62 protein-coding genes (2 of these 62 running past the window's edge) are annotated in these 55,935 nt (G+C 58.6%); 47 read left to right on the top strand and 15 right to left on the bottom strand.

Annotated features, from left to right (window positions below; translation table 11 throughout):
• The 8 genes from cheR to EDE09_RS01710 form a co-directional block, all read left to right on the top strand.
• Positions 1-243: the 3' end of a protein-glutamate O-methyltransferase CheR gene (cheR, locus tag EDE09_RS01675; protein ID WP_105370626.1), read on the top strand. The gene continues 666 nt to the left of window position 1, outside the view; only the last 243 of its 909 coding nucleotides appear in the window; its start codon lies beyond the left edge, outside the window; it ends in the stop codon at positions 241-243.
• Positions 240-1,280, top strand: a complete 1,041-nt coding sequence (gene cheB, locus EDE09_RS01680; RefSeq protein ID WP_105370627.1) for a protein-glutamate O-methylesterase CheB — start codon at positions 240-242, stop codon at positions 1,278-1,280. Before cheR ends, cheB begins: the two co-directional genes overlap by 4 nt.
• Positions 1,280-1,669 (top strand): response regulator, encoded by a 390-nt coding sequence (locus EDE09_RS01685; RefSeq protein ID WP_105370628.1) that lies wholly within the window; start codon positions 1,280-1,282, stop codon positions 1,667-1,669. The genes cheB and EDE09_RS01685 overlap by 1 nt, the downstream gene beginning before the upstream one ends.
• On the top strand, positions 1,666-2,223 hold the full coding sequence (cheD, locus tag EDE09_RS01690) for a chemoreceptor glutamine deamidase CheD (RefSeq protein ID WP_105370629.1): 558 nt from the start codon (positions 1,666-1,668) through the stop codon (positions 2,221-2,223). The genes EDE09_RS01685 and cheD overlap by 4 nt, the downstream gene beginning before the upstream one ends.
• A gap of 14 nt (positions 2,224-2,237) precedes the next feature.
• On the top strand, positions 2,238-2,627 hold the full coding sequence (locus tag EDE09_RS01695) for a hypothetical protein (protein ID WP_105370630.1): 390 nt from the start codon (positions 2,238-2,240) through the stop codon (positions 2,625-2,627).
• Positions 2,628-2,777: 150 nt separating this feature from the next.
• Positions 2,778-4,451, top strand: a complete 1,674-nt coding sequence (gene fliF, locus EDE09_RS01700; protein ID WP_105370631.1) for a flagellar basal-body MS-ring/collar protein FliF — start codon at positions 2,778-2,780, stop codon at positions 4,449-4,451.
• Between the two features lie 401 nt (positions 4,452-4,852).
• Positions 4,853-5,569, top strand: a complete 717-nt coding sequence (locus EDE09_RS01705) for a helix-turn-helix transcriptional regulator (protein ID WP_245505063.1) — start codon at positions 4,853-4,855, stop codon at positions 5,567-5,569.
• 13 nt (positions 5,570-5,582) lie between these two features.
• Positions 5,583-6,329, top strand: a complete 747-nt coding sequence (locus EDE09_RS01710; RefSeq protein ID WP_105370633.1) for a LuxR C-terminal-related transcriptional regulator — start codon at positions 5,583-5,585, stop codon at positions 6,327-6,329.
• A gap of 34 nt (positions 6,330-6,363) precedes the next feature.
• Here the strand turns inward: EDE09_RS01710 and EDE09_RS01715 are convergent, their stop codons facing one another.
• From EDE09_RS01715 to motA, 6 genes are all read right to left on the bottom strand, one after another.
• Positions 6,364-6,795 (bottom strand): hypothetical protein, encoded by a 432-nt coding sequence (locus tag EDE09_RS01715; protein WP_105370634.1) that lies wholly within the window; start codon positions 6,793-6,795, stop codon positions 6,364-6,366.
• 5 nt (positions 6,796-6,800) lie between these two features.
• Complete coding sequence (gene flhB / locus EDE09_RS01720; RefSeq protein ID WP_132408555.1) at positions 6,801-7,880, bottom strand: flagellar biosynthesis protein FlhB; 1,080 nt, start codon at positions 7,878-7,880, stop codon at positions 6,801-6,803.
• Positions 7,881-8,078: 198 nt separating this feature from the next.
• Complete coding sequence (gene fliG, locus EDE09_RS01725) at positions 8,079-9,131, bottom strand: flagellar motor switch protein FliG (protein ID WP_105370636.1); 1,053 nt, start codon at positions 9,129-9,131, stop codon at positions 8,079-8,081.
• A 28-nt stretch (positions 9,132-9,159) separates the two neighbouring features.
• Entirely contained in the window at positions 9,160-9,762 is a 603-nt protein-coding gene (gene fliN / locus EDE09_RS01730; RefSeq protein ID WP_105370637.1) for a flagellar motor switch protein FliN, read from the bottom strand.
• Positions 9,763-9,828: 66 nt separating this feature from the next.
• Complete coding sequence (locus EDE09_RS01735) at positions 9,829-10,782, bottom strand: FliM/FliN family flagellar motor switch protein (RefSeq protein ID WP_105370733.1); 954 nt, start codon at positions 10,780-10,782, stop codon at positions 9,829-9,831.
• A complete protein-coding gene (motA, locus tag EDE09_RS01740) occupies positions 10,782-11,651 on the bottom strand; it encodes a flagellar motor stator protein MotA (RefSeq protein ID WP_105370638.1) in 870 nt (289 codons plus the stop codon). The genes EDE09_RS01735 and motA overlap by 1 nt, the downstream gene beginning before the upstream one ends.
• Before the next feature lie 176 nt (positions 11,652-11,827).
• On the opposite strand from motA, the gene EDE09_RS01745 reads away from it, so the two are divergent.
• From EDE09_RS01745 to EDE09_RS01805, 13 genes are read left to right on the top strand one after another with little or no spacing between them, the layout of a single operon-like run.
• A complete protein-coding gene (locus EDE09_RS01745) occupies positions 11,828-12,604 on the top strand; it encodes a DUF1217 domain-containing protein (RefSeq protein WP_165924092.1) in 777 nt (258 codons plus the stop codon).
• A gap of 1 nt (position 12,605) precedes the next feature.
• Positions 12,606-13,343 (top strand): flagellar basal-body rod protein FlgF, encoded by a 738-nt coding sequence (gene flgF / locus EDE09_RS01750; protein WP_132408557.1) that lies wholly within the window; start codon positions 12,606-12,608, stop codon positions 13,341-13,343.
• An 18-nt stretch (positions 13,344-13,361) separates the two neighbouring features.
• Positions 13,362-14,759: a flagellar protein export ATPase FliI gene (gene fliI / locus EDE09_RS01755; RefSeq protein ID WP_132408559.1), complete on the top strand. Its 1,398-nt coding sequence runs from the start codon at positions 13,362-13,364 to the stop codon at positions 14,757-14,759.
• A 7-nt stretch (positions 14,760-14,766) separates the two neighbouring features.
• Complete coding sequence (locus tag EDE09_RS01760; protein WP_112797270.1) at positions 14,767-15,339, top strand: flagellar protein; 573 nt, start codon at positions 14,767-14,769, stop codon at positions 15,337-15,339.
• A 53-nt stretch (positions 15,340-15,392) separates the two neighbouring features.
• A complete protein-coding gene (flgB, locus tag EDE09_RS01765; RefSeq protein WP_112797268.1) occupies positions 15,393-15,779 on the top strand; it encodes a flagellar basal body rod protein FlgB in 387 nt (128 codons plus the stop codon).
• Positions 15,780-15,783: 4 nt separating this feature from the next.
• Positions 15,784-16,203 (top strand): flagellar basal body rod protein FlgC, encoded by a 420-nt coding sequence (flgC, locus tag EDE09_RS01770; RefSeq protein ID WP_105370643.1) that lies wholly within the window; start codon positions 15,784-15,786, stop codon positions 16,201-16,203.
• Positions 16,200-16,535 carry a flagellar hook-basal body complex protein FliE gene (locus EDE09_RS01775; RefSeq protein WP_105370644.1) on the top strand — a complete coding sequence of 112 codons (336 nt, stop codon included), beginning with the start codon at positions 16,200-16,202 and terminating at the stop codon, positions 16,533-16,535. The genes flgC and EDE09_RS01775 overlap by 4 nt, the downstream gene beginning before the upstream one ends.
• 18 nt (positions 16,536-16,553) lie before the next feature.
• Positions 16,554-17,342: a flagellar basal-body rod protein FlgG gene (gene flgG, locus EDE09_RS01780; RefSeq protein ID WP_105370645.1), complete on the top strand. Its 789-nt coding sequence runs from the start codon at positions 16,554-16,556 to the stop codon at positions 17,340-17,342.
• Positions 17,343-17,402: 60 nt separating this feature from the next.
• Positions 17,403-17,843, top strand: coding sequence for a flagellar basal body P-ring formation chaperone FlgA (gene flgA, locus EDE09_RS01785; protein ID WP_245505065.1), 441 nt, complete (start codon positions 17,403-17,405; stop codon positions 17,841-17,843).
• A gap of 32 nt (positions 17,844-17,875) precedes the next feature.
• On the top strand, positions 17,876-18,955 hold the full coding sequence (locus tag EDE09_RS01790; RefSeq protein ID WP_245505066.1) for a flagellar basal body P-ring protein FlgI: 1,080 nt from the start codon (positions 17,876-17,878) through the stop codon (positions 18,953-18,955).
• Positions 18,952-19,509, top strand: a complete 558-nt coding sequence (locus EDE09_RS01795) for a MotE family protein (RefSeq protein WP_105370648.1) — start codon at positions 18,952-18,954, stop codon at positions 19,507-19,509. The genes EDE09_RS01790 and EDE09_RS01795 overlap by 4 nt, the downstream gene beginning before the upstream one ends.
• Positions 19,506-20,225 (top strand): flagellar basal body L-ring protein FlgH, encoded by a 720-nt coding sequence (gene flgH, locus EDE09_RS01800; protein WP_112797261.1) that lies wholly within the window; start codon positions 19,506-19,508, stop codon positions 20,223-20,225. Before EDE09_RS01795 ends, flgH begins: the two co-directional genes overlap by 4 nt.
• 40 nt (positions 20,226-20,265) lie before the next feature.
• Positions 20,266-20,784, top strand: coding sequence for a flagellar basal body-associated FliL family protein (locus EDE09_RS01805; RefSeq protein WP_132408561.1), 519 nt, complete (start codon positions 20,266-20,268; stop codon positions 20,782-20,784).
• Between the two features lie 105 nt (positions 20,785-20,889).
• Here EDE09_RS01805 and EDE09_RS01810 read toward each other — a convergent pair whose 3' ends face one another.
• From EDE09_RS01810 to EDE09_RS01845, 8 genes are all read right to left on the bottom strand, one after another.
• Positions 20,890-21,669 carry a cephalosporin hydroxylase family protein gene (locus EDE09_RS01810; protein ID WP_105370651.1) on the bottom strand — a complete coding sequence of 260 codons (780 nt, stop codon included), beginning with the start codon at positions 21,667-21,669 and terminating at the stop codon, positions 20,890-20,892.
• Between the two features lie 39 nt (positions 21,670-21,708).
• Entirely contained in the window at positions 21,709-22,512 is an 804-nt protein-coding gene (locus EDE09_RS01815; RefSeq protein WP_132408563.1) for an NAD-dependent epimerase/dehydratase family protein, read from the bottom strand.
• Positions 22,509-22,997, bottom strand: coding sequence for an acyltransferase (locus EDE09_RS01820; protein ID WP_132408565.1), 489 nt, complete (start codon positions 22,995-22,997; stop codon positions 22,509-22,511). The genes EDE09_RS01815 and EDE09_RS01820 overlap by 4 nt, the downstream gene beginning before the upstream one ends.
• Positions 22,998-23,052: 55 nt before the next feature.
• Positions 23,053-24,276: a class I SAM-dependent methyltransferase gene (locus EDE09_RS01825; RefSeq protein WP_207914802.1), complete on the bottom strand. Its 1,224-nt coding sequence runs from the start codon at positions 24,274-24,276 to the stop codon at positions 23,053-23,055.
• A complete protein-coding gene (locus tag EDE09_RS01830) occupies positions 24,273-24,833 on the bottom strand; it encodes a dTDP-4-dehydrorhamnose 3,5-epimerase family protein (RefSeq protein ID WP_132408569.1) in 561 nt (186 codons plus the stop codon). Before EDE09_RS01830 ends, EDE09_RS01825 begins: the two co-directional genes overlap by 4 nt.
• A complete protein-coding gene (gene rfbG, locus EDE09_RS01835; RefSeq protein ID WP_112797255.1) occupies positions 24,830-25,912 on the bottom strand; it encodes a CDP-glucose 4,6-dehydratase in 1,083 nt (360 codons plus the stop codon). Before rfbG ends, EDE09_RS01830 begins: the two co-directional genes overlap by 4 nt.
• The gene (gene rfbF, locus EDE09_RS01840; RefSeq protein WP_105370657.1) at positions 25,894-26,667 is read right to left on the bottom strand and encodes a glucose-1-phosphate cytidylyltransferase; all 774 of its coding nucleotides are present in this window, start codon (positions 26,665-26,667) and stop codon (positions 25,894-25,896) included. The genes rfbG and rfbF overlap by 19 nt, the downstream gene beginning before the upstream one ends.
• Before the next feature lie 88 nt (positions 26,668-26,755).
• Positions 26,756-27,997, bottom strand: coding sequence for a glycosyltransferase family 2 protein (locus EDE09_RS01845; protein WP_105370658.1), 1,242 nt, complete (start codon positions 27,995-27,997; stop codon positions 26,756-26,758).
• A 363-nt stretch (positions 27,998-28,360) separates the two neighbouring features.
• Here EDE09_RS01845 and fliP point away from each other — a divergent pair, with 363 nt between their 5' ends.
• Positions 28,361-29,098 (top strand): flagellar type III secretion system pore protein FliP, encoded by a 738-nt coding sequence (fliP, locus tag EDE09_RS01850; RefSeq protein ID WP_105370659.1) that lies wholly within the window; start codon positions 28,361-28,363, stop codon positions 29,096-29,098.
• Between the two features lie 34 nt (positions 29,099-29,132).
• On the opposite strand, the gene EDE09_RS01855 is transcribed toward fliP, so the two are convergent.
• A complete protein-coding gene (locus EDE09_RS01855; protein WP_162712257.1) occupies positions 29,133-31,070 on the bottom strand; it encodes a glycosyl transferase in 1,938 nt (645 codons plus the stop codon).
• 330 nt (positions 31,071-31,400) lie between these two features.
• On the opposite strand from EDE09_RS01855, the gene EDE09_RS28825 reads away from it, so the two are divergent.
• From EDE09_RS28825 to EDE09_RS01980, 25 genes are all read left to right on the top strand, one after another.
• Positions 31,401-32,672: a flagellin gene (locus EDE09_RS28825; RefSeq protein ID WP_105370661.1), complete on the top strand. Its 1,272-nt coding sequence runs from the start codon at positions 31,401-31,403 to the stop codon at positions 32,670-32,672.
• Positions 32,673-32,928: 256 nt separating this feature from the next.
• On the top strand, positions 32,929-34,200 hold the full coding sequence (locus EDE09_RS01865; protein ID WP_105370662.1) for a flagellin: 1,272 nt from the start codon (positions 32,929-32,931) through the stop codon (positions 34,198-34,200).
• Positions 34,201-34,453: 253 nt separating this feature from the next.
• Complete coding sequence (locus EDE09_RS01870) at positions 34,454-35,722, top strand: flagellin (protein ID WP_105370663.1); 1,269 nt, start codon at positions 34,454-34,456, stop codon at positions 35,720-35,722.
• A 329-nt stretch (positions 35,723-36,051) separates the two neighbouring features.
• Positions 36,052-37,335 carry a flagellin gene (locus EDE09_RS01875; RefSeq protein WP_105370664.1) on the top strand — a complete coding sequence of 428 codons (1,284 nt, stop codon included), beginning with the start codon at positions 36,052-36,054 and terminating at the stop codon, positions 37,333-37,335.
• 258 nt (positions 37,336-37,593) lie between these two features.
• The gene (locus EDE09_RS01880) at positions 37,594-38,235 is read left to right on the top strand and encodes a hypothetical protein (RefSeq protein ID WP_112797249.1); all 642 of its coding nucleotides are present in this window, start codon (positions 37,594-37,596) and stop codon (positions 38,233-38,235) included.
• On the top strand, positions 38,232-39,500 hold the full coding sequence (locus EDE09_RS01885) for a MotB family protein (RefSeq protein WP_112797247.1): 1,269 nt from the start codon (positions 38,232-38,234) through the stop codon (positions 39,498-39,500). The genes EDE09_RS01880 and EDE09_RS01885 overlap by 4 nt, the downstream gene beginning before the upstream one ends.
• 1 nt (position 39,501) lies before the next feature.
• On the top strand, positions 39,502-40,779 hold the full coding sequence (motC, locus tag EDE09_RS01890) for a chemotaxis protein MotC (RefSeq protein WP_132408571.1): 1,278 nt from the start codon (positions 39,502-39,504) through the stop codon (positions 40,777-40,779).
• Positions 40,776-42,236, top strand: a complete 1,461-nt coding sequence (locus EDE09_RS01895) for a flagellar hook-length control protein FliK (protein ID WP_132408573.1) — start codon at positions 40,776-40,778, stop codon at positions 42,234-42,236. Before motC ends, EDE09_RS01895 begins: the two co-directional genes overlap by 4 nt.
• Positions 42,169-42,834 (top strand): transglycosylase SLT domain-containing protein, encoded by a 666-nt coding sequence (locus EDE09_RS01900; RefSeq protein WP_132408904.1) that lies wholly within the window; start codon positions 42,169-42,171, stop codon positions 42,832-42,834. Before EDE09_RS01895 ends, EDE09_RS01900 begins: the two co-directional genes overlap by 68 nt.
• Positions 42,835-43,104: 270 nt before the next feature.
• On the top strand, positions 43,105-43,776 hold the full coding sequence (locus tag EDE09_RS01905) for a winged helix-turn-helix domain-containing protein (RefSeq protein ID WP_105370669.1): 672 nt from the start codon (positions 43,105-43,107) through the stop codon (positions 43,774-43,776).
• Between the two features lie 106 nt (positions 43,777-43,882).
• The gene (locus EDE09_RS01910) at positions 43,883-45,184 is read left to right on the top strand and encodes a flagellar hook protein FlgE (protein ID WP_105370670.1); all 1,302 of its coding nucleotides are present in this window, start codon (positions 43,883-43,885) and stop codon (positions 45,182-45,184) included.
• Between the two features lie 46 nt (positions 45,185-45,230).
• Positions 45,231-46,703 (top strand): flagellar hook-associated protein FlgK, encoded by a 1,473-nt coding sequence (flgK, locus tag EDE09_RS01915; protein WP_132408575.1) that lies wholly within the window; start codon positions 45,231-45,233, stop codon positions 46,701-46,703.
• 2 nt (positions 46,704-46,705) lie between these two features.
• The gene (locus EDE09_RS01920) at positions 46,706-47,809 is read left to right on the top strand and encodes a flagellar hook-associated family protein (RefSeq protein ID WP_105370672.1); all 1,104 of its coding nucleotides are present in this window, start codon (positions 46,706-46,708) and stop codon (positions 47,807-47,809) included.
• 35 nt (positions 47,810-47,844) lie between these two features.
• Positions 47,845-48,192: a flagellar biosynthesis regulator FlaF gene (gene flaF / locus EDE09_RS01925; protein ID WP_105370673.1), complete on the top strand. Its 348-nt coding sequence runs from the start codon at positions 47,845-47,847 to the stop codon at positions 48,190-48,192.
• Positions 48,189-48,638 (top strand): flagellar biosynthesis repressor FlbT, encoded by a 450-nt coding sequence (flbT, locus tag EDE09_RS01930; protein ID WP_105370674.1) that lies wholly within the window; start codon positions 48,189-48,191, stop codon positions 48,636-48,638. The genes flaF and flbT overlap by 4 nt, the downstream gene beginning before the upstream one ends.
• Positions 48,629-49,114 (top strand): flagellar hook assembly protein FlgD, encoded by a 486-nt coding sequence (gene flgD / locus EDE09_RS01935; RefSeq protein ID WP_112797239.1) that lies wholly within the window; start codon positions 48,629-48,631, stop codon positions 49,112-49,114. The genes flbT and flgD overlap by 10 nt, the downstream gene beginning before the upstream one ends.
• A 29-nt stretch (positions 49,115-49,143) precedes the next feature.
• Entirely contained in the window at positions 49,144-49,410 is a 267-nt protein-coding gene (fliQ, locus tag EDE09_RS01940; RefSeq protein ID WP_105370676.1) for a flagellar biosynthesis protein FliQ, read from the top strand.
• Positions 49,411-49,528: 118 nt separating this feature from the next.
• On the top strand, positions 49,529-51,616 hold the full coding sequence (gene flhA / locus EDE09_RS01945) for a flagellar biosynthesis protein FlhA (RefSeq protein WP_132408577.1): 2,088 nt from the start codon (positions 49,529-49,531) through the stop codon (positions 51,614-51,616).
• Positions 51,617-51,689: 73 nt separating this feature from the next.
• A complete protein-coding gene (gene fliR, locus EDE09_RS01950) occupies positions 51,690-52,442 on the top strand; it encodes a flagellar biosynthetic protein FliR (protein WP_112797237.1) in 753 nt (250 codons plus the stop codon).
• Between the two features lie 9 nt (positions 52,443-52,451).
• Entirely contained in the window at positions 52,452-52,853 is a 402-nt protein-coding gene (locus EDE09_RS01955; RefSeq protein WP_132408579.1) for a hypothetical protein, read from the top strand.
• A gap of 158 nt (positions 52,854-53,011) precedes the next feature.
• A complete protein-coding gene (locus EDE09_RS01960; RefSeq protein ID WP_105370680.1) occupies positions 53,012-53,563 on the top strand; it encodes a rod-binding protein in 552 nt (183 codons plus the stop codon).
• Between the two features lie 26 nt (positions 53,564-53,589).
• Positions 53,590-53,955 carry a hypothetical protein gene (locus EDE09_RS01965; protein ID WP_105370736.1) on the top strand — a complete coding sequence of 122 codons (366 nt, stop codon included), beginning with the start codon at positions 53,590-53,592 and terminating at the stop codon, positions 53,953-53,955.
• The gene (locus EDE09_RS01970; RefSeq protein ID WP_105370681.1) at positions 53,955-54,494 is read left to right on the top strand and encodes a hypothetical protein; all 540 of its coding nucleotides are present in this window, start codon (positions 53,955-53,957) and stop codon (positions 54,492-54,494) included. Before EDE09_RS01965 ends, EDE09_RS01970 begins: the two co-directional genes overlap by 1 nt.
• Positions 54,495-54,667: 173 nt before the next feature.
• Positions 54,668-55,321: a hypothetical protein gene (locus EDE09_RS01975; protein WP_132408581.1), complete on the top strand. Its 654-nt coding sequence runs from the start codon at positions 54,668-54,670 to the stop codon at positions 55,319-55,321.
• 84 nt (positions 55,322-55,405) lie between these two features.
• Positions 55,406-55,935, top strand: partial view of a hypothetical protein gene (locus EDE09_RS01980; protein WP_132408583.1) — the beginning only. Its footprint extends 1,210 nt past the window's final position; 530 of the gene's 1,740 nt are visible here — the first part of the coding sequence; the start codon lies at positions 55,406-55,408; its stop codon lies off the right edge, out of view.

Consider the following 55,935-nt stretch of genomic DNA (forward strand, 5'->3'; position numbering starts at 1 on the left):
CTGATGGCGCAGTGGCCTTTCAAGGGAAGTTTCGACGTCATCTTCTGCCGCAACGTCGTCATTTATTTCGATGAGCCGACGCAGATGAAGATCTGGTCGCGCTTCGCTTCGCAGCTCTGCGATGGCGGTCACCTTTATATCGGTCACTCCGAACGGGTTTCCGGCGAGGCGAAAAACCTGTTCGATAACATTGGCATCACCACCTATCGGTATGTCGGCAAGAACGCAGGGAGGAAAGCATGAGCGCTCCGGCTCGCGTTCTCGTCGTTGACGACTCGCCCACCATGCGCGGTTTGATCACCGCGGTTCTCAATTCCGATCCCGAGGTCAATGTCGTTGGCCAGGCCGGTGATGCACTGGAAGCGCGTGCGGCGATCAAACAGCTCAATCCGGACGTCGTGACCCTGGATATCGAGATGCCCAATATGAACGGGCTGGAATTCCTCGAGAAGATCATGCGATTGCGGCCGATGCCGGTGATCATGGTTTCTGCCATGACGCATCAGGGTGCCAACGCAACGCTTGCCGCGCTGGAGATCGGCGCATTCGACTGTGTCGGCAAGCCGAGCCCTGGAGATTCCCGTCCTTTCATGGATCTCGCCGAAAAGGTGAAGGCCGCTGCCCGGTCCGGTCATCGCCGGAGCGCAGCCGCGCCGTCCCCGGCGGTGACCCCGGCGACCGAATATCGGGTCGGACGAAAGGTTGTGGCGATCGGTTCGTCAACTGGTGGTGTAGAGGCGCTCATTACGGTCCTACAAAAGTTCCCGCAGAACTGCCCGCCGACCGTTATTACTCAACATATGCCTTCGACGTTTACCAAAAGTTTTGCTGAACGTCTTAATCGTATCTGTGCTCCTGTGGTGCAGGAAGCGACCGATGGCGCGCGGCTGGAGATCGGCAAGATCTATCTCGCGCCCGGTGGTGACCGGCACCTGCAGGTAGCCAATCCGTCGGCGCCATGTTGTCGACTGGTCGAAAGAGATCCGGTGAATGGCCACAGGCCTTCCGTGGATGTCCTCTTCGACTCGGTTGCCGATCTGGCAGGCCGCAATGCGGTCGGGGTTATCCTGACAGGCATGGGACGCGACGGAGCTGCCGGTCTGCTGAAGATGCGCAATGCGGGCGCGCGCACGGTCGGACAGAACGAAAAGACCTGTGTGGTCTACGGCATGCCGAGGGTCGCCCATGAAATCGGGGCCGTCGAGCAACAGCTGCCGTTAGGCTCCATAGGAGAAGAAGTGTTGAAGTTAACAGCCGCCCGAAAAGAAGGTACCGAATAATGTCTCTCGCTGAAAAAATTAAAGTTCTGATCGTTGACGATCAGGTGACCAGCCGCCTGCTGCTCAGCGACGCCCTGACACAGCTCGGCTTCAAGCAGATCACTGCGGCCGGTGACGGTGAGCAGGGTATGAAGATCATGGCCGAGCAGCCGCACCATCTCGTGATTTCGGACTTCAACATGCCGAAGATGGATGGCATCGGCTTCCTGCAAGCCGTCCGCAGCAATCCGAACACGAAAAAAGCAGCCTTTATCATTTTGACCGCTCAAGGCGATCGCGCACTGGTGCAGAGGGCAGCCCAACTCGGGGCAAACAACGTCCTCGCCAAACCGTTCACGATCGAGAAGATGAAGGCCGCCATCGAGGCCGTGTTTGGAGCATTGAAATGAACGATGCCATTGCGGCCAAGCGTGTCCATATCATTCAGGGGGAGTACAAGGTCGTAAACGATCCGAATGTCGTACTTTCGACGATATTGGGCTCATGCGTGGCTGCATGTCTTCGTGATCCTGTCGCCGGCGTCGGCGGCATGAACCATTTCCTGCTTCCCGGTTCGGGTGGCGCCATGGCATCGGGCGGCGATGCCACTCGGTATGGCGTGCATCTGATGGAGCTCCTGATCAACGGTCTCCTCAAGCAGGGGGCGCGACGCGACCGGCTGGAAGCAAAAATATTCGGTGGCGCAAAGACGATAGCGAGCTTTTCGAACGTCGGCGAACAGAATGCAGCATTCGCGATGCAGTTTCTCAAGGATGAAGGGATTCCGGTTGTTGGCTCTTCCACCGGAGGGGAGCACGGGCGCAAGTTGGAATACTGGCCCATCAGCGGGCGGGCACGTCAGTATCCGCTGACCGGCGCCGAGGCTCAACGGACCGTGGCACTTGAGATGCGCCCGGCTCGTGCGGCGCCGAAGCCCGTCGAAAGTTCGATCGAATTCTTTTAGGCACGAGGAACAATATGACCGACAACGCGAAGCCGCCAGGCGCTCCCTTGGAGGAGGCGCTACCCGAGATTTTGATGCGGCTGGTGTCGGAGCTTCACGACGTCGCCTATCTGATCGAACGCATCGAGCCCCAGCTGCTGGAACTTGGAGGCATGGCCATCCTGGAATCTCCCGACAGCATCAAAGTATTGCAGGGCATCGATCTGGCCGTGCAGAAGACGCGCGGTATTGCCGAATTTATCGATACGATTACCGGCACCATTCCGGAAAGCTGGACCGTCGATGTCTCGACCGCGATCAGCCTCGTCAAGCTGGCCGACATGCAGAAGGCTCTGGCGAACGGTATGCGCCACGGCCATTCCCAGCCCCTGAGCAAGGCCGCAGGCGACTTCGACTTCTTCTAACGGCCTGTTTCGGCCCCTCACACCGAAGCGGTTCACCCTTCCGCCTGCAATTTTCATTCCCATCGCCTGCGAAACGCTCGCACAAGCTTCGCCTCCTAGGGTCGGCTTGAGCGAAAGCTCTATTTCCTTGTTTGGCGGTGTGGGAACAGAATGAATCTGTTGGCTCAATTTTCACAAGTCTTTAAAAATCTGGCCAATCTGGGCCAGACGCGACTTATTGCTCTGGGTGCCGTCGGCGTTGTCTCGATTGCAATCGTCCTTGCCGCGGCCATCTTTGTAAACAAGCCCTCCTATGAGTCCCTCTACGTCAATCTGGACACTGCCGACCTGAACCAGGTCACCATGGCGCTGGCTGAAGCGAACATGGACTTCGAAGTCGGCGGCGATGGATCGAGCATTCAGGTTCCGGTGGGTACCACAAGCAAGGCTCGCCTTCTGCTTGCCGAACGGGGGCTTCCCAACAGCACGAATGCCGGTTACGAGCTTTTCGACAATGTCGGCTCCCTCGGCCTGACCTCCTTCATGCAGGAAGTAACGCGGGTCCGGGCACTCGAGGGCGAAATCGGCCGGTCGATCCAGCAAATCAGCGGCGTCTCCGCCGCGCGTGTTCATATCGTGATGCCGGATGTCGGCAATTTCCGCAGGGGCGAGCAAAAGCCGTCCGCGTCGGTGATGATCCGCGCCAGTACGACGGCCGGCCGCAAGGCCGCATCGTCCATTCGTCACCTCGTGGCATCGGCCGTTCCCGGCCTTGATGTCGACGATGTCACAATCCTCGATTCGACCGGCCAGCTGCTTGCTTCCGGCGACGATTTCGGCGGCAGCGAGATGAACAAATCGCTGAGCATCATTCAAAATGTTCAGCAGGAAATCGAAAATAATATCGACAAGGCGCTCGCGCCGTTCCTCGGAATGGACAACTTCCGTTCAAGCGTAACGGCTTCTCTCAATACGGACAGCCAACAGGTCCAGGAGACAGTCTTCGATCCGAATTCGCGCGTCGAGCGTTCGGTGCGCACCACCAAGGAAGTTTCGAAGTCTCAGCAGACCCAGAACGATAACGCAACTACCGTCGAACAGAACGTTCCTCAGGCGGCGCCGGAGCCAGGTGGCGCCAACGGTCCGCAATCTTCCGACCAGTCCGACAAGAAGGAAGAGCAGACCAACTACGAGATCAACCAGAAGACTACGGCCACGACGCGCAACAGCTATCAGATCGAAAAGGTCTCGGTTGCGGTGGTGGTCAACAAGGGCCGGATCGCCAAGATGGTCGGCGAGCCGGTCGACCAGGCGAAGATCGATGCCTATCTTGCCGAAATGCAGAAGATCGTCTCGTCGGCCGCTGGTATCAGTTCCAACCGCGGCGACGTGGTCACGTTGACTGCGATGGACTTCCTCGAGAACCAGCTGCTCGAAGAGGCCGCAGACGGTCCCGGCCTGATGGATGTGCTGACCCGCAACATCGGCGGCATCATCAACTCGCTGGCCTTCGTGGGAGTTGCCTTCCTGGTGGTCTGGCTCGGCCTCCGCCCGCTCATCCGCACCGTCAGCGGCAACGGAGTTGCAGGCGAGGCGGCCACCGAAGGGGCAGGTCTCGAACTGCCGGACTTCTCTCCGGTCGGAGGCGGTCCCGCACTTATGGATGGCTTCGGTTCGGACTTCGGGTTCGACAGCGCGGGCGATATGCTTGGCGGCGACGAGGGCGACGGGTTCAACCGACGTGTCAAGGAAGGCCCGGAAAAACGCCTTGCCCGCATGGTGGAAATCTCCGAAGAGCGTGCCGCGAAAATTCTCCGCAAATGGGCCCTCGAGAAGGCAGCGTGATACCCCATCACGAAAATATGATCACCAAGGGCCGGACTTGTCCGGCCCTTTCTTTTTCAGCCTTGCCACAGACTTGGCTCATTCCTCTGATGCACGAATCAGTTGGACCGGGTTGGAGTTGGGGAAATCCATGCGGGTCCCAATGGTAATTCGCCGGGCCTCTCCTACAATGGCCTGATTCGCGCAGAGTTTCCGAGGCCGGGGAGGTGGCCAGCAATGAAGTCCTTGTCCGGCTGAAAACAAAGGGTTGCGGAAAGTAACTTTTGACGTTTTGCCGAAAATCGAGGATCGTTTTGTCAAGGTAACGGTTGTGCGTCAGTGACAATACCGCTTGCGCGCGTTCATGAGGAATGCGTCGTGTGGTTGGGAGCAAGTAGCTGATGGAGTTGTCGGGAATAGACATGGCGATGGAGGGACGGCCCTATGTGGAATCCGTCGGGTCCAGGGTCCTGTCGCGCGAACAACTGGTTCGTCGCCTTTCGGTGTTGGCTGGTTCCAACAATGTCCAGGCAGTGATGCGGCTTCTTGCTGACTACGTTGGCGCTTCCCACTTTCTTCTTGCCCGATATGACCTGATCCAGGAGCAGGGCCTCGATTTCATCGTGACTTCCAACTGGCCTTTCGATCTTGTCCGTCGCCTGGGGTCGGAACTTGCCAGCGGCTACGCTCGCTCCACCGAGCTGGAGAAGTGTCTTTCGCTCCTGACGCCCAGTTTCTCGCTCCTGCCGGATGACGTGATGCCGCCCGATGATATTAGCCGGCAATATTGCTCGCTGACCTTCTGCGTGGGCAGGACGCGTTTTTCATTGATGCTTCTCTTTCTGGAGGGGATCATCCTTTCACAAGAACGGCTGAAGGAGGTGGGACTGCTGGCGGCCTATGGCGCCAGTTTCGCCGAAAACGCCGACGCCCGGACAGAGCGCGACTTCGAGCTGACCGAACGCGAGCTTGAATGTCTTTTCTGGATTGCCGAGGGCAAGACCAGCGATGAAATTGCGGTGATCCTCGGCATATCGCGCAACACCATCAACAACTACATCACAAGCGTGATGCGCAAGACGGCAACGAAAACCCGCTCCGAAGCGATTGCCTATGCGGTGCGGAACAACCTGGTATAGGGATCGAATTTCGATGAGTTATACGCGCAGCGGCATGGCGGACGGACCTGGAAGCATCCAGTATCTGCGCCTTCAGCGCGCCTCAAGCCGATCGGATATCTTTCCAAAGCTCGTTGCCATGCAGAAGAACCTGAAGGCGCGCAACTTCGCGGTTTTCCGCATTGCCGGTGCGGGTTTGCCAAACAAGCGGAAGCTCGTCTCCGAACTCGACAACTGGGGCGTCGGTACGACCGAAGGCAGCAGCCAGTTCATCGACGGCTATGGCGATGTCCTGCTCGAACACATAGAAGTATCGCTCCTTCCTCTGATTTGGGACGGCTCCGAGAATGCCAGTTTTTCCGACGCGGGGGATTTTTCGCCCCTGACCCGCCGATTGGAACCCTCTGTCGTTCCTTTTTCAGGGATCGCATTTCCGGTACGGCTGGGGGCGCTCGGAAACGGCTACGTCGCCTTTGTCTCCACGTCCATCGACGTCTCGAGCGACATGGTCATCGACCAGCACGTCAGAAGCTGCCAAGTGATGATGGATCTGCTGGCGCTGGATGAGCGGCGAAGCGTACCGGCCGAATCGCTGAGCGAGCGGGAAATTGCCTGCCTGCAATTGGCCGGAGACGGGCGGATCAGCGAAGAGATTGCTGAAAACCTAGGCCTCTCCGTCCACACGGTAAATGCCTATCTGGGTTCTGCCACGATCAAGCTCGATTCGGTCAATCGCATCCAGGCGATCGCCAAAGCGATCCGGCTCGGTTACATTCACTGATGGCGGGACGAACATGGGAACGCTCGCTCGGCGATCACTGTGACGTGCTCATTCTCACGAACTTCGCTTCCTGCAGGCTTCTCGCCAAGAACGCGGTATTATCGTCCGGGTCGTCCGAGGGCTCCTGGAAGGAAATGTGATCGATTTCAAGGCCGGCCTTCTGGTCGGCAATCGTCAGACGCGCGTAGACGGACACGCCGCGCGGCTTGATTTCGAGGTCAAGGACGACCTCGGGCTGGCCGCTCCATTCCAGTTTATAGTCGCCTCCAGCGCCGAAACTCACCGTTCCCGGATGGAAATACAGCTCGGCTGCGGACGAGACGAGATCGGCGAGGCTGCTGTAGCACTCCAACCGGAGAAGCGAGATAAGGTCACCAGCGTCGAGAAGACGCAGCTCGGTGGCCACCGGGCTGATTGCTTGAGCGACGATTTCTTCCCGTTCGGTGGAATAGGTGCATTTTTTCATAGCGCTCAGCGTGTCCGTTTCTTGAGCGACCGGGACGCGTAGACCCGGTGCACGAGTTCTGCCACCGCCTTGTAGAAGGCAGGTGGGATAACACTATCCACCGAGACTTGCGCAAACATGGAGCGAGCCAGAGGCGGATCTTCGAAAACGGGGATGCCGTTCGACTCCGCGATTTCGCGAATCTTGAGCGCAATCAGGTCCTGGCCCTTGGCCACCACCACCGGAGCATCGCTTTCCTCGCGCACATAACGCAGCGCAACGGCATAATGGGTCGGGTTGGCGATCACCAATGTGGCGCGCGGCACATTGTTGATCATGCGCCGGCGGGCCCGGTCGCGCGCAACCGATCTCTGACGCGACTTGACGATCGGGTCACCCTGAGCCTGCTTGTATTCGTCCTTGACCTCCTGCTTGGTCATCTTGAGCTGCTGGTACCAGTGATAGCGTGTCCAGATCACGTCGACCGCAGCCAGCACGCCCGTGGAAAGCATGACGACGATCACCATCTTGCTAACGATCGAGCTCAGCTTGACGAAAATCACCTGGGGATCGGAGAACATCGCGTCGAGCGAGGCGAAATATTCTCCCCGGAGGGTGAAATACATGATGAGCGAGACGATCAGGATCTTGAAGATCGATTTGCCGAACTCCACAAATCCCGGAACGCTGTAGATACGGGTGAAACCCTTCACCGGCGAGATACGAGACATCTGCGGCCGTACCCTCTCGAGCACCATCGACGGCATATTCTGGGCGAAGGAAGAGGCCAGCCCGAAGATGATGAAGAGCAGCATGGCCGGCACCAGGAAGGCCGCCACAGCCCAGCCGAGATGGGCGCTCAGCGAGACGACGTCGGGAGAGTTTTCAAGGCGCCACTGATCCGGTTGCTCGAAGAGGTCCTTCAGCGTTTCGCCGATCCTCGCGACACTCGAAGGAAGAAAAAAGACAAGAAAGACATAGAAGGCGAGGATCGACGCAAACAGCGGCACCTCGCGCGAGACGGGCAGATTGCCTTTCTCGGCCGCCTCCGTCATTCGCTTGGCGGTCGGGTTTTCTGTTTTACTGTCTTTATCTTCGTCCGACACGGTTCAGGACCAATCGACCAATTGCGGGGACGCGGCTCAAACGAATCGTCCGCCGCCACCGACTATCTTAATCGATCGCCAGCTAGCCGCGAATCGAGTCAACAAAAAGACTGTGGGCGAGCGGGGTCGGATTGCATACGTACAAACGAAAACGGAGCGGTCGCCCGCTCCGGTCTCTTCCTCGTGCACTGCTCGTGATCAGGCCGCTTCCGCAGGCTTCTCGTCGTCCTTCTTCTCTTCCTTGAGAAGGATTTGTCCGGAATTGGCGAGCCGGATCGCTTCCTGCGCCACCGCGCGGCGGGCGATTGCCACTTCCCGAGGGTTGAGGCTGGCGGGCTGAACCTGAAGATCGCTTTCGATCATGCGGCGTTGGCGAGGACTGATGGCCGAGAGCACGCATTCCTTGATCTCGTTGCTCGCACCGCGAAGCGCCATGGTCAGGATGTCCGATGCGACGTCGTTCAAAAGCAGGACACGGCTGCGCTGCGGCATGTACAGCAGGTCTTCGAAGAGGAAGATCTTCGGGCGGACCTTGTTGACCGATTCCTTGCTGATCGTTTCGAGCGAGTTGAGCAGCGTGTCGACCTGGCTCTTCTCGAGTTCGTTCATAAGTTCGGCGACCTTGTTGGAGCCGTTGGAGTTGCGCTCTGCGTCGACGGCGGCAATCAGTTCGACCACGCGGTTCTCGATGATCTGCGCTGCCTTCGGGCTGACTTCCTTCATGTTGACCGCGCGATTCATGACATCGGCGCGGCGGCTGTCGGGAAGCTGCAGTAGTACTTTCGCACCGAAACTCGACGGCATCTGAGAGAGAATGTAAGCGATTGTCTGCGGATGTTCGCGTGACAGGAACTTGCCGATGAATGCCGGCTCGGCATCCTGCAACCGGTCCCAGATGTTGGCTTCGTAACCCTGGAACGCGGCGCGGCGCCCAAGCAGTCCGTCCACTTCTTCCGGGGTCAAGCCGGCTTCGAGAATGCCCTCGATTGCCGCGGCATTGTCCATGAGGCCGGTGCCTTCGGTGAACAGGTCCTCGAATTCGTTCACGAGCTGAAGAAGTTCATCCGGGGGAATCGTCCGCAATGTCTGCGCCGATGCGATGATGTTCTGCAGCTCGCTCTGGGTAAAATACTTGAGAAGTTTGCCGGCGATGCCCTTGCCCATGGCGAGCAGAACCGCCGCAGCCTTTTCGGCCTGGGACAACGGTTTTGTAGAGAGCGCGCTACCGCCGAAATCCTCAAAGTCCATCATGGTCTTCCCTCTCTGTCCCGAACAGGGATCAGGTTCTTCTCGTGCTCAGTACTTCCGTCAGTTTGACACCGAAGCGCGTGTCGTCATTTTCAAGGACGGTGATCTCGCCCTTGCCGATGCGGCGGCCGTTGACCATGATTTCCACCGGTTCGCCAATTCTCTTGTCGAGCGCGATCGTGGCGCCCTCTTCAAGGCTCATCAGGCCGGAAACCTGCATGCGGCTGGTGCCCAGCACGATCTCGACGTCGATCGGGATATCCATGATCAGATCGAGATTTGCGTTCAGGGCGCTGCCCGGCTCTTGATAACCCGTACCCGTACCTGCAGAAGAACTGCCGAAATCGCTGCCGCCGAAACTGCTGTCGCCGCCGAAGGTCGTACCGCCGGCAAAATCAGCACCGCCGCCGAAGCTATCGGTCTGGGCTTCGAAGCCGCCGCCAAAGGCCGGAGCGTCTGCTGAAAAGTCGCTGGTTCCGGACGCGCCAAAATCGGCGTCGAAGCCCGGCACACCGCCATCGGCGTCAGCCTTCAAGACGCCGCGCAGATCGTCGATGGCCTGATCCAGTTCGACTCCATTGTCGAGAGGCATCAGCGCGTCGTCTTCGGTGAGAGGTGTCTTCTTCGTAGCCATGCGGTCATTATTCCTGTTGAAACTTGCGTCAGCCTGCCCTGCCGAAGTGTACAGGCCGGTGCGGGTCTAACCTATCAGATGCCTGAGAATCTCGTCGTCCGTACTGATGTTATCCTTTACGCGGACTGTATAGCGTTCGCCCGATCGCCCAAATTCGCACGAGTACATGTCTTTGCCATTGGCACTGACCTGGACGCGGACATCCCGCTTATCCTGGAAGGCGATCACGTCGCCGGCCGCCAGCCGGGAGATCGTGCCCAGAGTAAGTTTCTGCAGGCGAATACGGGCTTCCAGCGTAACATTCGAGCGGCGCACCTGGTCATTCATGCGGTCGGTCCATTCTGGTTTTGCCTTGGGAGCCTGGTTTTTCGCCTTGGGAGTCGTCACCTTGGTTTTGAGAAAGGCGCGCTGCGGAATGACGAGAGCGAATTCCGAGGTGGTCGAACCGAGTTCGAACGCCATTCGGATTGCTACGCCAAATTCAGGACGGGTAACGTCTTCCGGCTTCGGTCGGTCCTCAGCGTTGTGAGGACGCTCGAGGCTTGCCTCAAAACCGCCCGGCGCGTTGACGCCGGAGCGGAGTACGTTGGCAATCCGTTCGAAGACCATCACGGCGAGATCCAGTTCGATCTCGGACAGCGGACGATCGATCGGCTGGGTAATCGTTTCGGGTGCCGCTCCCAGCATCAACTCCATGAGAGCGATGATGAAGCTGTTGCCGCAGGCAAGCACGAAGTTGGGGGACCAGTTGCGAAGACCGCCGTCGGTCAGCGCGAACCCGTCGCCGAGGTCTGCGACAAGGTCGTTCATCAGGCCGGATGTGCAGCTGACGTAGGACACGCCGATGCGGATGCCGGTTTCGCTGTGAAAGACATCCGGCAGGAACTCCATGTAGAGTTGGGCAAATTCGCTGCTGATCTTTTCGACGGTCCTCTTGTCGCCAAGTCCGCCGGTCAGTTTCGCGAGAAGCGCCAGATCCATTCCCGGCGCGAGGGTTGGGGTCGTTTCACTAGTCGTCATCATGCCGCCTTTTCACCGCCAGGATTCATCATTTCCTGTTCGACCGAATCGATCGAAGGGCGTTCTTTGTTGGAGATTGTCTTGCGTCCGTATTCCAGCGCGACCTGCGGCACGGAACCGTTCATGTAGGCAAGCAGGGTCTGCTTGACGATGATGTAGAGGCGCTGCTGCTTGCCGCGCACGATCTTGATCTGCGAGCAGATGGGATTGCAGACGCAGTACGACAGGAAGATGCCGAGCATGGTGCCGACGAGTGCCGCGCCGATCAGGCCGCCGAGAACCTCGGGGGACTCGTTGATCTTGCTCATCGCCTTGATGACCCCGAGAACGGCCGCGATGATACCGATGGCAGGAAAGGAATCCCCGACCGCGGTAATCGCGTGATAGGGCTTCATCTTGTCCTGGAACATCGTGTCCAGCTCTTCGTCCATCAGCGCCTCGATCTCATGTGAACGGGCATTGCCGATGATGATCAGGCGGACATAGTCGCAGATGAACGCGGTCAGTTCCTTGTTCTTCAGCACCGTCGGGGCGGTCTGGAAGATCGACGATTCGTCTGGATTGTCGATATGCGCTTCGATTTCGTTGCGCGACTTGGTTCGCAGGTCCCGCATCAGAGAATAAAGCACGCCGAGGACGTCGAGATAATTGCGTTCTTTCGGCACTGCATTCTTCAAGGCTTCACCAAGCGCCTTGCCCGAATCCTTCACGACCTTCATCGGGTTGCCCATAATGAACGCGCCGACGCCTGCACCGCCGATGATCATGAGCTCGAAGGGCTGAACGAGAACGTCAACGTGGCCGCCCATGGCCATGAAGCCACCGAGGATACAGCCAACCGAGATGATAAAGCCGATAATAATATTCATCGTGAACCTGTGCCGATCGTTTTCGTTCGGTTTCGGGATACGGTCTCTGGCTTGCGTGAGGCTGGCTCTCGGCGCTTTGAACGAAGGGGAGCCGGACAGCTTCGCGCAAGTCTTTGCGCATAGTTCTCGCCAGGATCGGACCGGATTGCCCGCTCCACAGACTTTGGTGAGCCATCGTGATCACGACCTATACCAGCTATGCCATGATCAGCCGCGACCTGCCGAAATCGCTGGCGCGGGTCGCAGAAAAGCCGGATGTTGCGCGCGAGACGGAATATTACCTTTCCAAGATCGGCAGCATCAAAACCCTCGACGATTTCATGGCCGACAGCCGCGTCTATAACTACGCGCTGAAAGCCCACGGCCTGGAGGATATGGCTTATGCCAAGGCCTTCATCCGCAAGGTCCTGGCTGAAGGTACCGACGCAGATACCGATTTTGCCAACAAGCTCTCCGATAGCCGCTACGCTTCGCTGGTGGAATCTCTGAACTTCGCAGCCCATGGCGCGGCTGCGACATCCTTCGAAAAGGCCCAGAAGGGCGTCGTCGACAAATTTCAGCGTCAGACGCTGGAAGAAGAGGCAGGCGCGGAAAACATGGGCGTGCGTCTTGCGCTCTATTTCGAGCGTATGGCGCCGACCATCAAATCCGGCATGGAAATCCTGGCGGACGATGCTCTCTCGGAAGTAATGCGGACCACTCTGCAGTTGCCCGATGAGATCGTTGGCGCGGACCTCGACCGACAGGCAAAATATATCGAAGAGGTCGTCGATATCGAGGATTTCCAAGATCCGGCCAAGGTCGGCAAATTTCTCGAACGGTTCACCGCCATGTGGGAGCTGGAGAACCCCTCCGAAAGCTACGACCCGGCAAGCCTGTTCACCTCTTCCTCGAGCGGGATTTCCACCGATCTCCTGATCTCGATCAATAATTTGAAACTCGGAGGCAAATGATATGCAGTCCGGACTTTACGTCGGCATTTCTTCGCAAATCGCGCTCGAGCGCCGCTTGAACACGATCGCCGACAACATGGCCAACATGAACACCGTCGGGTTTCGCTCGACGGAGGTCAAATTTGACGAAGTTCTGAGCAAGACCCAGAACGACCTTAACGCAAAGGTGGCCTTCGTTACGCAGGGTAACGACTATCTGTCGACGCGCACAGGAGAGCTGCAGCGCACCGGCAATCCTCTGGACTTTGCGATCAAGGGCGATGCCTGGTTTGCCATCGACACGCCGGCGGGTCAGGTTCTCACCCGGGACGGCCGTCTCACCATGGATGAAGCCGGCCAACTTCGATCCAGCCGGGGTTATCCGGTCCTGGATGCAGGCGGCGCACCGATCCAGCTCAACCGTGACGGTGGACCGCCGACAGTCGGGGCTGACGGCATCATCATGCAGAACAACCAGCCAGTCGCCACTCTCGGTCTTTTCACCGCCGACATTTCCAAGGGCTTCGTTCGCTATGAGAACGAAGGGGTTATTCCGACCGACAATCCGCAGCCCGTTCTGGAAGGCATGCAGAATTCCGTGGTGCAGGGTTACGTCGAACAGTCCAACGTCAACGGCATCAGTGAGATGACCCAGCTTATCCAGGTCAATCGTGCCTTCGAAAGCATTTCGGCTCTGATGCGCGACAGCGAAAACTCGATGAGCTCCGCCATCAAGACGCTCGGCGGATCCAACAGCTAATAGGAAAGACAGCCCACCATGATGGAAGCGGCTATCCTCGATGCAGTCAACGGCGGCAAGCTTGCGCAACTTGCAGGGCTTGTAGGGCGCTATGCCAACCCTGCCTTTTCTGTCGCGCATGGTGGTCATGTCAGGACCATCGCCGCAGGACACTATACCGTTGCCGGCCTTTCGAAGCATGTGCGGCTTGGCGAATTCGTCGCTCACCGCAGTGCGACCGGTATTCATCTGGGCGAGGTCGTTCGTGTCGAGCCGGATATCGTCTATGTCAGCCCGATCGAGCCGGGCGAACCGATCGGCATCGGAGACACCGTCATCCGCAAAGGCGCTTTTCGGGTCGCTCCGGACGATAGCTGGTGCGGCCGGACGATCAGCTCGCTTTGTGAGCCGATCGACGGCAAGGGGCCGATCTCCAAAGGTCACAATCCCCGTTCGATCGCCAACACCGCGCCACCCTCGATGACGCGCAGCCGCGTCGAGACTGGTTTCAAGACCGGCGTCAGGGCAATCGATATCTTCTCGCCGCTCTGCCTCGGTCAGCGTCTCGGCATCTTTGCCGGTTCCGGTGTCGGTAAATCGACTTTGCTGTCCATGCTTGCTCGGGCCGATGCCTTCGACAAGGTGGTGATCGCGCTGGTCGGCGAACGTGGCCGCGAAGTGCGTGAATTCATTGAGGATACGCTTGGCGACAACATGGCGAAATCAATCGCCGTCGTCGCGACCAGCGATGAAAGCCCGATGCTGAGGAAAATGGCGCCGCTGGTTGCCATTACGATTGCGGAGCACTTCCGGGATCAGGGCGACAACGTGCTGTTCATCGCCGACAGCGTGACGCGTTTTGCCCATGCCATTCGGGAAGTCGCCGTCGCGTCGGGCGAACCGCCGATCGCCCGTGGCTATCCGGCGTCGGTGTTTACGGAATTGCCGCGCCTGCTGGAGCGCGCGGGTCCGGGCGTCGAGGGAACGGGCACGATCACCGCGATCATCTCGATCCTCGTCGACGGCGATAACCACAATGACCCGATTGCGGACTCTACCCGCGGTATTCTGGACGGGCATATCGTGCTCGACCGTTCGCTTGCAGAGGAAGGGCGCTATCCGCCGATCAATCCGCTTGCCTCAATCTCACGTCTGGCCCGAAAGGCGTGGACGGATGACCAGGAAAAGCTGGTCGCACGTCTGAAATCGCTCGTGCATCGCTACGAGGAAACGCGCGACCTGCGCCTGATCGGCGGTTATCGCGGCGGCAGCGATCCGGACCTCGACATGGCGATCAAGCAGGTGCCGGTCATCTATGAGGTCCTGAAACAGACGCCGGGGGAAAAGCCGGCTCTCGACGCCTATGCGGACCTGGCGAACGCACTGCGGGCTGCTGCGGGGCAGGGCACTCCGCCATCCGCCATAGCAAGAAGGTGATTGTGGGATGAGCGACTTACACCACGAAGACGAGGCTGTACCTCCGCACAGAACGCCAAAGGCCGCCTCGCGGCTTGGCGACAAGATCCTGATTGCCGTTGGTGTGGCGCTTGCAGCGGCCTCCGCTTCTTTCCCCTGGTATGTCTTCTTCAACGAGGAGAAGTTCGGCATCCGCACCACGGAGCTCGGACGCACTCGTGACCTGCCTCCTGGCGCGGGACGTCCAGTCGTCAATGTCTCGCCGCTCGCCATGACGGACAGCTCCAAGGAGGACTGGCCGGCTCCACCCGAACCTACCGATGCTCTGACGACCGCCACCACCTCATCGGTGGGCGAAGCGCGTGACAGGGGTGCTTTTCGCGAAGAGCAGCCGTTTCCGGGAAAGAGCGGCTTCAAGCTGCTGCATGTCGCCAACGGCCGTGCTTTGATCGAGGACGGCGCGGGCATGTACATGGTCCGCGTCGGTTCGATCCTGCCCGATAACAGCAAGCTCGCCACGCTCGAGCAGCGTGACGGCAAATGGGTGATCATCACATCCACGGGACAAGTCTATCAGGACACGCAAACGTCGCGACCGTAAGTCCGACGCAAGGTTACCAGCCTAGGCTTCAGGCAAATAATGGAGAGAAGCCTATGCAACCGATTCAGCTCTTTGAAATGGCATCACGTCAGGCCGAGTGGCTTTCCGTGCGCCAGGAGGTGGTTGCAGGCAATATCGCGAACGCCAATACGCCGAAATATAAGGCGAAGGACGTATCGCCCTTCGATGCCGTCCTCGAGCAGACATATGTTCCGATGGCTCGCACCCATGCCTCCCACTTCGCTGCAAACAACATCAGCGACGAGGTCGAAATCAAGGAATCGGAACTGAACGAAGAGATCGGCGTCCAGGAATCCGGCAATACCGTCTCGCTGTCCGAAGAGCTGTCGAAGACGGGTGAAATCAAGCGCCAATACGAACTGAGCACAGGTCTGGTGAAGTCGTTTCACAGCATGATGCTGATGATAGTTAAGAGGTAAGCAAATGGATCCGCTTTCAGCCTCGCTGAAGATCGCTGGATCGGGAATGGAAGCACAGGCGACCCGCCTGCGTATCGTTTCCGAAAACATCGCCAACGCCCGCTCGACCGGAGATACGCCCGGTGCGGACCCCTACCGTCGCAAGACGATCACCTTCGGTGCCGAACTCGACAAGGCAAGTGGCGTCGACGTCGTGGAGGTCGAGAAGCTCGGCGTCGACAATTCGAAATTCGCTCTGGAATACGACCCGGGCAACCCGGCTGCAGACGAGAAGGGCATGGTCAAGATGCCCAACGTCAACATGCTGATCGAGATGGCGGACATGCGCGAAGCCAATCGCTCCTACGAAGCCAACATCCAGACCATCAAGCAGACGCGCGAATTGATCGCTGCGACGATTGACCTTCTGAAGGCCGGACAATGATCGAAAAGATTCAAAATGTTAGCTCTCTTTCGCTCGGCAACGGCATCGATGAGATCGGCTCCACGACGGGATCGGCGCTCGGCACGACATCGCTGACGCCCGGCGAGAATACCGGCATGAACTTCGCCCAGGTTCTGGGCGACATGGCGACCGACACCATGAACAGTCTGAAGGGCGCCGAAGCCATGTCCTTCAAGGGGATACAGGGCAAGGCGAACACCCGTGAAGTCGTCGATGCGGTGCTGGAAGCACAGCAATCGCTTCAGACGGCCATGTCGCTCCGCGACAAGATCGTCTCGGCCTATCTCGAAATCACGAAAATGCAGATCTAAAGTTTTGAGGACGAAGACATGAGAGCGCTTTCCGTCGCAGCAACGGGCATGGATGCCCAGCAGACCAATCTCGAAGTCATCGCGAACAACATCGCCAACATCAACACCACGGGCTACAAACGCGCGCGTGCCGAGTTTTCCGATCTGCTTTATCAAAGCGAGCGGGCCCAAGGCGTTCCGAACCGTGCCAACCAGGCGATCGTGCCGGAAGGCGCCAATATCGGTCTTGGCGTGCAAACCTCCGCCGTTCGCAACATCCACACCCAGGGTGAACTGTCGCATACGGAAAACGACCTCGACGTCGCGATCGTCGGCCGCGGCTGGTATCAGGTCCAGTCTCCGGACGGCACGACGCTCTACAGTCGCGCCGGCGCCTTCAACAAGAATGCGCAAGGGCAGCTCGTCACGATCGACGGTTATGCGATCGTGCCGAACATCACCTTTCCGGCGGATGTGAGTGAAACCCAGATCACCCGTACCGGCCAGGTCATGGTCCGCGTCGGTAGTTCCAGCGATTTCACCGAAATCGGTCAGTTGACGGTTGCCAACTTCGTGAACGAGGCCGGCCTCCAGCCGCTCGGCGACAACCTGTTTGCACAGACCGCGGCATCCGGCGAGCCGATCGTTGCCGCGCCGGAAGATCCGGGCTTCGGTTATCTGAAGCAAGGTTATCTGGAATCGTCGAACGTCGATGCCGTCAAGGAAATCACCGACCTGATTTCAGCCCAGCGTGCTTACGAGATGAATTCCAAGGTCATTACCACCGCGGATGAGATGGCGCAGATCGTCAGTAAGAACCTGAAATAATAACAGGAGACGGGAGACATGAGGTTTCGCCGGAAGAATGCGATCGGGGCCAGGCTGGCTATGCCTTTGCTGGCTGCTCTCCTTGCCGGAGCGGGTTCGCCCGCTCTTGCCGGAATGGGAACGGCGGTCGTGCCGACCTCGACCATCTATCCGGGCGAGGAAATTTCCGCCGGCAAGGTCGAAGAGGTCGAGGTCACCAATCCGAATCTCTCGGGCGATTACGCCCGCTCCTCCCAGGAAGTTGTCGGCATGGTAGCCAAGCGTACCCTGCTGCCGGGGCGAACCATTTCGGTCTCTGCGTTGCGCGAGGCCTTTGCCGTGACGCGGGGTTCCTCTGTCCGCCTGACCTTCTCAATCGGCAACATGACCATCTCGGCCTCGGGTTCGCCGCTTGAGAATGCCGCGGTCGGCGATGTCATCCGCGTGCGCAACACCGATTCGGGCGTCACGGTCAGCGGCACCGTCATGGCTGACGGCACGGTACAGGTGATGGCGAAATGAAAAAGAACTGGCTATTCCCCGCTCTTGTCCTGATGGGATCGCTTCTATGGGCGGTGCCGGCATCCGCCGATAACGCGCGCATCAAGGATATCGCCTCACTGCAGTCCGGCCGCGACAACCAGCTTATCGGTTACGGCCTCGTCGTCGGTCTTCAAGGGTCCGGCGACAGTCTGCGCTCCTCTCCATTTACCGATCAGTCGATGCGCGCGATGCTGCAGAACCTCGGCATCTCAATGCAGGGCAGCCAAGCGAACGCCAAAAACGTCGCCGCTGTCATGGTGACGGCGAACCTGCCGCCCTTCGCAAGTCCGGGCAGCCGCATCGACGTCAATGTCAGTTCGCTCGGCGATGCCACCTCTCTGCGGGGCGGTACCCTAGTCATGACTTCGCTTTCCGGCGCCGACGGCCAGATTTATGCGGTCGCCCAGGGCGCCCTGATCGTTTCCGGCTTTTCCGCCCAGGGCCAGGCCGCGACGCTGACCGAAGGCGTTACGACTGCCGGCCGCGTTCCAAACGGTGCCATAATCGAGCGTGAACTGCCGTCCAAGTTCAAGGATTCGGTCAACCTTGTCCTGCAGCTGCGCAATCCAGATTTTTCGACAGCGGTGCGAATTGCCGATACCGTCAACGCCTTTGCGTCCCGCCGCTACGGCGGTCCGGTTGCGGAACCGCGCGACAGCCAGGAAGTCATTGTCCAGAAGCCGAAGTCTGCGGACCTGACCCGTCTGATGGCCGAGATCGAAAATCTGGTGGTCGAGACCGATACCCCGGCAAAAGTTGTCGTCAACGAGCGCACCGGCACGATCGTCATCGGGGCGGATGTCAAAGTATCCCGCGTGGCGGTGAGCTACGGCACCCTGACCGTGCAGGTCACAGAAACACCGCAGATCGTTCAACCTGAGCCTTTCTCCCGCGGCGAGACCGCAGTTCAGGAGCAGACGGACATCATGGCTATGAAGGATGGCGGGCAGGTCGCGATCTTGAACGGCCCTGATCTGCGGACCCTTGTGGCCGGCCTCAACAGCATCGGCGTCAAGCCGGATGGTATTATCGCCATCCTGCAGGGCATCAAGTCTGCCGGTGCCCTTCAAGCGGAGCTCGTCCTGCAATGACCGAGACCCTGTTCACCATATCCGTGTCAAAGACGCTTGCACGACGTGTCCTGACGGCAGCGGCGGTCCTTACCCTAGTCTCGCAGGTGGGTGCGCAACAGCCGGCGACGATTTCTGAAGCGTCCACCAACGACGAGATCCAGAAGTTCTGCACCAACATCGCCGATGCGGCCCGGGACCAGCGTTATCTGCTGCAGAAGCAGGAGCTCGAAAAGCTGCAGGCGGACGTGGACGCCCGGATAGAGGCGCTCGAGCAGCGCACCGCCGAATACCAGGACTGGCTGAAGCGCCGCAACGACTTCCTTGCGCGCGCCCAGGCTGGCCTCGTTGATATGTTCAAGACCATGAAACCCGACGCTGCGGCTCCGCAGCTCCAGGAGATGCGAATGGAGATTGCCGCGGCGATCATCATGCAGCTCCCGGCGCGTCAGTCCGCTCTTTTCCTGAGTGAAATGGATCCGGAAAAAGCCGGCATGATCTCCACGATCATTTCCAGCGCAACCGATCCGAATACCTCGAAAGCACGTCCCAATACTCCGAAAGCGCCCTCATGACGAAACGCATTCAAGCCATCATGGCCGTTCTCTTTCTGGCCGGTTGCCAAAGCCAGACGATCAGGGAGATCGGCAATGCGCCGTCGATGAGTCCGATCGGCAGCGGCCTGCAATATGCGCAAACGCCGCAGATGTCCTCCTATCCGAAGCAGCCGCGGCAGCTTGCAAGCGGCTATTCGCTCTGGAGCGACAGCCAGGCGGCGCTGTTCAAGGATGCACGTGCGCTGAACGTCGGTGACATCCTTACGGTCGATATCAAGATCAACGACAAGGCGACCTTCGACAACGAGACCGAACGCAGCCGCACCAACTCGACCGGGCTGAAATGGGAGCTCGGCGTGAGCAACCTCTTCGGCTGGACCCCGGAAGCAGAAGCGACCGGCGACCTTGGGTCGAACTCGAGCACGGATTCGGAAGGAAAGGGCAAGACCAAGCGGTCCGAATCCCTCAAGCTGCTGGTCGCAGCGGTGGTCACCGGCATTCTCGAGAACGGCAATCTCCTGATCAGCGGTTCCCAGGAAGTCCGCGTCAACCACGAGATCCGCATCCTGAACGTCGCCGGCATCGTGCGGCCGCAGGATGTCGATTCGCAGAACACGATCTCCTACGACAAAATCGCCGAAGCCCGTATCTCCTACGGCGGCCGCGGTCGTCTGATGGAAGTTCAACAGCCTCCGGTCGGCCAGCAGGTGGTCGACCTGTTCTCGCCCTTCTGACGGTATCGTATAGAGATCTCATTTTGAGGGTTTGAAGACCATGGCGGAAGAAGCACAGGCAGGCGAAGCCGGTGGCAAGAAGAAGGGTGGCTCCGTGATGCTGATCGCGGGCCTTGCCGTCCTCACGCTTGTCGGCGCCGGCGGCGGCTGGTTCGTCGGCAAAATGATCGCGCCCAAGGATCCGGCGGTCGAAGCGCAGCATGAAGAAGCCGCCACTGGCGGCGAACATGGCGAAGGCAAGAAGGAGGAGGGACTGCCTCATATCTCCACGGAAGCCGCGGGTGTCGTTCTCCTCGAGCCGATCACCACCAATCTCGCCTATCCGTCCGAGAACTGGATCCGCCTCGAGGTGGCACTAGCGTTCAAGGGCGCGCCGGAACTGCCGCTCGCGGAAGATATCCATCAGGATATCCTCGCCTATATGCGCACCGTCTCGCTGCAGCAGATCGAAGGGCCGCGCGGCTTCCAGTATCTGAAGGACGACCTTCAGGAACGCGTCGATCTTCGCTCGCAAGGCAAGGTCAGCAAGATCATGCTCAGATCCTTCGTGGTGGAATAACGCCATTCCACTATCGACGACAAAACCGGCCTGACATCGTCAGGCCGGTTTTGTTTTGTCCAAGGATACCCTTCCGGATGTTCCGGAAGGGCTGTGAAGAGCGGACTATCGCACCCGCTTCAGGAAACCGTCGGGAGCGACGGTGACGAGCAGCTTGTTTTCGACGGATTTGTCGATCTCGAATTCCGGATGGCTTTTCAGATACTCGAACACGGCGGTCTTCGGATTGTCGCCGGGGTTCCAGGGGCGATCCTTGAAGAAATCGCGCGGCAGGTCTTCGACAAAGGTATCGAACACCGCGCAATAGCAGCCGGGCGTCACGAGTGGTGCATAGGCTTCGAGCTCGGCAAGCACGTGTTCGTGAGTATGCATCGAATCAAGGCAGACCATCACCCGCTTGTAGGGAGCCGCGGCTTCGCGCACCGCATCGACGATCTCCTTTGCGACCGACGATCCTTCGAACATCTGGATGCGGCTTGCCATCGGATGGGTCTCGATCGCCTCGCGATTATGGGTGCGGATGTCGATATCGATGCCGATCACCTTGCGATCTGATTTCTTGGGATCGATCGTCGTGCCCGCTTCAATGGCATCGCACATATCGAGCAGCGCAAGCATCGACGCGCTAAGGATCAGCGAGCCGCCATGGGCAATGCCCGTTTCGATCACAAGGTCGGGGCGGGTCGCCCAGATGAGCTCCTGGATCGCCTGCATGTCCTGCGGATACTGAATGATCGGGCGCCCGAGCCAATCGAAGTTATAGACATACCGCTTGGCCATGGACATCTCGCGCCAGGCAGAGCTTAGCCCAAGAAATTCCTGATCATTGGCATAGCCTTCCGCGGTCGCCCTGCGCTCCTGCTGAAATTGTTCGATCGGGTTCATGTGTGTCTACCTTCTCTATCGTGCGCCTTGCAGCAACTATTACGCTGCTTCGCGGTTGAGGACCAATGGCAAGAAATCGAGGACGGGCGAGGGCGTAAAACCGAATTCGTCTTTGATCCTGGCCGTGGAGATCGGTGGGAAACTGGTGGTCGGGGCATTCTCGTCGACGGCGAAGGAACAACCCGTCGCATTGGCGATGGCAGAAACCCACGCCCGATGGCTGAGATCGGTGCCGCTCGCCACATTATATATTGCCTGCCTGCCTGCGATGGCGATCTCGGCCAGCAGGCGGGACACGTCATCGATCCAGATATAGTCTTTCGCAGAATCGAGCGCGGTGCGGAGCTGAATATGGCCTTGCCGTGCTTCCCGGCAAAGCTCGCCGACAAATGTGTCAGAACCCGCTTCGTTCGGGCCTACGACATTGGAGAGCCGCGCGATGCGTACGCCCGGCCGCCCTGACGACAGGCAGATCGATTCCCCGGTCATCTTGGAAAGATTGTAGAGGTCGGAAGGGTTGAAAGGGTGTGCGGAAAGCAGGCCGTCTTCTAGCGTATCGCTGCTGTTTGCGTAGATCCGGGTCGAGGAGAGATAGAGGAACGATTGGAAATCGGCATCGCGCAGGAGGTTTGCTGCAAGCGTCACATGCGCTTCGATCGTATCGAAAGGACGGGTACGGAAATCTGCCGTTAGCCCGATGGCGTAGATGCAGTGCCCCAGATCTCCACGCGCTTCGCCAAAATTGTCCCGCGAAACGGGCATTACCTCGTAACCGGCCGCGCGCAGAAACCGTACGACGTGCCGTCCGACAAATCCCGATGCGCCGAGAACGGTGAATCTCATTCGCGATGCCCCAGAACCTTGAGCGGATTGCCGCCGACGATCGTATAGGGTGCGACTTCCCCCCGAACGATCGAGCCTGCCGCGATCACGCAGCCCTTGCGCAGGTGTGCACCATCCAGAATCACCACATTGGCACCGATCCAGACATCGTCCTCGATGCGGATGCCGCCCCGGGTCGGTTGAAAGCCTTGTTCGCGAATCAGGCGATCCTTGTCCTTGAAGGCATGGTTTACGGGCGCGAAGGTGCAGTTGGCCGCAACGAGCACATGATCGCCGAATTCGATGCCATTGCCGGTATAGAAGACGCAGCCGCTATTGATATAGCAGAACCGGCCGAACGTGAGATCGCCACTGCCGCCGGCGGGCTTGATCTTGACGAAACTGTCGATCACGCTGTTCTCGCCGACCACGATCCTCGTGCCGCGCGTCGAATCCTCGATATCCGCAAGTGAGCTTACTCGTGCTGACGGGTGGATTTCGATCACGGTTCTTACCTTCGTGAGTTTCCGTTATCCCTGCTGAGGGAGACGGAAAGCGGCGTTACTGAATTTTCAGATCCGGCACGGCGGTGACGAATTTGGTGCCCTGCTCGGCAAGAGTCGCCAGCTGCTGACGAACCTCCGTCGCGATGTTCCAGGGCAGGATCAAGACATAGTCGGGCCGCCGCTCGGAGATTACGTCCGGATGGAGGATCGGGATATGGCTGCCCGGCATGAACTTGTTCTGCTTGGCCGCCGCTGCATCGCAGACGAAGGGCACCAGGTCCGGCTTGACGCCCGCGAAGTTGAGGAGCGTGTTTCCCTTGGCGGCAGCGCCATAGGCCGCCACCGTCTTCCCGGCGCGTTTGGCTTCGATGAGGAAGGCGAGGGCGTCGTTCTTGACCTTCTCGGCCTTCACCTGGAAGTCCGCGTAGACTGCGGAACTGCGTAGGCCTCGTGTTTCTTCCTCGGCAAGCAGTGTCGTGACGGCGTCGGTCGTCTGACGCGGATCGTCCGCATGGCATCCATAGACGCGCAGACTTCCGCCATGGGTCGGCAACTCCTCGACATCGAACACCCGCAGACCGGCGCTTTCGAAGATCTTTCCGACGGTGAACAGGGAAAGGTAGGAGAAATGTTCGTGATAGACGGTGTCGAACTGGTTCTGCTCGATCAGCCGCATGACATGCGGAAATTCGAGCGTGACCGTGCCGCCGGCCTTGAGCGCCGCCTTGATCCCCTTGGTGAAATCGTTGATGTCGGGCACATGCGCGTAGACGTTGTTTCCAAGGATAAGGTCCGCGCCTTTGCTTTCATCGGCGAGCCGCTTGCCGAGTGCTTCCCCGAAGAATTCCCGGAGCACCGGTATCCCGAGCTTTTCAGCAGCCTCGGCCGTGCTGTCGGTCGGTTCCACGCCGAGGCAGGGAATGCCGGCCGCCACGAAGTTCTTGAGCAGGTATCCATCGTTCGAAGCGACCTCGATGACCATGCTCTGCTGTCCAAGACCGAGACGCCTGGTGATCATCTCGACATAGCGCGCCGCGTGGGCGAGCCAGCTCGAGGAGGCACTCGAGAAATAGGCGTATTCGGGGCTGAACAGCGATTCGGCAGAGGCGTAATCCTCCGTCTGCACAAGCCAGCACTCCTCACAGACCTTGAGCCGCAACGGGAAATAGACTTCCGGCTTGGAAAGGTCCTCTGCCGCCAAATAGGCATTGGACGGCGGCGCGAAGCCAAGATCGAGGAAGTCGCAGCGAAGCGCGCTACCGCAGTGGCGGCATTTCATGAGATCAGTCCTGTAAATTGCTCTGTCAGATATGGATGGTTTCGGTCCCGCTCCGACATCTCGGTGACAGCTAGCGGCCAATTGATATGGAGCGTTGGGTCTTGTGAATTCAGTGCGCCTTCCGAGCCGGGAGCATAGGGCACCGAATGAAGATAGAGAAGCTCGCAATCATCGGTCAGCGCCTGGAAGCCGTGCGCGAAACCCTCGGGGATCAGAAGAGAGCGACGGTTGCCCTCCGACAGTTCTTCGGCGTGCCATTTCAGGAAGGTAGGTGATCCCGCCCGCAGGTCGACGGCCACGTCAAACACCGCGCCGCGGATGCAGTTGACCAGCTTCATTTCCGAATGCGGCGGTTGCTGGAAATGCATGCCGCGCAAGGTGCCTTTGCGTGCCGTCATAGTGAGATTGATCTGGGCAATCGGTTTGATCCAACCGGCAGTCGCCAGCTCCTCCGCGCAGAACATGCGCGACAGGAAGCCTCGCGAATCACCGAGGTTCTGCCGCTGGACGAGCTTCAAGCCGGCGAATGGCAGATCGGTGACTGTAAAGCGGCTCAAGGGCGTGCCTCGTATTCGGCGATTTCGGTTTCGCAGAGCACGCGCGCATCGGCGCCATCCCGCTGCGCGCGATACCACTTCATGGTCCGGTCGACGGCCTCTGTCAGCGACCAGCGCGGCTCGATATCCAAGATATGCCGCGCCTTGGCTGTTTCCAGTGCAAGCCAACCGGCCTCGTGCGGGCCTTCCGTGCCGTCGCCATAATGCACATCGCCGCGGCCGTAGGAGGCGCGGGCAATCTCGATGATTTCACGGACTGCCGCAGCTTCGTGGCTGACCGGGCCGAAGTTGAATGCGTCACCCAACGAAGGATCGCGCCAGAGCCGTTCGGCCAATATGAGGTAGGCTGACAGCGGTTCAAGGACGTGCTGCCAGGGGCGTTTTGCCTCCGGCCGCCGCACTTGCAATACACTGCCCGACTGCCAGGCACGGACTGCATCCGGTAATAGCCTATCCGCCGACCAGTCGCCGCCGCCGATGACATTGCCGGCCCGAGCACTGGCGACTGCTACGCCTTTTTCCCGCAAAAACGAATCCCGATAGCTCGAAATCACGATCTCGCAGGCGGCCTTGCTGGCGCTATAGGGGTCGTGTCCGCCGAGATGGTCGGTTTCCCGATAGGGGAAGGCGTGCTCAAGATTGCGATAGACCTTGTCGGTGGTGATCGCCACGACGACGCGTGCCGTTTCCACGAAGCGAATTGCCTCGAGCACGTTTGCTGTCCCCAGCACGTTGGTTGCGAATGTGCCGATCGGATCCTGATAGCTCGGACGAACCAGGGCTTGGGCTCCGAGATGCAGAATGATCTCAGGTGAAGCCGCTTTAACCAGTTCGGCGAGCTTCCCGGCGTCCCGGATATCCTGGAAATGACTTGCAGCAAGATCGGGACGGGCAAGGGTGAACAGGTTCGGCTGGGTTTCCGGAGGCAAGGAAATGCCGGTCACCTCCGCACCGAGCCGCTTCAGCCAGATGGAAAGCCAGGCGCCTTTGAAGCCCGTATGTCCTGTGAGAAGGACCCGCTTGCCTGCCCAGAAGCCGGGGTTCGGGAGTGCGCCTCCGGTCACGGCCAGATCTTCCACGGTGCATCTCCAGATGCCCAGAGCTCTTCGAGAAGATTCTTTTCGCGCAACGTATCCATCGGCTGCCAAAAACCTTCATGCTCATAGGCCATCATTTCGCCCATCGCTGCCAATGTGGACATAGGCGCCGATTCCCACGGCACGTTGTCCCCTTCGATGAGTTCGATGCATTTCGGCGAAAGTACGAAGAAGCCGCCATTGATCAGGCCGCCATCGCCCCGCGGCTTTTCCACAAAGCCGGTCACCTGATTGCCGGAACGCTCCAGGGCGCCGTAGCGGCCCGGAGGATGAACCGCGGTGACCGTTGCCATCTTCCCGTGGGTGCGATGGAACTTCACCACCTCCGTGATATTCACGTCGCTTAAACCGTCACCGTATGTGAAGCAGAAGCTCTCTTCGTTGCGGAGATATTCCTCGACGCGTTTCAGGCGGCCGCCGGTCATGGTGGCTTCGCCGGTGTCGATCAGCGTCACTTTCCATGGATCGGCACTGCGGCGGTGAACCTGCATTTCGTTGTAGGCCATGTCGAATGTCACGTCCGACATGTGCAGGAAGTAGTTCGCGAAATACTCCTTGATGACATATCCCTTGTATCCGCAGCAGATGATGAACTCGTTCACACCATGGGCGGAATAGAGTTTCATGATGTGCCACAGGATTGGGCGGCCGCCGATTTCGATCATCGGCTTGGGCCGGAGATGTGTCTCTTCCGAAATGCGGGTCCCTAACCCACCGGCCAAAATAACAGCTTTCATTCTTTCTCTCCCTGCCTGCAGGGGGCGGGATCCGCTCCCTCGATCGAGATCCCGCGATATCCTGTCAGCCTTTTTCGGGCCGGCTATCTTACAAGAGGATGGTCTGTATCAAGTCTTCCTGGGCAAATACAAGGTTGGGCTCGTATCCCTGCTCCAGATAACGGTCGCGCTGTTCGGGCGAAAACACCAGGACGGCCGTCTTGCTGATGAAATCCTTGGTCGGTTCCACGGGATCATCGATGATCTCTATCCGCGCTGGGAAGTTCACCTTGCGGATTCTTTCCTTGAGGATGATCGTGTCGAGGAAGCCGTGCAATATCAGGTTTTCGATGCCGCCGGCAGCGTTGACCTGCCAGGCAAGCGTTTCGAGGGCGGCTGCGAGCATGAGCCCGTCGCGCGCCGCAACCACTTCGGGATGCTTGTCCAGTCCACCGAAGACGATGCGGGTGTAGATTTCATAGGCCTTGACGAATTGCCGCGACGCGACCAGCAGCCGGAGCGCCACGGTCATGCGGATCAGCGTGAACATCCGGCACATATATTCCTGGGTGAACTTGTCGTTGTCGTCCCGGGAGATCTGCCCGCGCTTGATGCCGAAGTAGAGGAAATACTCCAGGCCGCCGCGATACTGGTCCCAGCCGGACATTGCGATTTCGTGGCCGCCCTGGGGGCGGTCGCGGCCGATCTCGGAACGAATCACCTGCCGGTAGAATGGCTGCTTCAGGAATGCGATGTCGCCCTGATCCAGGAAATGCGCCAGAAGCGGGAAGGCATAGAAGCAGATGTCGCGTGGCACCCAGGTCGTCCTGAGCGCGCTGGTGCGGAATACGGCGATTTCCGGGAATATGTGCTTGTTGTAGATGAAGTTGAATACCTCACCGAAACTGCGCTGGCGGAAAATGGTATCTTCCTCGAGCTGATAGAAGATATCCATGTCCTTTTCGAGGATACCGTCATAGGTCCACCACGGGGCGTGGCACACGTTGACGGTGGGATTCTCGTCCATGAACTTCAGCGCGTTGAGGAGACCTTCGAAGATCAGGCGGTCGTCATCTGCCACGTACACGGAATATTCGCCGTGGGCGCGTCTATACGTCCCGTTCACGTTGACGAACGGGCCGTTGTTTTCCGCCCGCAGATAATAGCGGATCGGCAATTCGGCCGAGAGCTCTTGAACCACCTCGCCGGTGTTGTCGGTGGATGCATTGTCCGAAATGATGATCTCATAGGGAAAGTCGAACTGAAATTCCTTGATGCGCCCCAGGCATGCGCGCAGATGAGCAGCGCGATTGTAGGTTGGGATGCAGATGCTGAGCTTGATGGAATTCACTTAGATTTCCTCGATCGGGGGTTTCAAGCCGCCTGGTCTGTCGCTGACCGGAAGCGGCTTGGCGATGTTGATATGATGCAGGACTGCGGCAAGTTCTCGCTGCGTCGCGATTTACAGCGGCAGTATTTCCACAACTGATTCGTGTTCAGGCTCCCGCCATCATGAGATTTCTGAGCAGACGCTAACGGTCGAGACTTGTGCAAAACTGAAGCCTCACGGGATCTCGAAACAGAGACGAACCGGGGTCGATCGGCCAAATACGGCCATCTTCCTGTTCACGACCGCAGGTACGGGCCGGTAATCTGTTGACCGCGGTTGGCGAGGGTGACTATCGAAGGGAGTGTAAAGGACCCTCATGATCGCATGATTCGGCTGATCTATCTGCTCGTCGCGCTGATCGCGACACCCGGGCTTGCGCTCGCCCAACAATCACCTGCGGATCTTCTCAATCTGCCGGTGGATGGTTCCGCTGCTGCTTGGATCATCCGTACCTTCGGGCTTTTGACGGTCCTGTCGGTCGCGCCCGGCATCCTGATCATGGTCACAAGCTTTCCGCGCTTCGTGATCGCGTTTTCGATTCTCCGATCAGGTATGGGGCTTGCTACGGCACCCTCCAACATGGTGCTGATCTCGATGGCGCTGTTCATGACGTTCTATGTCATGTCGCCCACATTTGATCGCGCCTGGAACGAAGGTGTCCAGCCGCTTCTTCAGAACCAGGTAACGGAAGCGGAGGCGGTGCAGCGAATTGCCGAGCCTTTTCGGGTTTTCATGTCCGCCAATACCAGAGACAAGGACCTGGAGCTTTTTGTCGAGATCGCTCGCGAGCGGGGCCAGTCGGTCGGCACTCCTGAGGCGATCGACTATCGCGTCCTGATCCCCGCTTTCATGCTGTCGGAAATCCGGCGCGGCTTCGAAATCGGTTTTTTGATCATCCTGCCCTTCCTGGTGATCGACATGATCGTTGCTGCCATCACCATGGCGATGGGCATGATGATGTTGCCGCCGACATCGATCTCACTCCCTTTCAAGATTCTCTTTTTCGTCTTGATCGACGGCTGGAACCTGCTCGTGGGAAGCCTTATCCGGTCCTTCGGGTGATAGAGAAATGGCGGGGACGGCCCCGCCATTTTGTTTACGCGGTGCGTGTGCTGAAAGGCGCCTCACGCGGAGGTAGGGCCGGAACCGCAAAATGGTCCGGCTTCAGCTTGGCCTTTGCCCGGTCGACCATCATTTCATAGCCCGTTTCCAGATGACGGCAGAAGCGCTCCGCATCGAAGAGCGGTTTGATGAAGCGGTTCTCCTCAAGCCGTGTGCGGATTTCTTGAAGCTCTTCCCGGTTCTTGAAATAGTGCACGGCGCGGTTCACGTAGTCGTCGGTCGTGTCGCAGACCATTTCCGGAAGGCCGACGGCGTTGAGCAGGCTCTCGCTAACGCGCGAGGCGAAGTTCACGCCCTTGAAGGTCAGCATCGGCAGACCGCACCAGAGTTTTTCGGACGTGGTGGTATGTCCGTTGTAGGGATAGGTATCCAATCCGAGGTCTGTAAGCGCGATGCGGTCGAGATATGCGGAATAATCCAGCACACGGTCACCGAAAAGGATGCGCTCGCTGGCGATGCCGGCGTCAGTGAAGCCCTTGAGCAGGTTCTTGCGCGATCCGAAGGTTTCCTTGCAGATCAGGAAGAGGTAGCTGCCGGGGGTCGCCTTGAGAATGCGGATCCAGAGATCGAGCGTTGTCCGGCTGATCTTCCAGTGGGTATGGAAGCACGAGAAGATGAAGGCGTTTTGCGGCATCCGGCACATGCTGCGATCGATCTTCCTGGGCAGCGACCGGTGGATCGCATCATTCGGGAAGAACGTCTCCGGCATCCAGCAGATCTTTTCATAGTAATTCGGGAAAGATGTCTCAGGCACGACGGTGCGGTCGGCAATCAGGTAGTCGATGTCGACGTTGACCACGGTGCCGGGATATCCAAGCCAGGTCACATGAACGGGCGCTGTCAGCTGGTTCATGATCGGGACGCGGGTTTCGGCGGTATGGCCCTGGAGATCGACCAGGATGTCAATGTTCGCGGCCTTGACGGCCTCCACCGCTTCGTCGTCCGTCATGTTGCGGATGGAAACGATGCGCCCCCAGTTTTCGCGCACGGCGGCATTGCTGTCCTTAAGGGTCTTCTCGCTGGCATTGCAGAAGAGCGTGATGTCGAACTTGCTGCGGTCATGTGCTTCGAGAACGCCGCGGAAGGCCTTCATCACCGCATGGTCGGTCCATAGGTCGGCCGAAAGGTAGCCGACGCGGATCTTGTCGCCCCAGTTATGCGGCATCGCATGGCGTCTGGCGGTGATGCCCGCAGGCTTCCTGACCCGCGCAGCGCCTGCGATTGCGTTGACCTTTTCATTGGTGCACCAGCGGATATTGTAAAGCGAGATTTCGTCGAGGAAGGGCTCGATCCGGCCTGCCGCGATTTCCTCTTCGAGGATCGGGTCGTATTTGTCGATGACCTCGTAGTTGTTCACATCGCGCATGATCGTGAGGTAGTAGTTGCGCAGGATTTTGTCTTCCGGCTCGCGCTCGAAGGTATCGACGATGAGCTTGTGTTCGGCTTCCGTCCTGGTCGCAAGACGGATCGAACGGATCGAGAAGCGGCGGTGCTCGGCATTGTCGCTTTCGGCGAGCGTTTTCTGGAACGCCTCGATGCCGTCCATCTCCTGGCGCATCAGTGCGCCGGACATCAACATCGCCATGTCCGGGTCGGCAAGGGCCTCGTTGAGGATCTTAGCGCCGATGCGCAAGAGGCTGATGTCGTCGTTATTGGCGAAGTGAAGCCGCATCGCCTCGCGAAGATATTTCAGCCGATGACGGGATTCCTGTTCGCCTGCGAGCTGGAACGCCTGTGCGGCCTCCGTCTTCATGCGCAGCTTGACCAGCGTCGCGCCCAGCAATGCGTAGTGCCTCGGATCCTTGTCGACGTCCAGCAATCGGTTCAGGATGCCCAGCACGTGATAATATTCGGCCTTGTCGAAGCTCTTTTGGGCGGCCACATATTCCCGTTGTGTCTTCAGGCTTTTCAAGTCTTCGCACTCCAAATCATAGCCGCACAGCCGCAAGGGCGGAGCGGCCTCCTTGCTCATGATGACCGGCGAAGCTTGCTTGAAGCCGTCCTGTTGACGGAGGGGAAGGGCGATAACCGCCCGTTAACCATGGGAACAGAGGGCCTGACGCTGGAACCCGAATTAAAGAACTTGGCAAGGATTGGCTGCCAGATTTCTCCTCACACGACGGGTTTGGTATCTCTTCGCTGAAGGAACCGAGTTGGCATGATGCCGGACCGAAGTGACCGGTATATTTTTTAGCCCGGTATGTCCCCCCACAGTATTTCGTTCAAAGGGACAACTTGAATCATGGCAAGCATTCTTACCAACGTTAACGCAATGGCCGCTCTCCAGACGCTGCGGTCCATCAGCTCCGACATGGAATCCACGCAGAGCCGTATCTCCACCGGCCAGCGCGTCGGTTCGGCTTCGGACAACGCAGCCTACTGGTCGATCGCAACCACCATGCGTTCGGACAATGCCGCTCTTTCGTCCGTCCAGGACGCTCTCGGCCTCGGCGCCGCCAAGGTCGACACCGCATATTCCGGTATGGAAGCTGCGATCGAGGTTGTTCAGGAAATCAAGAACAAGCTCGTAACCGCCGGCGAATCCAGCGCCGACAAGTCGAAGATCCAGGAAGAAATCACCCAGCTGCAGCAGCAGCTGAAGAGCATCACCTCTTCGGCTTCCTTCTCCGGTGAAAACTGGCTGCAGGCCGACATCAGCGGCAAGACCAACGCTGTAACCGGCGTCGTCTACGCTTCTGACGACATCGCCAAGCAGATCGTCGGCTCCTTTACCCGCGACGCTGAAGGCAACGTTTCGGTCAAGACCGTCAACGTCACGCTCAACGAATCGAACGTTCTGTTCGACCTTTCGGGTGGCGATGCCGGCATCCTCGACGCAAACTTCCTGAAGGGCATGCGCACGGTTACCGACTCTCTCGGTGCCGATCGTTACGCCAAGGTCAACACCGCGGCCATGAACGACACCACCGCTGTCTGGAGAGACATCGGCGGCGACGTATGGCAGAAGGGCAATACGCTCGGCGCTTACACCGACGGTTCGAACGGCACCTACCTGATGAAGGTCGGCGGCGGCTTCGTCGATGCGGTCTTCAGCGCAACGGCCAACGAATATCAGGTCAACACCAACGCCCTGATCGCCACCAACGCTTCGATCACGCTCACCTCGGGCCTCTCGGTCGCCGAACTCGATATCACCAAGCTTGACGACTACCGCAAGGCTGGTGATTCCAAGAACCTCGGCATGGGCGACGGCACCAACGTCTCCGACGATGACTTGATCGCTGCTCTGACCTCGTTCGTCGACAACCAGCTCGAAAAGATGACGAGCGCCGCTGCAAAGCTCGGTGCAGTCTCCAAGCGCATCGAGATGCAGGGAGACTTCGTCTCCAAGCTCTCCGACTCGCTCGATAGCGGTGTAGGTCGCCTGGTCGACGCCGACATGAACGAAGAGTCCACCAAGCTCAAGGCCCTGCAGACCCAGCAGCAGCTGGCGATCCAGTCGCTTTCGATTGCCAACTCGGACTCGCAGAACATCCTGTCGCTCTTCCGTTAATCGAAACAGGCGAAATGGCGCGGAGGCTGACCGCGCCATGGACCCGGAAAAGGGCCGCGTCCGAATTCGGACGCGGCTTTTTTATTTTTCTAAATCGGCTTCAATCTTCATTAACTATATTGAGGTTACCTAGAGCCATCGAAACGGTGAGTTAACCAAACAAATTAACTGGTTAGCAAGCATGATGCTGCCCTCCGTTCCCCGGTGTTTCCGGAATGTCCCTTTTCGTAATCAGCCACTCAAGGGGCACTCATAAATGACTAGCATTCTCACCAACATTGCAGCCATGTCTGCACTCCAGACCCTGCGCTCGCTCAGCTCCGACATGGAGAAGACGCAGGCTCACGTTTCCTCCGGTCTGCGCGTCGGTTCTGCTTCCGACAACGCTGCTTACTGGTCGATCGCAACCACCATGCGTTCGGACAACGGCGCTCTCTCTGCCGTCCAGGACGCTCTCGGCCTCGGCGCCGCTAAGGTCGACACCGCTTATGCCGCCATGGAATCGGCGATCGACGTCGTCCAGGAAATCAAGAACAAGCTCGTTGCCGCTTCCGAACCGGGCGTCGACAAGTCCAAGGTCCAGGAAGAAATCACGCAGCTGCAGCAGCAGCTGAAGAGCATCACCTCTTCGGCTTCCTTCTCCGGTGAAAACTGGCTGCAGGCCGACATCAGCGGCAAGACCAACGCTGTTACCGGCATTGTCTACGCTTCTGACGACATCAACAAGCAGATCGTCGGTTCCTTCACCCGCGATGCCGAAGGCAACGTTTCGGTCAAGACCGTCAATGTTGTGCTCAACGAAACGAACATTCTGTTCGACCTTTCCGGTGGTGACGCCGGCATCCTCGACGCCAACGCTCTGAAGGGCATGCGTCAGGTTCAGGACTCCCTCGGTGCCGATCGTTACGCCAAGGTCAACACTGCGGCCTTGAACGACACCTCTGCTGTCTGGAGAGACATCGGCGGCGACGTATGGCAGAAGGGCAATACGCTCGGCGTCTACAGCGACGGTTCGAACGGCACCTACCTGATGAAGGTCGGCGGCGGCTTCGTCGATGCAGTCTTCAGCGCAACGGCCAACGAATATCAGGTCAACACCAACGCCCTGATCGCCACCAACGCTTCGATCACGCTCACCTCGGGTCTGTCGGTTTCCGAACTCGACATCACCAAGCTTGACGACTACCGCAAGGCCGGTGACACCAAGAACCTCGGCATGGGCGACGGCACCAACGTCTCCGACGAGCAGCTCATGGACTACCTGATCTCCTTCACGGACGGTCAGCTCGAGAAGATGACGAGCGCTGCTGCAAAGCTCGGCTCCATCTCCATGCGTATCGGCATGCAGGAAGACTTCGTCTCCAAGCTCTCCGACTCGATCGACAGCGGTGTCGGCCGCCTCGTCGACGCCGAAATGAACGAAGAGTCCACCAAGCTCAAGGCCCTGCAGACCCAGCAGCAGCTGGCGATCCAGTCGCTTTCGATTGCCAACTCGGACTCGCAGAACATCTTGTCGCTCTTCCGTTAATCGGAAAAGCAACAGAAGCTTATCGCTTGAAAGGCCGCGCCCTCCGGGGCGCGGTTTTTTTTATATGTTCTCCATTTTTTATTAACTTCGGTAAAGACGGTTTAACCTTTGTTAACCATTTGCCCCTTAACTGGGCTCATCGAAACGAAGGGTTAACCAAGACGAAAAAGAGGTTAACAGGCATCAGGCCGAGCCTTCGTTCACCGGTGAAATCCGGAATGTCCCTTTCTTCTAGCCAATCAAGGGGCACAAGATGACCAGCATTCTTACGAATACCGCAGCTATGGCTGCACTCCAGACCCTCCGCTCGCTCGGCGTCGACATGGAAGATACGCAGAAGCGCGTTTCCACCGGCCTGCGCGTCGGAACCGCTTCCGACAACGCCGCCTACTGGTCGATTGCGACCACCATGCGTTCGGACAACGGTGCACTTTCTGCCGTCCAGGACGCTCTCGGTCTCGGCGCTGCCAAGGTCGACACCGCTTACGCCGCCATGGAAACCGTCGTCGACGTCGTCACCGAGATCAAGAGCAAGCTCGTTGCCGCCTCCGAAGCCGGTGTCGACAAGTCGAAGATCCAGTCGGAAATTTCTCAGCTGCAGGACCAGCTCCGGAGCATTGCTTCTTCCGCTTCCTTCTCCGGTGAGAACTGGCTGCAGGCGGATATCGGTGGCCGCACCAATGCCACGACCGGCGAGATCTATGCGAGCGATCCGGTTCTCAAGCAGGTGATCGGTTCGTTCACTCGCGACGCCAACGGTAATGTTGCCGTGCAGCCTATCCCGATCAAGCTCGACGAAACCACGGTTCTTTTCGACCTTTCCGGTGGTGACGCAGGCCTACTCGACGCCAACATGCTCAAGGGTTTCCGCGATGTTCAGGATACTCTCGGCAACGATCGCTACGCCAGGATCAACACAAATGCGATGAGCGACACCACTGCCAAGTGGGTGGAAATCGGCGGCAATGTCTGGGCGAAGGCCGATACCAGCGGAAACCTGCTGAGCGGCACCAACGCGGACTACCTGATCAAGATTGGCGGCGGCTTCGTCGACGCTGTCTACAACGGCACGGCCGGCGGCTACGACATCGACACGAACGCCCTCGTCGCCACCAATGCATCGATCACCTACACCAAGGGGGTTTCGGTCTCCGAACTGGACATCACCACGCTCGACGACTATCGCAATAGCGCGTCTGCGACCTACCTCGGCATGGGCACGGACGTCGATGACGCCTTCATCATGGATGCCCTGATTTCCTTCGTCGACGCCCAGCTTGAAGCGCTCACCAGCACGACGGCAAAGCTCGGCTCGATCTCAATGCGCATCGAAATGCAGGAGGACTTCGTCTCCAAGCTCACCGACTCCATCGATAGCGGCATCGGCCGTCTCGTGGATGCGGACATGAACGAGGAATCGACCAGGCTCAAGGCCCTGCAGACCCAGCAGCAGCTTGCGATCCAGTCGCTCTCGATCGCCAACACCAATTCCGAGAATATTCTGTCGCTCTTCCGTCAGTAAGCGGCGCTCTTGGCTAGGAGCGGTTCGTCCCGCTCTGACACGGCAGCAGCAATATTCAGGAAAGAAAACCGCGTCTCGAAGGAGGCGCGGTTTTTCCCATTTCGCCGTGTGGCTTGCGCGAAACCTGCACGACCGTCGGGCGAAGGCCTCGACGGCGCTTTAACAGCTTGCCAATTCAGGATTGCCTTTGATAACTGTCGCGTTAACGATTTGTTAAGAACGACAGGCCGCCCCCATCACTGATGTGGAGAGGCGGTAAGCATGATGCCTCTCGTCGTTTCCGGTGAACTACTCCGGATCCCTCAGAATATCTGACCGAGGCACGGCCAATGACGAGCATCCTGACCAATACTGCCGCGATGGCGGCACTGCAGACCCTGCGCGGAATCGACCGCAACATGGAAATCACCCAGGCAAGGGTGTCTTCCGGCATGCGGGTTCAGACGGCTGCAGACAATGCCGCCTATTGGTCTATTGCCACGACGATGCGTTCCGACAACCACGCACTGTCGACGATTCAAGACGCGCTTGGACTCGGTGCGGCAAAGGTGGATACCGCCTACGCCGCAATGGAAAGCGCCATCGATACGGTCATGGAAATCAAATCCAAGATCGTCGCTGCCTATGGCGTCGGCGCCAACCGCAACAAGATCCAGGAAGAAATCACCCAGCTTCAGGAGCAGTTGAAGAGTATTGCCGATTCCGCCACCTTCTCCGGCGAGAACTGGCTCCAGGACTATGTCAGCGATGGCGGCACCAACGCCCAGGAAAAGCCAGTCGTAAAACAGGTGGTTGCGTCGTTTACCCGAACCGCATCGGGTGAAGTCGCCGTCAAGACCGTCGATTATACGTTGGATTCGAGCACCGTTCTATTCGATCTGAACGGCGGAAAGATTGGTATTCTTGATTCCTCCGTCCGCTTTGTGGCCGAAACCGAGACGGCCGTCACCGTCGTCACCACGAATGCCGGTGTCTCGACCGAAGCAGACTACGCCGTTCCATTCTTCACCGAAAGCCAGTTGACCGCATTGGGTGCCGACACCAACGTTGCCGACGCGCGCATCTATACGGTGGGTGGCAACTCCTACATGAAAGTTGCCGAGGGCCAGTGGGCCCGGGTCACGACGACAGACCCTGCCACGGCACCGGCAGTCACAACTCCTGTTCACCAGAATGGGGGTACGAGTTACTACTTCGTTGTTTTACCCGCCAATAACCTCGACAATCGTAAGCTCGATATTTCGGTCGTATCCGTAAATCTGGACAAGTTGGCCGATGTTGCGTCACAGATGAACACGATGGTGCCGGGTTCTGCTCCCGATAATGAAGCTGTGCTCGACATGCTGGAACGGTTCCTGGACAAGCAGCTCCTGGCGATGACCAGCGCGGCGTCCAGTCTCGGTTCGATCCAGAAGCGTATCGACCTGCAGGAAGGTTTCGTCGCCTCCCTGACGGACGTGATCGACAAGGGTGTCGGCCGTCTGGTGGATGCGGACATGAACGAGGAATCGACCCGCCTCAAGGCGCTCCAGACCCAGCAGCAACTCGGCATACAGTCGCTCCAGATCGCCAACACCAACGCCGAAAACATTCTCCAGCTGTTCCGGCAGTAACACGTCGGGATCGATCCGTTTGATGTCTCGCCGAGCCGGTCGTTTGAGGTTGACGCGATGCGCCATCTTCATCCTCGCGCAAGTTTGATTGCCTACCGTTTCGCTACGATCCGGAGGATTTTGCGAGATCCTGCTGCGGATGAATGAACAGCAACTTTATCGGGATGATACGATGATTGCAGCGGCGACATTTGGCTTCTTCCGCCCGCTCATGACGAGCGGCGCGCGAAGGAGCGTGGCAGTGGGGGGAGTGTCCCGATGAGCGCTTCTCTCGCACGCTACCTGAAGGACTTCAGTGAACCGCAGTCCCTTCCCTTGCCGTTGATGGCGGATGGTTTTGCTGGCAGCCTCGACGAAGATCTGGCGCTTCCCGCTGTGGTTGAAGCCCCCGTAGATATCGAGGCCGAACGCGCGGAAGCCTATTCAAGGGGTCACGAGGCGGCGTCTGAGGAATTGCAGCAGCGTTTCGAGGAGGAGCGTCAGGCGCTTATCGCAGCGCATGCCGAAGAGATTGCGGCACTTCGCGAAAGATATGAGGCTGAAGCCGCGGCCTCGATCGCTGCCGGACTTCAGGAAATCGCCGCGGCTACAGCCCAGGCGGTCAGCGACCAGACGGCGGGAATTCTGGCGCCGCTTCTCGACGAAGCGTTGGTCGCCAAAGCGGTTTCGGATATGGCCGACCTCATCAGAGATGCCGTGCTCGAAGGTGATGTCGGAACGGTCAACGTTCGTGGACCGCTGCATCTGTTCGAAAAGCTCAAGGCCGCACTGGGCGCATCCGCGCCTCTTCTGCGCCATGTTGAAGCGCCCGATCTGGATATCTCGGTTGATATCGGTGAGTCGGCGCTTGTGACTCGCATGTCGGCGTGGTCCGCAAGTCTGAAGAAAGTACTGGCATGAGCGAAGCCGAGAACCACCATCACGGCAAGAACGAAGTCGTCATCGTCAAGAGACATGGCGGCGGGCACGACGACGGCCATCATGGCGGTGCCTGGAAGATCGCCTATGCCGACTTCATGACCGCGATGATGGCATTTTTCCTCGTCATGTGGCTGGTCAATGCCGCCAACGAGGAAACGAAGGCCTCGATGGCGAGCTATTTCAACCCCATAAAGCTCTCGGACGAGACGCCGGCCGAGAAAGGGCTCGAGAAGCCCGTCGATGCGGCAGAGGGACAGGAGAGCGGCGAGCGTTCGCGGGTCAAGGCGGATGCGGACGTGCAGGGGTCGGCGGCCGCGACCGGCGAAGATATGACGTCGACTTCCGGCGACGAACCAAACTATTCCGAAGCAGACTTCTTTGAAAATCCCTATTCGGTTCTCGCCGAGATCGCCCAGGAAGTAGGCCAGCAGGCCAATGTCAGCGCGAAAGGTGAGGGTGGCGCAAGCGAGTCCGGCCCTGCGACCGGAGCCGACGGCGGTGAAGCCTATCGCGACCCGTTCGATCCGGATTTCTGGACGCGGCAAATCGAGGTTGCGCGTGCTGACAGTTCCGACAAGTCTGTGAAGGGAAGCCCGGTCGAAGGTCCGACCGCGGAAGCTGTTCAAACTGCAACTCAACAGGATGCGGGCGTGCCGCCGACAGAAATGGCTGTTGCGCTACCCACGCCACGGCCAGATCCGACGCAACTCGACAAGACCCAGGCCGATAAATCCGAGAAAGCCGAGCCCGGAGAACCCCTCAAGAGCTCCAAGGCGGAAGAACAGGCCGCCGAGAAGCTTCGCGAGGAAATCCAAAAGCAGATTTCGGGCGTCGCCGGCAAGCTTGCCGAGGGGCTGGTCGTGACCCCAGCAGAGGGTGGCCTGCTCGTCACCATTTCTGATCAGGCCGATGATCCGATGTTCAACGTCGGCTCTGCCGTGCCTCGTCGGGAAATGGTTCTGGCGATGGAAAAGCTCGGGCAGATCCTCAAGGATCGCAAAGGCAGCGTCATTGTGCGCGGCCATACCGACGGCCGCCAGTTCAAAGGTGGCCAGAACGACAACTGGCGCCTCTCGATGGCCCGCGCCCATAGCGCTTATTACATGCTGGTGCACGGCGGGCTGACCGAAGACCGCGTCAAGCAGGTTTCGGGTTTTGCCGACAGGCGGCTTCAGGTGGCCGATGATCCCCTTGCCGCCGCGAACCGCCGCATCGAGATCCTGCTCCAGGCGGACGAGGGATAATATGGCGCTTGCGGGCATACGGTCCCTGTTGACGGCTGCTCTGGTCCTGGGCTCATCAGCTCTTACGCATCCGGCGTTTGCGCAGGACCGTAGCGAGCTGCCGCCCTACGCCATGCTTCGTTCGCTCCAGTTCGTGCAGGATTCCGTTGTCCTCGGTGATCACTCCGCTGCCGAGATGCAGCGATTCATGCTTGCCACGATCGACCAGCGCTTGAGAACCGCCGACCCCTCGGTCTTCGAGGATCCGCGCAATGTCGATGCCGCCTTGATCTATGCCATGAGCGGTGGCAATCCCGAAACGCTCGAATATCTCGCCTCGCGCGACATCGCCGGCAATTTCGACAATCGCGTGGCGGAGGCTCTCCGAAAATATCTCAGCGGCAAGGGCACTCTGGTCGCGAAGAGCCTGGGAGAGATGACCAAGGAATACCGCGACGAGAAGCTCGGCCCCTACCTCGCTTTGGTCAGCGGCAATGTGGCGGTTGTGAATGATCCGAAGGCAGCACTCGGATTTTACGACTGGGCACGGTTGACGGCGCCCGGTACCATCATAGAGGAAGCTGCTCTTCGCCGTTCCGTGGCCATTACGGTCGAGGCCAACATGGTCAAGGAAGCGCTTTCCTATTCGCGCCGATACGCCCGTCGTTTCGTTCATTCCCCCTATGCCAGTCAGTTCGCCGATTTCTTCGTGCAGCTTGTCGTTTCCCATTTCGGTGCGATCACGGAAAATGACGTAGACGGGGCGATCGAGTTCATGGATGCAGACCGTCGCCGGGAGGTCTTCCTCAGGATTGCCCGCGCAGCCGCCATCGCCGGCAATAACGATCTTGCTCGCCTCGCCTCCACAAAAGCCGAAGCACTGGCGGGAAATCCCGTGCCCGAGGCACTCGCGCGGCTTTACGGCGGGCTTGCCGGCATTCCGACGAATGACATTCATGCAGCCATGAAGGCCATAAGCGAGGTTCCCGAAGAGACGCTTTCGGTCCGTGACAAGGCCCTGCGCCGGGCGGCAAAAACGATTGCCGAACAGGTCGTTAGCAAGCCGGAAGAGGAAAGCTTCGCACAAGACGAAGCAATCAAAGTGACCCACACAGAAGATGCGAAATCCCCAGTCGCGTTGCCCAGAAATGAGATCGCTGGGCCTGCCTCCGCCTCGGAAGATCCGACGGCCGGCACCGCTGTCAAATTCGATCCGGCCTTCCAGACATACGTCGATAGTGGTCGTTCGAAATTGAATGCTATCGATGAAATGCTGATGGAGGAGAGTCCGTCCAAATGATTACCGACATTCTGGGTGGCAAGACCGGCGCAGCCGATGCGGCTTCGTCGGCAAAACAAGCTGTCGCCGGCCGAAAGGGCGCCGATGCATCACCGAACGGCTTCTCCGACGCCCTTTCGGGTTTGGATCAAGACGTGCCTTCTCAGCGCCATGGCGACATGTCGGATGACGGGGAGCCTGCTGAGGGTGATCGCGTGGCCGCTGGTGAAAAGCCCGCAACGCGCAAACCCATCATCGACCTCCGCCCCGAAAGCCTTCGGCGCACGCTGGAGAGAAGCGAAAGCGTGCTCGATGCGGTGAGCAAGGTTGCTACGGCAAATGATGAAAAGCAGCTGACGCCGGCGGAGAAGAAGCTTCGCGATGCGCTCGTCACCGCCAAGGCCATTGTCCGAAAATCGGATGAACTGGCCGCCGCCCGCAAACCCGACGGCAAGAGCGAACAGGCTGAGCCTGAAGAGGCAGACCCAGGTCTCGATCTCTCCATTCTGGATGCCGACGACAGCAAGATTGCCGACGTCTTGTCGTTGTTGGGCGGCGAGGTAGCCGCGAGTGAACTTCAGGCCGCGATGCCGAAGAACACGGCGGGGTCTCAGGGCAAGCGGCAGAAGGGTGCGGAAGATCGTGCCGAGGCTGCCGGGATTAGCGGCGTTGACGAAACCAGACGCTTCAGTTTGGCGGCCAGCGCGTCCTCGGATCCGCTTTCGATGCCGACCGATGGCGAGACGAGCGTTCCCGGGACCGGCCAGTTCCGCTTCACCAATGCCCGCGGTGACGGCCAGAGCCTCAATATGACCGTTGACGAGCGTAGCGGCGAGCGTCCGACCGTGGAATTCAAGGCTTCATCGAATGGAGCTGCCGAGAACGTCACCGTACTCGAGTCGCGACGGTTCCTGGGCCTCGCACAAAATTCGAACAGTGCCAATCTCACGGCGATGCTTTCAGGCAATTCCGAATGGGCGGCGGCGATGCATCCGAGCTCCGAGCTCTCCAACATCGCGGCGCAGACCAGCACCGGTACGGTGGTCAATACGCTCAAGCTGCAGATGAACCCGCATGATCTGGGATCGGTGACGGCCATGCTGAGGCTTCATGGGGAAGCGCTGAACGTGCACCTCACCGTCGAGACGCGAGCCGCCTACATGCAGCTCAGCGAAGACAGCAGCGGTATCCTCGACGCACTTCGCGCCCAGGGCTTTGCCGTCGAACAGGTAACCATCAGCATTGCTCCAACGGCGGATTCGGAAGCCGCCGGCGGCCAACAGGGGCAGCAAGGTCAGGCAGGTCCGCAGGCTCAGGCTGACGGCGGTCGGCAGGGCTCTGCCGCCGGACGCGGCCAGGAACAGACGGGAAACCGCCAATCGGTTGAGCCAGGAGCGAGGAATACGAATGATGCGGCTTTGGACAGCACGGCAGGTGCGCCTTCTGGCAGCGCTCGCCCTGGCGATCTCTACCTCTGAGGCGCCCGCCGGATCTCTTTTCAGCGCATCCACGCAGGTTGCTCCTCGCGCTCCGACAGCAGCCAGCGCGCCGGTCTTTCCGCGGGCTCCGGTTAACCCCGGAGCTTGCGAGCGCGAGATTCAAGCTGCGGCGGCCAAGTATGGGATCCCGGAAGGCATTCTCTACTCGGTCGGACTGACCGAGACGGGACGCAAAGGGAGCCTCAGCCCGTTCGCTATGAACGTGGAAGGCAAAGCCTATTTTTCTGCCTCCCAGCAGGAGGCTATCACCGCCTTTTATGCGGCAAAGCGACAGGGGATGAAGTTGATCGACATCGGTTGCATGCAGATCAATCATCATTTCCACGGCGAAAACTTCTCGTCTCCAGAAGAGATGTTCGATCCGAGGCGCAATGTGGAGTATGCGGCAAAGTTCCTGCGCAACCTGCACGACCGTCATGAGACATGGACAATGGCGGTAGCAAGATACCACGCCGGACCTAACAATGATCCTGCTCAGAAGAGATATGTCTGCCGTGTGATCAGCAATCTGGTCGCCACAGGGTACGGAAACTGGACGACCAACGCCTCTCGCTTCTGCAATAACCCCGCAACCTGAGGGCGAGCGCCTCGCCAAAAGAATCGCAAAATTGTGCGGTTGACGAAATATGGCGAAAATGGCAGCGCAAGCACTTCTTGAAGAGGTGTTAATTTTTCCACTAAAAATTTGTGCCGCAAAAGTGCCTACCCACTATATCTAGTGCAAATCGCACGCCAATGGTTAATCAACTATTAATTTGTTTGGTTAATTTCACACAGCTTGTCTCCGATTCCCGCGATTCGTACCCATAGGTCAATCGAGGTACCACAACTGATTCGGAGGCGGCGAATGATCGTAGTGGTTGATGAGCGTGAGCTCGTGAAAGACGGATACACTTCTCTTTTTGGACGCGAAGGAATTCCGTCCACGGGGTTCGATCCAAAAGAATTCGGCGAATGGGTCAATACGGCAGCTGATGCGGACATCGCGGCGGTCGAGGCCTTTCTGATCGGTCAGGGCGAGCGGACGCTTGAACTGCCGCGGGCAATCCGGGACCGGTCCATGGCGCCGGTGATCGCAGTCAGCGACGCTCCGTCCCTGGAAGCAACCCTTGCCTTCTTCGATAGCGGCGTCGATGACGTGGTGCGTAAGCCGGTCCATCCCCGCGAAATCCTGGCACGTGCGGCAGCAATCCGCCGTCGTCTGAAGGCAATCGCGAACTTCACCGATATCGGTCCCATCCGTGTATTCTCCGATGGTCGTGACCCGGAAATCGAAGGCGAAGTTTTCGCACTTCCGCGCCGCGAGCGGCGCATTCTGGAGTACCTGGTCTCCAACCGTGGCCGGCGTGTTTCCAAGACGCAGATTTTCAATGCCATCTACGGCATCTTCGACGAGGAAGTCGAAGAGAACGTCGTCGAAAGCCATATCAGCAAGCTGCGCAAGAAACTGCGCAAGAAGCTCGGCTTCGACCCCGTCGATTCCAAGCGTTTCCTTGGCTATTGCATCGACTGGAACTGATATTTCAGAAGGGCCTTGCCGCTTATTTTCGGCGGACACGGAAAGCAGACAGCTTCACGCAAGGCCCGCATCCTACTCTCTCCATCAGATAAAGCGGAGATTTCCTATGAGCATTTTCGGCACGATGAAAACGGCCGTCTCTGGTATGAATGCCCAGGCCAATCGCCTCGGCACGGTGGGCGATAACATCGCCAATTCGAGCACAGCCGGTTACAAGCGTGCATCAACGGCATTTTCTTCGTTGGTTCTGCCCTCCACCCAGGGTTCCTATTCGTCGGGCGGTGTGGAAACCAATGTCCGCTACAGCATCGCCGAACAGGGCGGTATCCAGTACACCACGTCGAACACCGATCTTGCCATCCAGGGCGAAGGCTTCTTCATCGTCAGCGACCAGAATGGCTCTCCCTATCTGACCCGTGCCGGCGCCTTCCAGAAGGATGCCAATGGCTACCTCGTCAACACTGCCGGTTACCAGCTGATGGGATATCCCTACGGCTCGAACCCGCCGGCTGCGGTCGTCAACGGCTTCAACGGGCTTGAAGCGATCAACATCAACGACTTCGGTCTGGTTTCTTCGCCGTCCAGCCAGGGCAGCTTCCCGGCCAACCTGGACAAGGAAGCCGACGCGGTCGCCGTCGTTGCAAATCGTCCAAGCGCGAACACCGCCACCGCGGTCATAACCAACAAGAGCTCGCTCACCGCCTATGATCATGCCGGTGCCAAGGTCCTGTACGATTTCTACTACACCAAGACCGCTACCAATACCTGGGAAGTCAGCGTCTATCGTCAGGATCAGTCTACGAACGGCGGCTTCCCATACGCAGCTACCGCAACGGCTCCGACGCTCGTGCAGCAGACGGTGACGTTGGTGTTCGATCCGAACACCAACAAGCTGAAGACGACTGCACCGGCCTCGCCTACATCCCTCACCATCACCGATCCCAACGATGGTGCGACCCCGGCGCAAACAATCAATATCGATATGTCCGACATGACGCAGTTTGCCAGCGACTTCACGCCTGGCAAGGGCATCATCGACGGCAATGCGCCGAGCCCGATCACGGACGTCGAAATCGGTGGCGACGGTCTCGTCACGGCGGTCTATCAGGATGGCGGTCGCCGTCCGATCTACCAGGTAGCCCTGGCTACGGTTCCGGCGATCGACAAGATGCTGCCTCAGAACGGCAACGTTTATCTGCCGACCAATGACTCCGGCGTCGTCACCATTGGCTTCCCGCAAAGCGGCTCTTTCGGCCAGGTTTATTCTGGTGCTCTGGAAAGCTCCAACGTCGATATCGCCAGCGAGCTCACCGAGATGATCGAATCGCAGCGCGTCTACACGGCGAACTCCAAAGTATTTCAGACCGGCTCAGACTTGATGGACGTCCTCATCAACCTGAAGAGATAACCGGACGGGACGATCGAGAGAATAAGTCTCAAGAGGTTAGTAAAAAATGTCGCTTGCATCAGCATTGTCCACGGCGCAGTCCATCTTCACCAACTCCGGCACGCAGTCCGGTGTGGTGTCGAAGAACATTGCCAATGCACAGAACCCGGATTACGTCCGCCGCTCCGCGGTGGTCGTGACCGGCGGCAACGGGGCGGTGATCGACGAGATCGTTCGGGCCCAGAACTCTCCGCTCCTGCGCCAGACGATCGAGAGCTCTTCAGTTGCAAGCGGCCAGGCGACACTTCTGGCTGGTCTCACCGAGATCAAGAACCTGATGGGGGGCAACGACAACGAGATTTCCCCCGCCAAACTCATTACCGCGTTTCGTAACAATTTGGACGCGTTTGCCTCCAAGGCAAACGATACCGGCCTCGGTGGCGCCGTCATTTCCACCGCGCAGGATCTTGCGAACGGTCTGAACACCGCGGCCGACAAGCTTCAGCAGATTCGCAAGGACGCCGACGACCAGATCAAGCAGGACGTCGATACGCTGAACGCTTTGCTTGCCAAGTTCGAGGCGGTCAACAATCAGGTCAAGAACGCGACCGCGAGCGGCGCTGACGCAAACGACGCTCTCGATGAGCGCGATGGGCTTCTCAAGAAGATTTCCGAAATCGTCGGCGTGACCTCCTACGTCCGCGGCGACAACGACATGGTGCTCTACACCTCGGCAGGCGTGACGCTGTTCGAGGCCGTGCCCCGCAAGGTTACCTTCCAGGCAACGGCGGCTTTCGATGCCTCCACAGTCGGAAACGGCGTCTATATCGACGGAGTGGCGCTAAAGCCGGGTGTGTCCGGCAATACAACAGCTAAAGGATCGCTCCAGGCGCTGATACAGGTCCGCGACACGGTCGCCCCGATATTCCAGAGCCAACTTGACGAAATCGCAAGGGGACTGATCACCGTTTTTGCCGAGACCGGGCCAACCGGCGCCCTTGTTCCTCAGACCGGTCTCTTCACTTACAGGGATAGCGCCGGGGTTCAGCAGACCGCCGTTCCGGCTGCAGGCACCATCGTCTCGGGGATCGCATCGCGAATTTTCGTCAATCCGATCGTCGTTCCTCCTGCGGGCACACCCGACAAACTGCGTGATGGCGGCATCAACGGCGTTGCTTACGTTGTCAACACCAGCGGCGGCAGCAGCTACGCCGACCTGTTGGACAAGTATAATGAAAGCCTCGAAGGACCGTTGACCTTCGATACCAACACGGAAATCGCGGACGCTCCGGACCTTCTTTCCTTCGCCGCAGATTCCATGGGTTGGTTGGAACAACTTCGCAGTACAGCAACGGCCTCCGATGAGACCAAGACCGCACTTTTGACCCGCACGTTGGAGGCCTATTCCAGCAGCACGGGCGTCAGTCTCGACGAGGAACTGTCGCTGCTGCTTGATATCGAACAGTCTTACAAGGCCGGCACCAAGCTGATGGCGACGGTCGACGAGATGATGCAGGCCCTGTTGGATATTGCGAGCTGATCATGAAGACCTCTTTCATTTCCACTTTGTCCATTCAGACGACCATGCGAAACGCCATTTCAGGCGTCCAGCGCGAGATGGTGAAAGCGAACCAGGAAGCCGTCACGCAGAAGCATGCGGATCTCGGCGTCGCGCTGGGAGCCAATACGTCCCGCGCCCTCGATCTGTCTCGCGACATCACCCGCATCGAATCGCTCTACAACACGGCAGCGCTCGCCACTCAGCGGCTGGAAAGCGCCGAACTGGCCCTGTCGAAGATGAACGAGCTGGGGCTCGATATCCAGGGCGCAATTCTGACCCTTGGCAACTCCACGGACGCGACGAGCCTCGCCACGGCCCGCACGACCATGCAGTCCGCCCTCGACGCCTTCACCAATTTTGCGAATACGTCGGTCCAGGGTGAGTATATCTTTGCCGGCATCAACACCGACGTGAAGCCGATGGAGGATTATTTTGCAGCGGGATCGCCCGCCAAGGCGGCATTCGATACCGAGCTGAACCACTACATGACGACAAACGGCATCGCGAGCCTGTCGGTCATGACAGAGACCGAGATGAATACCTTCCTCGACGACCTCGGGAAGAAGTTCGATGGCACCGCTCCTCTCACAAGCCCGCCGCATCCGCTGGCTCTTGCCGGCCAGGATTTCTGGACGACCTTCTTCTCGGACGCCAGCGACGAAAACATGAAGAGCCGCATCAGCCAGAGCGAAGTGGTGGAAAGCTCCACCAACGCCAATAAGGCAGGTATGCGCAAGTTCGCCTTCGCCTCCATCGTGTCGCTGGAGTTGCTGCAGCCGAACATGGACGACAAGGCCCGCCAGGCGGTTGGCGCGCGGACACGGTCTGTCATCAGCGAAGCCATGAACGGTGTAGATAGTATTAACCAGCAGCGGACTACAATCGGTATTTATACCGAACGCGTCTCCAAGGCTGAGGAAAGGTTGCAGGCGCAGAAAGATATTCTGACGAAAGGCCTGATCGGCCTCGAGAATGTCGATCCGGAGGAAGCTGCAACTCGTCTCAACGCACTGAAGACGCTTCTGGAAACCGCATATACGGTAACGGCAAAGATACAGCAGTTGAGCCTTGCCAACTTCCTTTGATGACTAAAGGAAGGCTCATGAAGAAGGATACATGAATGTACCAGTTTTCATATGCCGAGATCATGGAGGATGGCGTTGCAAACGCCAAGGATCGTGAACGGCAGGCCCTCGATCGTTCGATCGAATTGTTGGCGGCGGCCCGCGACGACGGGCATTATACGCGCACGACGGTCGAGGCTCTCTTTTATACCCGGCGTGTGTGGATCAGGTTCATTGAGGACCTGAAACAACCGGACAACGAATTGGCGACGGAACTGCGCGCCGACCTGATCTCTATCGCTATCTGGATATTGAAGGAATGCGAAAAGATCCGGAAACGCGAGTCGACGAATTTCCAGGGCATTATAGACGTGACCACCATCATCAGGGATGGACTTAAATGAAAAGTACGCTTCGCATCTCTCTGAAGTCCGGCGAAAGGATCTTCATCAACGGCGCCGTGCTGCGCGTTGATCGAAAGGTCGCGCTGGAATTCCTCAACGACGTCACGTTCCTGCTGGAAAACCACGTTCTTCAGCCGGAGGATGCGACCACGCCGCTCAGGCAGCTCTATTTCATCGCTCAGATGATGCTGATCAACCCCGAAGGCAAGGAGCAGTCGATGACGCTGTTCCGCAAATCGGTGGCCATGCTGCTGACCTGCTTCCATGACGATGAGGTGTTGGCGGAGCTGAAGCGGATTGACGGCATGGTCGCGTCAGGCCGCGCCTTCGATGCACTCAAAGCGATCCGCGCCCTCTATCCGGTGGAAGACCGCATTCTGAACAATCAGGAAATCGCGCCGGCAACCGTCGAACGCATCCGCAAGGAGATTGCCCCATGGCGGTGACCCCGATCACCTCGGCAACCGCCAATCCCTGGGCGAATGCGGGTTCATCGACAAATGCCTCCGATAAGGCCAGCCTCAACTACAACAACTTCCTGCAGCTCCTAATTGCGCAGATGAAGTATCAGGATCCGACCGATCCGATGGATGCGAGCGAACAGATCGCCCAGCTCGCAACGTTCTCGCAGGTCGAACAGTCGATCCAGACGAATACCCACCTGAAGAGCATGCTTCAGGCGGAAGCCCTGACCCGCGCCACCGACCTCATCGGCAAATATGTCAAGAGCGCCGACGACACGATGACTGGCAAGGTCAAGGAAGTCGAAGTCTACGCAGATGGCGTCGTTGCTATCACCGACAAGAACGAAAAGATCCTGCTCCAGGCCGGCGTCGTGTTTTCCGACACGCCATTGACAACCGGCACCAAGGATACGACCGACGGCTCGACGGATAACGACGATACCGATAAAAGTAGCTGATCGAGTCACACGCGAATCGGACGAGCGCGATGAATGAGGCGGATGCCCTTGATATCATGCAGGCGGCTATCTGGACGGTCCTGATCGCCTCCGGTCCGGCCGTGCTGGTAGCCATGGTCGTGGGTGTGGCGATCGCCTTTCTCCAGGCACTGACGCAGATCCAGGAAATGACGCTGACATTCGTACCGAAGATCGTTGCCATCCTGGTAACGATCGGCATCACCGCGCCATTCATCGGCAGCCAGATCAATCTTTTTGCCAATCTGGTTTTTTCGAGGGTCCAGTCCGGTTTCTGACCGGCTGCATCCGCTTTCGGTTTGCCGCCCCACCTTCGCGCAAGCTTCGCCGTTTAGTCATGACGTGAAACTGGCAGGAGCATGTCCTGCCGCCATCTCATGAAGAGACGGGACCTCCATGGCGCAACCACCTGCTTTATCCATTCCGAAGGTAACCCCGAGCGGCCGCGATGTCGGCTTTGCACTCGGCATCGTCGCCATCCTCTGTATCCTGTTCCTGCCGATACCGCCGTTCCTGATCGACGTGGGGCTGGCATTTTCGATCGCCTTCTCGGTGCTGATCCTGATGGTCTCGCTGTGGATCCAGCGACCGTTGGATTTCTCCTCCTTCCCGACCATCTTGCTGATCGCCACCATGGTGCGTTTGTCGCTGAATATCGCGACGACGCGCGTGATCCTGTCACATGGGCATGAAGGCCACGGGGCGGCAGGCAATGTCATCCAGGGGTTCTCCAGCCTCGTCATGTCGGGCGATTTCGTCATCGGCGTGATCGTCTTCATGATCCTGGTGACGGTGAACTTTATCGTCATCACCAAGGGTGCGACCCGTATCGCTGAAGTCGGCGCGCGCTTCACCCTCGACGCCATTCCCGGCAAGCAGATGTCGATCGACGCTGACCTGTCGGCGGGCATCATCGATGAAAAAGAGGCACAGCGCCGCCGCTCGGAGCTCGAGGAAGAAAGCTCCTTCTTCGGGGCCATGGACGGTGCGTCCAAATTTGTGCGCGGCGATGCGATCGCCGGTCTCATCATCACCGCGATCAATATTTTCGGCGGCGTCATCATCGGCTACTTCCGCCACGGGATGGAAATCGGCGAGGCGGCGGACGTTTTCGTCAAGCTGTCGGTTGGCGACGGTATCGTATCCCAGATCCCGGCACTCATCGTTTCGCTAGCAGCAGGCCTTCTGGTTACCCGCGGCGGTACGGCAGGATCGACCGACAAGGCCGTCGTCGATCAGCTGGCTGGTTATCCGCGTGCTCTTTCAGTGTCTGCCGGCCTTATGGCGCTTCTCGCCGTTGTTCCCGGCCTGCCGCTTCTGCCTTTCATGACGCTCGGTGCTCTTATGGGCTTCGGTGCCTGGCTCGTGCCGCGGCGCATCGAGGCGGAAAACAAGGCTCGTCGTGAAGACGAGGAGAAGAAGGTTGTCCAGACCAAGGAAGCAGAAAAGGATTCCGTCAAGTCGGTCCTCAAGACTGCGGAAATCGAGCTCGCCCTCGGCAAGCAGGTTTCCACGCGCCTCCTCGGTGCGCATCAGGAACTCGCCTTCCGCGTCGGCAAGATGCGCAAGAAGTTCGCCACCCAGTATGGTTTCGTGGTCCCGGAGATCAAGGTTACCGACGATATCGCCATACCGGAAAAGTCCTATGGCATCCGCATTCACGGCACGACGATCGCTTCAAACACGCTGCGTGTGGGTGATGTCCTGGTGGTTACTGGATCGGGCCGCAAGCCGAGCATTCCGGGGGACGAAATCCGCGAACCAGCCTTCGGCATGCCGGCGGTTTCGATCCTGGAAACTTTTGCAGAAGACCTGAAACGGGAAGGCTTCCACCCGATCGACAATGTCTCGGTCGTGCTGACGCATCTGTCGGAGGTCATCCGCAACAATCTGCCGCAGCTTCTGTCCTATAAGGACGTCAAGATCCTGATCGAGCGTCTCGATCCGGAATACAAGAAGCTCGCCGACGAGATCTGTTCGTCGCACATGTCCTATTCGGGCCTCCAGGCGGTGCTCAAACTGTTGCTGGCCGAACGCGTGTCGATCCGCAACCTTCATCTCATTCTCGAAGCCGTGGCGGAACTTGCGCCGCACGTCCGCAAGACCGAGCAGATCGTGGAGCACGTACGCGTGCGCATGGCGCAGCAACTGTGCGGCGATCTTGCAGACAATGGCGTGTTGCGCGTGCTCCGGCTCGGCAACAAGTGGGACATGCTCTTCCATCAGGCGCTCAAGCGCGACAACAAGGGCGAGGTTATCGAATTCGATATCGATCCGCGAACGCTCGAAGAGTTCAGCGAGCAGGCCACGAAGGTCATCCGCGAATTCATGGACCGCGGCCTGCCGTTTGTCCTCGTCACCTCGCCGGAGACCCGTTCCTATGTGCGCATGATCATCGAGCGGCTGTTCGCCACCTTGCCGGTCCTCTCCCATGTGGAGCTCGCCAAGGGGCTCGAGATCAAGATCCTCGGCGCCATTTCGTGAGGAAGCGTTTCGAGGCGGAACGTTTTATTCCGTCTCGAAAACCCTTAGACTGTCCGCGAAGGACGATTCTCAGATGATAACCGACCCGCAAGGGACCATACTCGCACTTTTCCTGGCATTCTGCCGAATGGGTGGGTGCGTCATGGTACTTCCAGGCTTTGGAAGCGCGCGCGTGCCGCCTCAGGTGCGACTGTTTGCAGCCGTCGCTCTGTCCATGGCGATGTTGCCGGTCCTGTGGGATACGATCTATCCGAAAGCCTCATCCCCCAGTGCAACTTTCATCGGGCTGATCTTCACGGAGGCGATGGTCGGCATCGTTTACGGGTTGATTGCCCGGCTCTATACGCTTGGCATGCAGTTCACGGGCTCGATCCTGACCATGGCGATCGGCTTTACGGCACCAGGGGGTCATGATGTCCTGGAAGACACGAACGAAAACCAGCTCACGAACCTGCTGACGCTGAGCGGTCTCCTCTTGCTGTTCATGATGGACTTCCACCACGTGGTGTTCCGCGCGCTGATCGATTCCTATACGGCTACGCCCGTCGGCGCGGTCATTGATTCGCAAAAGATGCTGATCACGCTGACCGACACCCTGCGCGCCTCGACCATGATCATGCTGAGGCTGGCAAGCCCATTTCTGATCTACGGCCTGATGTTCAACGTGGCGGTCGGTCTCGTCAACAAGCTTGCGCCGCAGATCCCGGTGTATTTCATCTCGACCCCCTTCCTTCTCATGGGCGGGCTTTTCCTTCTCTATCTGTCGATCGCGGCTCTCATCCGGCAATATGCGGATGGGTTTGCGCCGATCTTCCTGTCTTTCTAGGAGAGCGGCATGGCCGGTCCAGTGAAGCGTTCCGAAAAGCTCAAGCGCCTTGTGGCGGTCCAGCGGCATATCGAGAAGATGGCGGAACATGAACTCGCTGCGACCACTCGGCATCGCGCAGAGGTCAATCAGTCCATGGAAGACGTGATCGACGCGATCGGTTCCATGCATCCGATCCACCGTCAGTTCTCGCAGCAATATGCCGAGCGCTTTGGGCGCCTGACAACCAAGGAGCGCCAGCTTGCTGGCGTCCAGCAGCTCCAGGAAATGAAGGTGCTGAAGGAGCGGACCAAGGCGGACCGCCTGCAAGACAATATGAAGGATGCGCGCGATCATGAGGATCGCGAAGCCGCCGACAACTCCATTTATGAACTCATCGAGATCACCCTCGGCTCGCAGATGATCAAATAGGCGCCAGCCTCCAGCAAGCTTCGAGAGCCATAGTCTCCTCATGACGCAGATGACCCGGCACGAATTCGGTTCGGACGGGATACTGCACCGTTTCAAATTGCAGCCGTCGATGAGCGCGTTCCTGGAATGCGTCTCGCGGCGTTACGAAAGGAGCTCGCGTGGCGATTTCACCTCCGACCGACCTGGTCCTGGACGTCGTACGTGCCGCGGACCCGACTGCCGTGCAAGAAGCCCAGGCCAAACTGAAGGCGAACAAGGCGGCTTTCGCCGCGACCAGCCTGGCGGAAGTTGGCAAGGGTTTCGGCGCGGCCATGAAGATGATCGATACGCCGGCCACTGAAGCCGGTCTCGGGAATGCCGAAGCGCCGAAGCGTGCGGCCGAGATGCCCGACGAATATCGCAAGTTCGAAGCCTCCATTCTGCAGAACTTCGTAAATTCCATGCTGCCGAAGGAAACCGAAGAGGTTTACGGCAAGGGCTCTGCCGGTGAATTCTGGAAGAGCATGATGGCGGAAAAGATCGCCGACGAGATGTCCCAGAAGGGCGGCATCGGCATTGCCGAACAGATGTATTCGCAGGCGCTCGACCGGGCTGAGCGGCAGGGCGCGGTAAACGCGACCACCGACGAAAATGACCGGAGCCGCGCAATGAGCATGATTACGGATTTCGAACGTGAGGTTCTCGGCGTCGGTAAGACGAACGAGGCCTGACAATGATTCAGACTGGGGCAGAAGATATGGAAGTCGTTTCGAATGATTATCGCATCAAGACCGTGCTTGGCCGGTTGGAAATGATAATCGACAACGAAAATCAGCGGATCGGTCGTGATCCCGAATTCGACCTCAAGGTGTCGAATGCTCACAAGAGCCGCTGCCTTTACGAGCTGACGATGCTGTTCCGCGGCACGGATCCGAGAGAGCTTGCGATCGGCTACATCGACCAGATGCATGGATTGAAAGCCAAGCTGGCGCTGAACGCGCGGCGGGTCGAGGCGCATCTGCATGCGGTGCGGACGGTTGCCGATCTCTTGAAGAATGCGGCGCGTGATGCCGATGGCGACGGCACCTACACCCAGGAACAGTTCACCTACGGCGAAGTCTGATGGTCAAACTCCTTCTTACCGGCCTATGGGTCTGCATCGTCACGCTCGGGGCGGTGTATTTCTCCGTGCAGATGTCGGCTGCGCCTGCGCCGGTCGACGAGGAAGCCAGGAAGAAGGAACTTCTCGAACTGGTCCGCGGAGAATCGATCACCATTCCGGTCATTTCGGAGGGAGCGATAAGCGGCTACTTCCTCAGCCGTGTCTCGTTCATGATGGACAAGGAGAAGATCAAGGGCGTTAAGCTTCCAATGACGGAGCTGACCACCGACGAGCTTTTTACGCTGCTGATCGGCAACAAGATGGTCGATCTCAGCAAACCGGGCGCCTTCGAACTCGAAAAATTTCGTTCGACGATCAAGGACGACCTGAACAAGAGACTGGGTGATGGCCTTGTGGCGGAAGTGCTGGTCGAACAACTCGACTACCTTTCTAAAGAAGACATCCGCAACAACGCCTCCCGTGGCAACAAGAACCCAAATCCCGGCAAGAAGATTGTCGAAGGGGTGAAGGTCGAGGAGCCGAAATCTGCGGGCCATTAGCCAATTCGGTTAAAATTATTGAAGAAGAAGCCGGCCGACATGCCGGCTTTTTTTGTTCCACGATTCCCGAAAACGCACGGATCTCTCGCATTTTAGCGATCAATTTAAAGGCGGGTTCAGAGCGCTCTGTTTAACGTTGGAAGAGATTGGCCTTCCCATTGTTGAGCGCAGTAATGAACGCATCCGGAGAATTCCAGATATCGCCTCGGCCCGGGAACCTGCTCGGGCTGCAGGTGTGTGACCTTGGCTGGAACGCAGCGCTCAGCCTTGTCGAAGGGATAGTCTCGTTGCGAGGCAACCGGACTGCACTTGCCTTTCTCGATGGTCGCAGCTTCTTGCGCCAGCTCATCGATCCGGCCTACCGAAGCGAGCTCGGCCATCGTCTGATGTTGCCGAGTGGCTGCCGTGTTTTCGGAATGTTGTCGAGCGGAATATGCGAGAGGTCTGCGCCTGAACGGTTTTCGGCAACCACCTTCCTTCCTGCGCTCCTGACTTTCCTCGAAAAGAGTTACCGGATCGGTATTGCCGGCGAGGACATTGCCCGCCTGAGGGTATTGCGAGAGCACTTTGCCCGCCATGCGCCATGGCATGAGATCATTGTGGTTGGTCCGGGACAGGAAGTACTTCCGGCTCTGGACTTCATTATCGTGGATGCAGCGACCGCGGCGCAGGAAATCCGGATCGCGCGCTGGCTTGCAGCGGGTCATGCTGGACTGACGATATTCGCAGGAGCCGGTCTCACCGATTTTCTCAAGAACAAACCAGTTCGGGACAGGCGAAGGAGCAGCGGGCTGCTGCCTCAGTCCCTCATCGGCATCAGAAGTTAACTCTTTATTTGCCGTAAAAATTTAGACTGCCTTAATCAACGGCAACCTCGGGGATGCCGAGAGCACGGTTATTGCGGTCGCCCCATGTACCAGTCGGCGAAAATCGTTGAAGAGCAGGATTCCAGGCCGGGCGCTTTGCGGTCCGGTCTTGGCTCTGTCTTTTCCCGCATGCGGTGGACGCTGTGGAAAACGGGCGCCGCGATGCTGGTTGGCGGAGCTCTGCCATTGCTGCTCGGCGATGGCCTCCCGCAAACTTATGAAGCAACTACCCGGCTGAAAGTCGAAGCAGCCAGCGAAGACGCGGTTGAGGGAGCCTTGAAAGCGCTCCGTTCCAAACAGGTTCTCGACAATCTTATCCGCGCACTCAACCTTCAGGACGACAGCGAATTCGGGATGGATCGCCCAAGTGTCGTTCGGGTCGTGTCGGATATCGTTTCCGGTAGCGAAATGACGGTCTCGCAGGCCGAAAACCGGCTGCGTGAACGGCTCTCGCAGGCGCTTACGGTTGGTTATGACCAAGGGACGAATGAGGTTGTGATCTCGGCCTCTGCTGCGGATGCTGGCGAGGCGGCAAAAATCGCCAACATGCTGGGAGACACATTCCGCGGCGAACT

Origin of the sequence: Neorhizobium sp. S3-V5DH (assembly GCF_004343065.1) — a bacterium.
Taxonomy (GTDB): domain Bacteria; phylum Pseudomonadota; class Alphaproteobacteria; order Rhizobiales; family Rhizobiaceae; genus Neorhizobium; species Neorhizobium huautlense.

What these genes read in the sequence shown, in the direction of transcription:
- flgF (WP_132408557.1), top strand. Translation starts at nt 12,606, where the DNA reads ATGCAGTCCGGACTTTACGTCGGCATTTCTTCGCAAATCGCGCTCGAG.
- EDE09_RS01865 (WP_105370662.1), top strand. Translation starts at nt 32,929, where the DNA reads ATGACTAGCATTCTCACCAACATTGCAGCCATGTCTGCACTCCAGACC.
- EDE09_RS01735 (WP_105370733.1), bottom strand. Translation starts at nt 10,782, where the DNA reads ATGACGACTAGTGAAACGACCCCAACCCTCGCGCCGGGAATGGATCTG.
- fliI (WP_132408559.1), top strand. Translation starts at nt 13,362, where the DNA reads ATGATGGAAGCGGCTATCCTCGATGCAGTCAACGGCGGCAAGCTTGCG.
- fliF (WP_105370631.1), top strand. Translation starts at nt 2,778, where the DNA reads ATGAATCTGTTGGCTCAATTTTCACAAGTCTTTAAAAATCTGGCCAAT.
- EDE09_RS01810 (WP_105370651.1), bottom strand. Translation starts at nt 21,669, where the DNA reads ATGAACCCGATCGAACAATTTCAGCAGGAGCGCAGGGCGACCGCGGAA.
- EDE09_RS01870 (WP_105370663.1), top strand. Translation starts at nt 34,454, where the DNA reads ATGACCAGCATTCTTACGAATACCGCAGCTATGGCTGCACTCCAGACC.
- EDE09_RS01965 (WP_105370736.1), top strand. Translation starts at nt 53,590, where the DNA reads ATGGAAGTCGTTTCGAATGATTATCGCATCAAGACCGTGCTTGGCCGG.
- EDE09_RS01685 (WP_105370628.1), top strand. Translation starts at nt 1,280, where the DNA reads ATGTCTCTCGCTGAAAAAATTAAAGTTCTGATCGTTGACGATCAGGTG.
- EDE09_RS01695 (WP_105370630.1), top strand. Translation starts at nt 2,238, where the DNA reads ATGACCGACAACGCGAAGCCGCCAGGCGCTCCCTTGGAGGAGGCGCTA.
- EDE09_RS01955 (WP_132408579.1), top strand. Translation starts at nt 52,452, where the DNA reads ATGGCCGGTCCAGTGAAGCGTTCCGAAAAGCTCAAGCGCCTTGTGGCG.
- EDE09_RS01705 (WP_245505063.1), top strand. Translation starts at nt 4,853, where the DNA reads ATGGCGATGGAGGGACGGCCCTATGTGGAATCCGTCGGGTCCAGGGTC.
- rfbF (WP_105370657.1), bottom strand. Translation starts at nt 26,667, where the DNA reads ATGAAAGCTGTTATTTTGGCCGGTGGGTTAGGGACCCGCATTTCGGAA.
- flbT (WP_105370674.1), top strand. Translation starts at nt 48,189, where the DNA reads ATGAAAAGTACGCTTCGCATCTCTCTGAAGTCCGGCGAAAGGATCTTC.
- fliQ (WP_105370676.1), top strand. Translation starts at nt 49,144, where the DNA reads ATGAATGAGGCGGATGCCCTTGATATCATGCAGGCGGCTATCTGGACG.
- motA (WP_105370638.1), bottom strand. Translation starts at nt 11,651, where the DNA reads ATGAATATTATTATCGGCTTTATCATCTCGGTTGGCTGTATCCTCGGT.
- flgA (WP_245505065.1), top strand. Translation starts at nt 17,403, where the DNA reads ATGCCTTTGCTGGCTGCTCTCCTTGCCGGAGCGGGTTCGCCCGCTCTT.
- EDE09_RS01895 (WP_132408573.1), top strand. Translation starts at nt 40,776, where the DNA reads ATGATTACCGACATTCTGGGTGGCAAGACCGGCGCAGCCGATGCGGCT.
- EDE09_RS01900 (WP_132408904.1), top strand. Translation starts at nt 42,169, where the DNA reads ATGCGGCTTTGGACAGCACGGCAGGTGCGCCTTCTGGCAGCGCTCGCC.
- EDE09_RS01760 (WP_112797270.1), top strand. Translation starts at nt 14,767, where the DNA reads ATGAGCGACTTACACCACGAAGACGAGGCTGTACCTCCGCACAGAACG.
- EDE09_RS01885 (WP_112797247.1), top strand. Translation starts at nt 38,232, where the DNA reads ATGAGCGAAGCCGAGAACCACCATCACGGCAAGAACGAAGTCGTCATC.
- cheB (WP_105370627.1), top strand. Translation starts at nt 240, where the DNA reads ATGAGCGCTCCGGCTCGCGTTCTCGTCGTTGACGACTCGCCCACCATG.
- flgH (WP_112797261.1), top strand. Translation starts at nt 19,506, where the DNA reads ATGACGAAACGCATTCAAGCCATCATGGCCGTTCTCTTTCTGGCCGGT.
- EDE09_RS01875 (WP_105370664.1), top strand. Translation starts at nt 36,052, where the DNA reads ATGACGAGCATCCTGACCAATACTGCCGCGATGGCGGCACTGCAGACC.
- motC (WP_132408571.1), top strand. Translation starts at nt 39,502, where the DNA reads ATGGCGCTTGCGGGCATACGGTCCCTGTTGACGGCTGCTCTGGTCCTG.
- flgB (WP_112797268.1), top strand. Translation starts at nt 15,393, where the DNA reads ATGCAACCGATTCAGCTCTTTGAAATGGCATCACGTCAGGCCGAGTGG.
- fliR (WP_112797237.1), top strand. Translation starts at nt 51,690, where the DNA reads ATGATAACCGACCCGCAAGGGACCATACTCGCACTTTTCCTGGCATTC.
- EDE09_RS01975 (WP_132408581.1), top strand. Translation starts at nt 54,668, where the DNA reads ATGAACGCATCCGGAGAATTCCAGATATCGCCTCGGCCCGGGAACCTG.
- fliP (WP_105370659.1), top strand. Translation starts at nt 28,361, where the DNA reads ATGATTCGGCTGATCTATCTGCTCGTCGCGCTGATCGCGACACCCGGG.
- EDE09_RS01795 (WP_105370648.1), top strand. Translation starts at nt 18,952, where the DNA reads ATGACCGAGACCCTGTTCACCATATCCGTGTCAAAGACGCTTGCACGA.
- cheD (WP_105370629.1), top strand. Translation starts at nt 1,666, where the DNA reads ATGAACGATGCCATTGCGGCCAAGCGTGTCCATATCATTCAGGGGGAG.
- EDE09_RS01805 (WP_132408561.1), top strand. Translation starts at nt 20,266, where the DNA reads ATGGCGGAAGAAGCACAGGCAGGCGAAGCCGGTGGCAAGAAGAAGGGT.
- fliN (WP_105370637.1), bottom strand. Translation starts at nt 9,762, where the DNA reads ATGGCTACGAAGAAGACACCTCTCACCGAAGACGACGCGCTGATGCCT.
- EDE09_RS01790 (WP_245505066.1), top strand. Translation starts at nt 17,876, where the DNA reads ATGGGATCGCTTCTATGGGCGGTGCCGGCATCCGCCGATAACGCGCGC.
- flhA (WP_132408577.1), top strand. Translation starts at nt 49,529, where the DNA reads ATGGCGCAACCACCTGCTTTATCCATTCCGAAGGTAACCCCGAGCGGC.
- flgG (WP_105370645.1), top strand. Translation starts at nt 16,554, where the DNA reads ATGAGAGCGCTTTCCGTCGCAGCAACGGGCATGGATGCCCAGCAGACC.
- EDE09_RS01920 (WP_105370672.1), top strand. Translation starts at nt 46,706, where the DNA reads ATGAAGACCTCTTTCATTTCCACTTTGTCCATTCAGACGACCATGCGA.
- fliG (WP_105370636.1), bottom strand. Translation starts at nt 9,131, where the DNA reads ATGATGGACTTTGAGGATTTCGGCGGTAGCGCGCTCTCTACAAAACCG.
- flgC (WP_105370643.1), top strand. Translation starts at nt 15,784, where the DNA reads ATGGATCCGCTTTCAGCCTCGCTGAAGATCGCTGGATCGGGAATGGAA.
- flgK (WP_132408575.1), top strand. Translation starts at nt 45,231, where the DNA reads ATGTCGCTTGCATCAGCATTGTCCACGGCGCAGTCCATCTTCACCAAC.
- EDE09_RS01825 (WP_207914802.1), bottom strand. Translation starts at nt 24,276, where the DNA reads ATGAAATGCCGCCACTGCGGTAGCGCGCTTCGCTGCGACTTCCTCGAT.
- EDE09_RS01775 (WP_105370644.1), top strand. Translation starts at nt 16,200, where the DNA reads ATGATCGAAAAGATTCAAAATGTTAGCTCTCTTTCGCTCGGCAACGGC.
- EDE09_RS28825 (WP_105370661.1), top strand. Translation starts at nt 31,401, where the DNA reads ATGGCAAGCATTCTTACCAACGTTAACGCAATGGCCGCTCTCCAGACG.
- flgD (WP_112797239.1), top strand. Translation starts at nt 48,629, where the DNA reads ATGGCGGTGACCCCGATCACCTCGGCAACCGCCAATCCCTGGGCGAAT.
- EDE09_RS01905 (WP_105370669.1), top strand. Translation starts at nt 43,105, where the DNA reads ATGATCGTAGTGGTTGATGAGCGTGAGCTCGTGAAAGACGGATACACT.
- EDE09_RS01970 (WP_105370681.1), top strand. Translation starts at nt 53,955, where the DNA reads ATGGTCAAACTCCTTCTTACCGGCCTATGGGTCTGCATCGTCACGCTC.
- EDE09_RS01910 (WP_105370670.1), top strand. Translation starts at nt 43,883, where the DNA reads ATGAGCATTTTCGGCACGATGAAAACGGCCGTCTCTGGTATGAATGCC.
- EDE09_RS01715 (WP_105370634.1), bottom strand. Translation starts at nt 6,795, where the DNA reads ATGAAAAAATGCACCTATTCCACCGAACGGGAAGAAATCGTCGCTCAA.
- EDE09_RS01880 (WP_112797249.1), top strand. Translation starts at nt 37,594, where the DNA reads ATGAGCGCTTCTCTCGCACGCTACCTGAAGGACTTCAGTGAACCGCAG.
- flaF (WP_105370673.1), top strand. Translation starts at nt 47,845, where the DNA reads ATGTACCAGTTTTCATATGCCGAGATCATGGAGGATGGCGTTGCAAAC.
- EDE09_RS01710 (WP_105370633.1), top strand. Translation starts at nt 5,583, where the DNA reads ATGAGTTATACGCGCAGCGGCATGGCGGACGGACCTGGAAGCATCCAG.
- EDE09_RS01815 (WP_132408563.1), bottom strand. Translation starts at nt 22,512, where the DNA reads ATGAGATTCACCGTTCTCGGCGCATCGGGATTTGTCGGACGGCACGTC.